61 protein-coding genes (1 of these 61 cut by a window edge) are annotated in these 55,631 nt (G+C 47.8%); 44 read left to right on the top strand and 17 right to left on the bottom strand.

Going from position 1 to position 55,631, the window contains the following annotated elements:
- Positions 1-1,332, bottom strand: partial view of a C69 family dipeptidase gene (locus AC5W2J_RS01895; RefSeq protein ID WP_496057787.1) — the 5' portion only. It extends 363 nt beyond the left edge of the window; only the first 1,332 of its 1,695 coding nucleotides appear in the window; it begins with the start codon at positions 1,330-1,332; its stop codon lies beyond the left edge, outside the window.
- 231 nt (positions 1,333-1,563) lie between these two features.
- On the opposite strand from AC5W2J_RS01895, the gene AC5W2J_RS01890 reads away from it, so the two are divergent.
- From AC5W2J_RS01890 to AC5W2J_RS01880, 3 genes are all read left to right on the top strand, one after another.
- Positions 1,564-2,946, top strand: a complete 1,383-nt coding sequence (locus tag AC5W2J_RS01890) for a cobyrinic acid a,c-diamide synthase CobB (protein ID WP_496057786.1) — start codon at positions 1,564-1,566, stop codon at positions 2,944-2,946.
- A gap of 336 nt (positions 2,947-3,282) precedes the next feature.
- A complete protein-coding gene (fmdA, locus tag AC5W2J_RS01885) occupies positions 3,283-4,464 on the top strand; it encodes a formamidase (RefSeq protein WP_496057785.1) in 1,182 nt (393 codons plus the stop codon).
- Between the two features lie 13 nt (positions 4,465-4,477).
- Positions 4,478-4,753 (top strand): FmdB family zinc ribbon protein, encoded by a 276-nt coding sequence (locus AC5W2J_RS01880; RefSeq protein WP_496057784.1) that lies wholly within the window; start codon positions 4,478-4,480, stop codon positions 4,751-4,753.
- A 340-nt stretch (positions 4,754-5,093) separates the two neighbouring features.
- On the opposite strand, the gene dinB is transcribed toward AC5W2J_RS01880, so the two are convergent.
- Complete coding sequence (gene dinB / locus AC5W2J_RS01875) at positions 5,094-6,206, bottom strand: DNA polymerase IV (RefSeq protein ID WP_496057783.1); 1,113 nt, start codon at positions 6,204-6,206, stop codon at positions 5,094-5,096.
- Positions 6,207-6,407: 201 nt separating this feature from the next.
- On the opposite strand from dinB, the gene AC5W2J_RS01870 reads away from it, so the two are divergent.
- The 3 genes from AC5W2J_RS01870 to AC5W2J_RS01860 all read left to right on the top strand — a co-directional run bounded on the left by AC5W2J_RS01870 (position 6,408) and on the right by AC5W2J_RS01860 (position 8,393).
- On the top strand, positions 6,408-7,196 hold the full coding sequence (locus AC5W2J_RS01870; protein WP_496057782.1) for an SGNH/GDSL hydrolase family protein: 789 nt from the start codon (positions 6,408-6,410) through the stop codon (positions 7,194-7,196).
- Between the two features lie 82 nt (positions 7,197-7,278).
- Complete coding sequence (locus tag AC5W2J_RS01865) at positions 7,279-7,977, top strand: CpsD/CapB family tyrosine-protein kinase (RefSeq protein WP_496057781.1); 699 nt, start codon at positions 7,279-7,281, stop codon at positions 7,975-7,977.
- Between the two features lie 173 nt (positions 7,978-8,150).
- A complete protein-coding gene (locus tag AC5W2J_RS01860) occupies positions 8,151-8,393 on the top strand; it encodes a DUF5683 domain-containing protein (RefSeq protein WP_496057780.1) in 243 nt (80 codons plus the stop codon).
- Positions 8,394-8,443: 50 nt separating this feature from the next.
- On the opposite strand, the gene AC5W2J_RS01855 is transcribed toward AC5W2J_RS01860, so the two are convergent.
- The 4 genes from AC5W2J_RS01855 to AC5W2J_RS01840 are packed head-to-tail and all read right to left on the bottom strand — an operon-like array spanning position 8,444 to position 11,684.
- Positions 8,444-9,334 carry an ABC transporter substrate-binding protein gene (locus AC5W2J_RS01855; protein ID WP_496057779.1) on the bottom strand — a complete coding sequence of 297 codons (891 nt, stop codon included), beginning with the start codon at positions 9,332-9,334 and terminating at the stop codon, positions 8,444-8,446.
- Between the two features lie 11 nt (positions 9,335-9,345).
- Positions 9,346-10,095, bottom strand: coding sequence for an ABC transporter permease (locus AC5W2J_RS01850; protein ID WP_496057778.1), 750 nt, complete (start codon positions 10,093-10,095; stop codon positions 9,346-9,348).
- Between the two features lie 2 nt (positions 10,096-10,097).
- Positions 10,098-11,072, bottom strand: coding sequence for an ABC transporter ATP-binding protein (locus AC5W2J_RS01845; RefSeq protein ID WP_496057777.1), 975 nt, complete (start codon positions 11,070-11,072; stop codon positions 10,098-10,100).
- 15 nt (positions 11,073-11,087) lie between these two features.
- Positions 11,088-11,684 carry an ABC transporter permease gene (locus AC5W2J_RS01840; RefSeq protein WP_496058214.1) on the bottom strand — a complete coding sequence of 199 codons (597 nt, stop codon included), beginning with the start codon at positions 11,682-11,684 and terminating at the stop codon, positions 11,088-11,090.
- Positions 11,685-12,065: 381 nt separating this feature from the next.
- On the opposite strand from AC5W2J_RS01840, the gene AC5W2J_RS01835 reads away from it, so the two are divergent.
- The 6 genes from AC5W2J_RS01835 to AC5W2J_RS01810 all read left to right on the top strand — a co-directional run bounded on the left by AC5W2J_RS01835 (position 12,066) and on the right by AC5W2J_RS01810 (position 19,409).
- Positions 12,066-12,842: a GTP pyrophosphokinase gene (locus AC5W2J_RS01835; protein ID WP_496057776.1), complete on the top strand. Its 777-nt coding sequence runs from the start codon at positions 12,066-12,068 to the stop codon at positions 12,840-12,842.
- Positions 12,835-13,701 (top strand): TetR/AcrR family transcriptional regulator, encoded by an 867-nt coding sequence (locus AC5W2J_RS01830; protein WP_496057775.1) that lies wholly within the window; start codon positions 12,835-12,837, stop codon positions 13,699-13,701. The genes AC5W2J_RS01835 and AC5W2J_RS01830 overlap by 8 nt, the downstream gene beginning before the upstream one ends.
- 74 nt (positions 13,702-13,775) lie before the next feature.
- Positions 13,776-15,557, top strand: a complete 1,782-nt coding sequence (locus tag AC5W2J_RS01825; RefSeq protein WP_496057774.1) for a helix-turn-helix domain-containing protein — start codon at positions 13,776-13,778, stop codon at positions 15,555-15,557.
- Positions 15,558-15,672: 115 nt separating this feature from the next.
- On the top strand, positions 15,673-16,851 hold the full coding sequence (locus tag AC5W2J_RS01820; protein ID WP_496057773.1) for a hypothetical protein: 1,179 nt from the start codon (positions 15,673-15,675) through the stop codon (positions 16,849-16,851).
- A gap of 15 nt (positions 16,852-16,866) precedes the next feature.
- Complete coding sequence (locus tag AC5W2J_RS01815; RefSeq protein ID WP_496057772.1) at positions 16,867-18,099, top strand: metal-dependent hydrolase family protein; 1,233 nt, start codon at positions 16,867-16,869, stop codon at positions 18,097-18,099.
- An 11-nt stretch (positions 18,100-18,110) separates the two neighbouring features.
- On the top strand, positions 18,111-19,409 hold the full coding sequence (locus AC5W2J_RS01810) for a M20 family metallo-hydrolase (protein ID WP_496057771.1): 1,299 nt from the start codon (positions 18,111-18,113) through the stop codon (positions 19,407-19,409).
- A gap of 35 nt (positions 19,410-19,444) precedes the next feature.
- Here AC5W2J_RS01810 and AC5W2J_RS01805 read toward each other — a convergent pair whose 3' ends face one another.
- Together AC5W2J_RS01805 and AC5W2J_RS01800 are read right to left on the bottom strand one after the other, a co-directional pair.
- Complete coding sequence (locus tag AC5W2J_RS01805) at positions 19,445-20,119, bottom strand: hypothetical protein (protein WP_496057770.1); 675 nt, start codon at positions 20,117-20,119, stop codon at positions 19,445-19,447.
- 153 nt (positions 20,120-20,272) lie between these two features.
- The gene (locus AC5W2J_RS01800) at positions 20,273-20,503 is read right to left on the bottom strand and encodes a DUF896 domain-containing protein (protein WP_120191636.1); all 231 of its coding nucleotides are present in this window, start codon (positions 20,501-20,503) and stop codon (positions 20,273-20,275) included.
- Between the two features lie 140 nt (positions 20,504-20,643).
- On the opposite strand from AC5W2J_RS01800, the gene AC5W2J_RS01795 reads away from it, so the two are divergent.
- From AC5W2J_RS01795 to AC5W2J_RS01755, 9 genes are all read left to right on the top strand, one after another.
- Positions 20,644-21,543: an acetamidase/formamidase family protein gene (locus AC5W2J_RS01795; protein WP_496057769.1), complete on the top strand. Its 900-nt coding sequence runs from the start codon at positions 20,644-20,646 to the stop codon at positions 21,541-21,543.
- A gap of 103 nt (positions 21,544-21,646) precedes the next feature.
- Entirely contained in the window at positions 21,647-21,907 is a 261-nt protein-coding gene (locus tag AC5W2J_RS01790; RefSeq protein ID WP_496057768.1) for a hypothetical protein, read from the top strand.
- Positions 21,908-21,925: 18 nt separating this feature from the next.
- Positions 21,926-22,663, top strand: a complete 738-nt coding sequence (locus tag AC5W2J_RS01785) for an SDR family oxidoreductase (protein ID WP_496058213.1) — start codon at positions 21,926-21,928, stop codon at positions 22,661-22,663.
- Between the two features lie 164 nt (positions 22,664-22,827).
- Positions 22,828-23,844 (top strand): LacI family DNA-binding transcriptional regulator, encoded by a 1,017-nt coding sequence (locus AC5W2J_RS01780; protein ID WP_496057767.1) that lies wholly within the window; start codon positions 22,828-22,830, stop codon positions 23,842-23,844.
- 74 nt (positions 23,845-23,918) lie between these two features.
- Positions 23,919-25,181, top strand: a complete 1,263-nt coding sequence (locus AC5W2J_RS01775; protein ID WP_496057766.1) for an ABC transporter substrate-binding protein — start codon at positions 23,919-23,921, stop codon at positions 25,179-25,181.
- Between the two features lie 20 nt (positions 25,182-25,201).
- Complete coding sequence (locus tag AC5W2J_RS01770) at positions 25,202-26,533, top strand: carbohydrate ABC transporter permease (RefSeq protein ID WP_496057765.1); 1,332 nt, start codon at positions 25,202-25,204, stop codon at positions 26,531-26,533.
- A gap of 42 nt (positions 26,534-26,575) precedes the next feature.
- Positions 26,576-27,397 carry a carbohydrate ABC transporter permease gene (locus AC5W2J_RS01765; RefSeq protein ID WP_496057764.1) on the top strand — a complete coding sequence of 274 codons (822 nt, stop codon included), beginning with the start codon at positions 26,576-26,578 and terminating at the stop codon, positions 27,395-27,397.
- Between the two features lie 48 nt (positions 27,398-27,445).
- Positions 27,446-28,501, top strand: coding sequence for a Gfo/Idh/MocA family protein (locus tag AC5W2J_RS01760; protein ID WP_496057763.1), 1,056 nt, complete (start codon positions 27,446-27,448; stop codon positions 28,499-28,501).
- The gene (locus AC5W2J_RS01755) at positions 28,498-29,466 is read left to right on the top strand and encodes a sugar phosphate isomerase/epimerase family protein (protein WP_496057762.1); all 969 of its coding nucleotides are present in this window, start codon (positions 28,498-28,500) and stop codon (positions 29,464-29,466) included. The genes AC5W2J_RS01760 and AC5W2J_RS01755 overlap by 4 nt, the downstream gene beginning before the upstream one ends.
- Positions 29,467-29,539: 73 nt before the next feature.
- Here the strand turns inward: AC5W2J_RS01755 and AC5W2J_RS01750 are convergent, their stop codons facing one another.
- A complete protein-coding gene (locus AC5W2J_RS01750) occupies positions 29,540-30,025 on the bottom strand; it encodes an acyl-CoA thioesterase (protein ID WP_496057761.1) in 486 nt (161 codons plus the stop codon).
- Between the two features lie 320 nt (positions 30,026-30,345).
- Here AC5W2J_RS01750 and AC5W2J_RS01745 point away from each other — a divergent pair, with 320 nt between their 5' ends.
- Positions 30,346-31,023: a hypothetical protein gene (locus AC5W2J_RS01745; protein ID WP_496057760.1), complete on the top strand. Its 678-nt coding sequence runs from the start codon at positions 30,346-30,348 to the stop codon at positions 31,021-31,023.
- Between the two features lie 154 nt (positions 31,024-31,177).
- Here the strand turns inward: AC5W2J_RS01745 and AC5W2J_RS01740 are convergent, their stop codons facing one another.
- Positions 31,178-31,933 carry a hypothetical protein gene (locus AC5W2J_RS01740; protein WP_496057759.1) on the bottom strand — a complete coding sequence of 252 codons (756 nt, stop codon included), beginning with the start codon at positions 31,931-31,933 and terminating at the stop codon, positions 31,178-31,180.
- A 348-nt stretch (positions 31,934-32,281) separates the two neighbouring features.
- Here AC5W2J_RS01740 and AC5W2J_RS01735 point away from each other — a divergent pair, with 348 nt between their 5' ends.
- The 16 genes from AC5W2J_RS01735 (at position 32,282) to AC5W2J_RS01660 (ending at position 42,070) form a co-directional block, all read left to right on the top strand.
- Positions 32,282-33,319, top strand: coding sequence for a hypothetical protein (locus tag AC5W2J_RS01735; protein ID WP_496057758.1), 1,038 nt, complete (start codon positions 32,282-32,284; stop codon positions 33,317-33,319).
- Between the two features lie 15 nt (positions 33,320-33,334).
- Positions 33,335-33,604, top strand: a complete 270-nt coding sequence (gene gvpJ / locus AC5W2J_RS01730) for a gas vesicle protein GvpJ (RefSeq protein ID WP_496057757.1) — start codon at positions 33,335-33,337, stop codon at positions 33,602-33,604.
- 102 nt (positions 33,605-33,706) lie between these two features.
- On the top strand, positions 33,707-33,973 hold the full coding sequence (gene gvpO / locus AC5W2J_RS01725; protein WP_342768742.1) for a gas vesicle protein GvpO: 267 nt from the start codon (positions 33,707-33,709) through the stop codon (positions 33,971-33,973).
- Positions 33,974-33,978: 5 nt separating this feature from the next.
- On the top strand, positions 33,979-35,133 hold the full coding sequence (gvpN, locus tag AC5W2J_RS01720) for a gas vesicle protein GvpN (RefSeq protein ID WP_496057756.1): 1,155 nt from the start codon (positions 33,979-33,981) through the stop codon (positions 35,131-35,133).
- Between the two features lie 12 nt (positions 35,134-35,145).
- Entirely contained in the window at positions 35,146-35,907 is a 762-nt protein-coding gene (locus tag AC5W2J_RS01715; RefSeq protein WP_496057755.1) for a GvpL/GvpF family gas vesicle protein, read from the top strand.
- A 1-nt stretch (position 35,908) separates the two neighbouring features.
- Positions 35,909-36,160: a gas vesicle protein GvpG gene (locus tag AC5W2J_RS01710; RefSeq protein ID WP_496057754.1), complete on the top strand. Its 252-nt coding sequence runs from the start codon at positions 35,909-35,911 to the stop codon at positions 36,158-36,160.
- A gap of 13 nt (positions 36,161-36,173) precedes the next feature.
- Positions 36,174-37,037, top strand: a complete 864-nt coding sequence (locus AC5W2J_RS01705) for a GvpL/GvpF family gas vesicle protein (RefSeq protein ID WP_496057753.1) — start codon at positions 36,174-36,176, stop codon at positions 37,035-37,037.
- Positions 37,024-37,254, top strand: a complete 231-nt coding sequence (locus AC5W2J_RS01700; RefSeq protein WP_120191656.1) for a gas vesicle protein — start codon at positions 37,024-37,026, stop codon at positions 37,252-37,254. The genes AC5W2J_RS01705 and AC5W2J_RS01700 overlap by 14 nt, the downstream gene beginning before the upstream one ends.
- 13 nt (positions 37,255-37,267) lie before the next feature.
- Positions 37,268-37,576, top strand: a complete 309-nt coding sequence (locus AC5W2J_RS01695) for a gas vesicle protein K (protein WP_496057752.1) — start codon at positions 37,268-37,270, stop codon at positions 37,574-37,576.
- A 39-nt stretch (positions 37,577-37,615) separates the two neighbouring features.
- Positions 37,616-37,978 carry a gas vesicle protein gene (locus AC5W2J_RS01690; protein WP_496057751.1) on the top strand — a complete coding sequence of 121 codons (363 nt, stop codon included), beginning with the start codon at positions 37,616-37,618 and terminating at the stop codon, positions 37,976-37,978.
- A 42-nt stretch (positions 37,979-38,020) separates the two neighbouring features.
- A complete protein-coding gene (locus AC5W2J_RS01685) occupies positions 38,021-38,278 on the top strand; it encodes a hypothetical protein (protein ID WP_496057750.1) in 258 nt (85 codons plus the stop codon).
- Positions 38,279-38,414: 136 nt separating this feature from the next.
- Positions 38,415-38,987, top strand: coding sequence for a protein-L-isoaspartate(D-aspartate) O-methyltransferase (locus tag AC5W2J_RS01680; protein ID WP_496057749.1), 573 nt, complete (start codon positions 38,415-38,417; stop codon positions 38,985-38,987).
- Between the two features lie 131 nt (positions 38,988-39,118).
- On the top strand, positions 39,119-39,496 hold the full coding sequence (locus AC5W2J_RS01675) for a GntR family transcriptional regulator (protein WP_496057748.1): 378 nt from the start codon (positions 39,119-39,121) through the stop codon (positions 39,494-39,496).
- Positions 39,497-39,498: 2 nt separating this feature from the next.
- Entirely contained in the window at positions 39,499-40,377 is an 879-nt protein-coding gene (locus tag AC5W2J_RS01670) for an ATP-binding cassette domain-containing protein (RefSeq protein ID WP_496057747.1), read from the top strand.
- Entirely contained in the window at positions 40,367-41,071 is a 705-nt protein-coding gene (locus tag AC5W2J_RS01665; protein WP_496057746.1) for a hypothetical protein, read from the top strand. Before AC5W2J_RS01670 ends, AC5W2J_RS01665 begins: the two co-directional genes overlap by 11 nt.
- Before the next feature lie 66 nt (positions 41,072-41,137).
- Positions 41,138-42,070 carry an aldo/keto reductase gene (locus tag AC5W2J_RS01660; protein ID WP_496057745.1) on the top strand — a complete coding sequence of 311 codons (933 nt, stop codon included), beginning with the start codon at positions 41,138-41,140 and terminating at the stop codon, positions 42,068-42,070.
- Between the two features lie 36 nt (positions 42,071-42,106).
- Here AC5W2J_RS01660 and AC5W2J_RS01655 read toward each other — a convergent pair whose 3' ends face one another.
- Positions 42,107-43,462, bottom strand: coding sequence for an alanine/glycine:cation symporter family protein (locus tag AC5W2J_RS01655; protein WP_496057744.1), 1,356 nt, complete (start codon positions 43,460-43,462; stop codon positions 42,107-42,109).
- 91 nt (positions 43,463-43,553) lie between these two features.
- Between AC5W2J_RS01655 and AC5W2J_RS01650 the strand changes: the two genes are divergently transcribed.
- The 4 genes from AC5W2J_RS01650 to AC5W2J_RS01635 all read left to right on the top strand — a co-directional run bounded on the left by AC5W2J_RS01650 (position 43,554) and on the right by AC5W2J_RS01635 (position 46,400).
- Complete coding sequence (locus AC5W2J_RS01650; protein ID WP_496057743.1) at positions 43,554-43,922, top strand: hypothetical protein; 369 nt, start codon at positions 43,554-43,556, stop codon at positions 43,920-43,922.
- Between the two features lie 142 nt (positions 43,923-44,064).
- Positions 44,065-44,373, top strand: a complete 309-nt coding sequence (locus AC5W2J_RS01645; RefSeq protein WP_496057742.1) for a hypothetical protein — start codon at positions 44,065-44,067, stop codon at positions 44,371-44,373.
- A 107-nt stretch (positions 44,374-44,480) separates the two neighbouring features.
- Positions 44,481-45,785 (top strand): homocysteine synthase, encoded by a 1,305-nt coding sequence (locus AC5W2J_RS01640; protein ID WP_496057741.1) that lies wholly within the window; start codon positions 44,481-44,483, stop codon positions 45,783-45,785.
- A 57-nt stretch (positions 45,786-45,842) separates the two neighbouring features.
- Positions 45,843-46,400 carry a DJ-1/PfpI family protein gene (locus AC5W2J_RS01635; protein WP_496057740.1) on the top strand — a complete coding sequence of 186 codons (558 nt, stop codon included), beginning with the start codon at positions 45,843-45,845 and terminating at the stop codon, positions 46,398-46,400.
- Between the two features lie 43 nt (positions 46,401-46,443).
- On the opposite strand, the gene AC5W2J_RS01630 is transcribed toward AC5W2J_RS01635, so the two are convergent.
- Genes AC5W2J_RS01630 through AC5W2J_RS01615 form a run of 4 tightly spaced genes read right to left on the bottom strand, consistent with a single transcriptional unit; the run spans position 46,444 to position 49,620 of the window.
- On the bottom strand, positions 46,444-47,352 hold the full coding sequence (locus tag AC5W2J_RS01630) for a F510_1955 family glycosylhydrolase (protein ID WP_496057739.1): 909 nt from the start codon (positions 47,350-47,352) through the stop codon (positions 46,444-46,446).
- Positions 47,349-47,567: a hypothetical protein gene (locus AC5W2J_RS01625; protein WP_496057738.1), complete on the bottom strand. Its 219-nt coding sequence runs from the start codon at positions 47,565-47,567 to the stop codon at positions 47,349-47,351. The genes AC5W2J_RS01630 and AC5W2J_RS01625 overlap by 4 nt, the downstream gene beginning before the upstream one ends.
- Entirely contained in the window at positions 47,564-48,925 is a 1,362-nt protein-coding gene (locus AC5W2J_RS01620; protein ID WP_496057737.1) for a HAMP domain-containing sensor histidine kinase, read from the bottom strand. Before AC5W2J_RS01620 ends, AC5W2J_RS01625 begins: the two co-directional genes overlap by 4 nt.
- A complete protein-coding gene (locus AC5W2J_RS01615; RefSeq protein ID WP_496057736.1) occupies positions 48,922-49,620 on the bottom strand; it encodes a response regulator transcription factor in 699 nt (232 codons plus the stop codon). Before AC5W2J_RS01615 ends, AC5W2J_RS01620 begins: the two co-directional genes overlap by 4 nt.
- 172 nt (positions 49,621-49,792) lie before the next feature.
- Between AC5W2J_RS01615 and AC5W2J_RS01610 the strand changes: the two genes are divergently transcribed.
- Together AC5W2J_RS01610 and AC5W2J_RS01605 are read left to right on the top strand one after the other, a co-directional pair.
- Positions 49,793-50,113: a four-helix bundle copper-binding protein gene (locus AC5W2J_RS01610; protein ID WP_496057735.1), complete on the top strand. Its 321-nt coding sequence runs from the start codon at positions 49,793-49,795 to the stop codon at positions 50,111-50,113.
- Positions 50,114-50,258: 145 nt separating this feature from the next.
- Positions 50,259-52,277, top strand: coding sequence for a copper-translocating P-type ATPase (locus AC5W2J_RS01605; RefSeq protein WP_496057734.1), 2,019 nt, complete (start codon positions 50,259-50,261; stop codon positions 52,275-52,277).
- Positions 52,278-52,345: 68 nt separating this feature from the next.
- Here the strand turns inward: AC5W2J_RS01605 and AC5W2J_RS01600 are convergent, their stop codons facing one another.
- Positions 52,346-53,461 (bottom strand): DUF418 domain-containing protein, encoded by a 1,116-nt coding sequence (locus AC5W2J_RS01600; RefSeq protein WP_496057733.1) that lies wholly within the window; start codon positions 53,459-53,461, stop codon positions 52,346-52,348.
- Between the two features lie 148 nt (positions 53,462-53,609).
- Positions 53,610-55,301, bottom strand: a complete 1,692-nt coding sequence (locus AC5W2J_RS01595) for a gamma-glutamyltransferase (protein ID WP_496057732.1) — start codon at positions 55,299-55,301, stop codon at positions 53,610-53,612.
- Between the last annotated feature and the right edge of the window lie 330 nt (positions 55,302-55,631).

Here is a 55,631-nt window from a genome sequence, read left to right as displayed (position 1 = left end):
TCCGGTGACATCATGTAGAAAGGCCTCAGGATTGTCGCATGTGTAATACATAAGCCGTTTAAATTCTCTTACAGCAGAACGGGAAGCTTCCTGGGCCGCATAGTCAGAAGAAAGAAAGTGCGAATCCCCATCTTTCGTTAAATAGCGGTGCTGCAAAAACTCCGGCGGCACTTCTTCTGTGGCAATAGGAATAGGGACATAAGGAGTAGTGACAGCTCCGGTAGTAGCAAGCCAGAGGGTCTGGAGTTGATCATCGACCTCCGGGCGGAGCTGGGCGACCTGGCCGTAACCGGAAAAGTCATTGGACCATCTTGGATCCCTTACAAGGGCGAGCATGTCTTCAAGGCTTACAGGGGCCATCTGCTCGAGCTCATCTTCCCGGTCATAAGGAAGACGGGAAGCGGTGTAATGGTCTTCAGCTTTATCGACTCCTTCCCCGGGAAACGGTTCCCCGTACACTTCCTGCAGATCCATTACAGAGCTTGTATCTTCGGGATCCCTCCAGCCTTGTTCTTCGGCAAAAGTAATGAGGTTGTCGGAAGCCATGAAATCCTCGCTTTCTTCAAAATCCACCGGGAAATCATTAATATAGCCGGGATAAGACACTCTGACTTCATCTGACCCCAGGCGTTCGGCAGCCCAAAGGCCCTGGCCGCCGGCATAATTTATAAAGACCCATCCTTCTTCTTCGTCAGCGAATAAATGCGAATTTCCACCATAAGTAGAATAGCCGTGCTCATCAATTAAGCCGCCAATGATCTCCACCGCTTCCCTGGCTGAACCTGCCCGTTCCATAGCAATTCTGGAAAGGTCACTGTAATTTGGTCCCTGCTGGGGTTCAGGAGTCATTTCCACTAATTCTTCCCGGGAAGGGGACCAGATATCTCTTGCGGCTAATCCTTTATCATTCAATCCTCCGTTTGTTAAAGGAGGAGGAAACCCTGCGAATTCCGAATAAGTAGAGCTGATGTATTTGTTCGTATGTGCGGCCTGCGGTATTTCGATAAGTTCTCCTTCAATACTCGCTTCATCGGTTATTCCTACTTCCATCATGGCGCCGTCCGGATGGCTCTGTGCCGGGACAATGTCAATCCAATGGCTGGACGGTTCATGGCCGAAGCCGCCAATTAAAGTGGAGCCATCTTCTGTAAGTTCGCTTCCTACGTAAAATCCGATGCTTTTTTCTTTCGTTGGATAGTTCTTTTTTTCTTCCGCTGGTTCATGCACTTCCTCTGCCTCTGCTTCCTTTTCGATACCGTTACTCAGTAGATATCCGGATGTTCCCGTCAGGCCCAGGACAAGCGCCAGGCTGCCGGCTAATCTTTTTTTCATCGTCGATCTCCTCCTTTTAAATGGTGGTGTGCAAGAGTATATACTTAAAAGAGTAATGGATTGTCATCGGTAAAGCAAATTAATTACAGAATATTTAGAATTTAAAGAAATTTTCCAGTATAAGCGGAAAAATGGAATTGACTTTCATAAAAAAAGACAATACCGTAAAGAATGATAGAACCTATTTCTATGTGTAAGTAGACTGCATTTACAAAAAAAGGACGTGAAGGCATGAATCCAAGAATCGTGATCGCCGGCACAGGAAGCGGAAGCGGCAAAACAACCGTTACCGTCGGCCTGCTCCAGGCTTTTCAAAATAAAGGACTGCAGGCTCAGGGGTTCAAGTGCGGGCCTGATTATATTGACCCGAGCTATCATACGGCGGTGACCGGCCGGGCTTCAAGAAACACAGACAGCTGGATGCTCGGGGAAGAAGGAATGAAGGATGTGTTCCGCCGCGGGAGCGGAGATGCGGATATTTCGGTGATTGAAGGCGTGATGGGCATGTATGACGGGAAAAGCCCAACATCTGACCACGGAAGTACAGCGGAAATCAGCCAAATGCTAGAAGCACCGGTTATTTTAGTTGTTAATATTTCAAGTATGGCAAGAAGCGCGGCCGCTGTTGTTAAAGGCTTTCAGTCGTTGTCTGATTCCAACATTGCCGGCGTGCTGCTTAATATGGCGGGAAGTGAAGGCCATGCGAAGCTCTGCCAAACAGCGATTGAGCAGGAGTGTCACGTGCCCGTCGTCGGCTTTCTGCTGAAAGGGGACTCACCGACTATTCCGGAACGGCATTTAGGACTGATCCCTGCCATTGAGCGGGGAGAACTGGACAGCTTTTTTGCTGAGCTGGGCACGGTGATGGCAGAACGGATTGACCTGGATCTGCTTTATGACATTGCCGCTTCTGCTCCTGATAGAGTGTGGCCGGTTCGGACACCTATCGAAGCGGAACATAAAGCCTTGATTGCTGTAGCGTACGATGCGGCGTTTAACTTTTATTATCCGGAAAACCTGGAGCTGCTGGAGGAAAGCGGAGCCGAGCTTGCCTATTTCAAGCCGCTTGAAAATGAACCGCTGCCTTCTCATGCAGACGGTCTTTACATTGGCGGCGGCTTTCCGGAGGAATTTGCAGAAGAACTTGCTGGAAATCAAACAACAAAAACGTCGATCCGTGAAGCGTTAAAAGAAAAGCTCCCTGTGTATGCGGAGTGCGGAGGCTATATGTATCTGGCGGACACGTTGACGACAACGGACGGCACAGCACATGAGATGCTCGGCATAATACCGGTGGATGTTACGATGCAGACGAAACTTGCTTCCCTTGGCTACAGGGAGATAACCGCTTTGGACGATTCTGTTATTATGCGCCGGGGAACGGTGGCGAAGGGCCATGAATTTCATTATTCTACCGCACAGGCAAAAATAGACTGGCCTCCTCATCACGAAGTAAAAGCGATGAGAGGCACGGAGCAGGAAGGGTATTATACGGACCATATCACAGCGAGTTACACGCATCTTCACTTTGGATCGAATCCATCCATACCGGCCCGATTTGTCCAAAAAGCCGCCGCCTGGCGGGAAAAACAAGAGACTGCCGCGCAAAACTGATTTTCATTAAAAAGGTGGAACATACGTATTTTTAGGGGGTCGCTTTCCGCAGGCCATGCCTCAGCTAAAGAGGGAAAGAACACCCTCTTTATCTTCACCTATGGCTGTTCTGCCGGAGTCTCCCCTGTTTTTTTCTGTTATTGTTGACAGACTTTCTAAAGAATTCAAGATCTTAATCAAGTGACTTCTCGATCATTTAGAAAAGAGTATTCTTTCTGCTTCTTTTAATATTTTTCATTTTGTGTACATTTTCTAACATTAAAATTCTGATTTTTCTGATATAAGATGAGTATTATAGGGAATAATATCTAAACTATGCAAAAGGAGGAATAAAATATGCCCGAAAAGTTATTCAAGGTGGATTTGTCAAAGTCAATGGATAAACAGGATGTTCCCGGTCACAACAGGTGGCACCCGGATATTCCTGCCGCTTTTTCTGTTGATCCCGGCCAGTCGTTTCGGATGGAGTGTCTGGATTGGACGGACGGCCAGATCAAAAACAATGACGACCCGTCCGACATCCGTGACGTCAACCTGAACCGCGTACACGTACTGAGCGGTCCGGTTCATGTAAATGGGGTGGAACCCGGCGATCTGCTCGTAGTAGACATTCTTAACGTAGGCGCTCTGCAGGAACAGGAATGGGGATTTAACGGCGTATTTTCGAAAGAAAACGGAGGGAGTTTCCTGGTGGAACATTTTCCGGAAGCCCAGAAATCGATTTGGGACTTTCACGGTATCTATACGACGTCCCGGCATATTCCGGGCGTGAAGTTTGCCGGCATTATCCACCCCGGGCTGATCGGAGTGGCACCGTCGCATGAGCTTCTGGCAGAATGGAACAGGCGCGAAGAAGAGCTTGTGAAAACGGATCCGGACCGGGTTCCGCCGCTTGCGAACCTGCCGGACAAAGACAGCGTCGTGTTAGGAACATTAAAAGGAGAAGCATTCGATAAAGTAGCAAAAGAAGGAGCCCGAACCGTTCCGCCCCGGGAAAACGGCGGCAACTGCGATATTAAAAACCTCTCGCTCGGTTCGAGAATATTTTTTCCGGTCTTCGTGGATGGAGCAAAGCTTTCTGTCGGCGATCTTCATTTCTCCCAGGGGGACGGGGAAATTACGTTCTGCGGCGGCATTGAAATGCCGGGCTGGATTGATCTTCATGTAGACGTCATTAAAGGCGGCATGGAGAAAAACCACATCCAGAAAAATCCGGTGTTCCAGCCTGGTCCAATGGATCCACAGTACAGCGAATACCTTGTATTTGAAGGAATATCAGTCAACGAATCCAATGGAAAGCAGAGCTACCTGGATTCCAACATCGCCTATCAGAATGCCTGCCTGAACGCGATTGAATATTTGAAAACAAAAGGATATACCGCAGAACAGGCGTATATGCTGCTGGGAACGGCACCGGTGGAAGGCCATATCGCGGGTATTGTAGATATTCCAAATGCCTGCTGCACCGTGTCCATTCCGAAAGCCATCTTTGACAAATCGATGGATCCAACAGAATAAGGAGGGAAAGCCTGTGCCTGTGTACACATTTGAATGCGGGGAAGGGGACAGATTCGACGAGTTTCATTCTTCCACAAAAGGGGATAAAAGCCGGGCAGTCTGCCCTTCCTGCGGCGGAGAGGCAAAACGTTTGTTCTTTGCTCCGTCTATTTACAAAATGAACAGCACCGTAAAGCAGAAAATCGACAGCGGGGCCGAGCCGCGCCTTCGAAAAAAAGGCGAACCGGCCGGTACACCGATTCGCAAAAAACGTCCCCCGGTTTCTCGTCCGTGGCAGATTGGCGGATAGGGACTGTCTCAAAACTTACTCTGTAGATTGGGTTCTTCGTTTTACCAATAATAAGAGAAGCCGGACGAAACCCCTCATATTCCTTTTGGAAGCAATACGAGGGGTTTTACATACAGCGATAGTCCTCTCTTTTGACACTAGGTAAAACAAAACCATAAAAAGGACCAGGCGGTGACTCAGGCAGACCAGCCATCGGTGAAGAGTAAGAGAGCGTTCTTCTCCTCTTTAGCTGAAGCATGGCCTGACGAAAGCTTCCGCCTGGATAAACCCCCTATCTATTTTTTCAGAGTCGGATGGGGATGTTTCTTTTTTCAACTGTACGTTTGGGACAGTCCCTTTATTAAAACAAACGAAGCTGTTCGTAGCGCGTCGTTTTGTATACTTTGCCTCTGCCGCCGGCCGCATCACCGGCTCCGTGGAAGTCAGAAGTGGTTACGCCGAGCAGCCGGACTTCCCGGCCGAGTGAGGCGATATGCTCAAGCTGCGCGCCTAAGGCAGCAAGCAGAATTTCCTGGTCATCGGTCGGGTCATCAAGCGTTGTCCGCCGGGTAATCTGCTTAAAATCGTAGAATTTTACTTTCAAGACGACGCATTTCACGCGGATGCGGTCTGCCTGCAGACGGCTGAGGACCTGCTGCAGAAGGTCTTTTATGATCGGAAGCATGTCCTCGTATTCGCTGATGTTATGCGGCAGCGTCGTTTCCCGTCCCATCGATTTGCGCTCCCGGTACGGATTGACTTCCCGCTCGTCGATTCCCCGGGAATTGTTGTAAAACGTATGGCCCCGCTTGTGAAAAATACGGACCAGTTCTTCTTCGCTCCATTTCAGCAGATCAGCACCTGTCTGCACTCCCATGTCGAGAAACGTTTCTTTCGTGGACTTTCCGACGCCGCGGAAGTCGCCGATAGGAAGTTCGTGAATAAAGGCCGGCGCCTTTTCGGGGGTTACGACGGTCAGCCCGTCCGGCTTTTCGTAGTCGGAGGCGATTTTTGCGAGAAATTTATTATAGGACACGCCGGCAGACGCGTTCAGGCCGGTTTTTTCCTTGATTCTCTTTTTGATTTCTCTCGCTACATACGTGGCCGAAGGGTAGCCCAGCTTGTTTTCCGTCACATCCAAATAAGCCTCATCGAGCGAAAGAGGCTCTACCAGATCGGTGATGTCATAAAATATATCCATAATTTCTTTGGAAACATCCCGGTATTTCTGCATGTTCACCCGCACAAACACTGCCTGGGGACAGCGCTTATACGCTTCGTGGGAAGCCATGGCGGAATGGATGCCAAAAGGCCTGGCTTCATAGGAGCAGGTAGCCACTACCCCTCTGGAATGGGGGCTTCCGCCTACAACAACTGGTTTTCCACGGAGCTCGGGACGGTCCCGCTGTTCGATGGACGCATAAAAGGCATCCATATCGATATGAATTATTTTTCGAATAGGGGTTTTATCCATCTGTTGTCACCCTTTTCCTCATTTCCGTTTCATTTCCTTCATTATATAGAGAGAACGTTAGAAAAACAAACGCACGTTCGTTTGGATCTTTTAAAAGGGAAATATTTCCTTTGTTCTTTATATAGTTCTTTGAATTTGCCATTTTTTTAGGTAAGATAGGGGAAGTGGCAGTTTCATTATTATGAAAATTGGGGCGTAAGTATGAAAAAAATGGGTTTTGCAGCATTGATTGTCGTATTTATAGCTGTAATGGTATATGGGAAAATTCACTACGATCAGAAAATAGCTTCGACGGTACAGCCGGACGAAGAACATACAGAAGACTCATCTGTATCCGGTGCAGAAACATCCTCTTCTAATGGAACGCCTCTGGAAGGCGCCCAGGAAGAATTTGGGCAGAGGCTGCAGGAAAGCATGGATGCAGGAGAAGAGCTTACCATCGTCTTATCCGGGTCCGGGGCTTTGGAGTCGGCAGAGGAGAATGTGCCTTTCCTGCTTCAGGAAAAACTGCGCAGCTTTTATGATACAGATGATATCACAGTGCAGGCTTCTACGTTTGGCGACAGTACATCGCTTGAAGTCATGGCAGCAGATGGAGATGTAACGGCGGCCGGACTGGAGCCGGATGTGCTCGTTTTTGAACCATTTGTTTTAAATGATAACGGACAGGTAAGTGTAGAGGATACGCTCTTTAACACGAATGCTTTTGTGAATACAGTGGAGGCCGCCAATCCGGAAACCGCTGTGTTCATACAGCCGCCGCAGCCGGTGTATGAAGCAAGGTACTATATTGAGCAGGTGGACGCCCTTCAGGCAGATGCCGGAGAGAACAACTTGAATTATATTAATCACTGGGAAGCATGGCCGGATACAGACGATGCTGCCCTGGAAGAAGAGTACTTAGAAGAAAACGGTGATCCGTCCGCCGAAGGACATGAGCTGTGGGCGCAGGCGCTTGCAGATTATTTCACGGGAGAAGAGGCTTTATAAATAAGCCGAATCTCCTAAAGGCAGTATGGTACACTAGAAGCATTGAAAATAAGATACATAATAGATAGCAGGAGTGTGTATAATGGCAAAACGCAAGAAGGATCAAACCGGGCAGAACAGCCGTAAGCTGGTTACCTGGTTCAACAGCAAGTCGCCGGTAGCCGAGCAGTACCGGACGATCCGGACTAATCTTCAGTACGCATCGGTCGATAATAATGTCCAGACAATTGCAATCACGTCAGCAGGCCCGGGTGAAGGAAAGTCTACTACTGTGGCAAACCTTGCCGTCACGATGGCCCAGCAGGGAAAGAAAACGATTCTCGTTGACGCTGACTTACGGAAACCGACGGTACACTATACGTTCCGCCGTACGAACACAAATGGACTTATTAACGTGCTCGCCAATAAAGAGCCGTTTCACACGTTTACCCAGAAAACCGAAGTGCCGGACCTGGATATTCTTCCAAGCGGCCCAATTCCACCGAACCCGGCCGAAATACTGGGAACAACGGCTATGGAAAACCTCGTAAATGACTTAAAGAAAGAATATGATATTATTTTATTTGATGCGCCGCCGGTACTTGCCGTAACGGATGTGCAGGTTATCTCTAAATACTGTGATGGCACCATTCTTGTGATTAAGAGCGGCGGCACAGAGAAAGATTCTGCCATCAAGGCGAAAGAACTGCTTGAAGTAACAGGCATCCCGGTCCTTGGCTGTATTTTGAACCAGGTTAAAGGAATGGATCAGCGCTATTATTATTATTACGGAGAATCTTAATAACAGCTGTTGACAACAAGCCTGCAGTAAGATAATATTTAACCAATCAACGCGTTTCTCTAATAGAGAAGCGCGTTTTTCTACGTCTCAGGACGTATTTATAGAAAATACGCGTGAAGGCGTGAAAAAAAGGGTAAAGACAGACAGGTACCATAAATAGAAAAGGCAGTGTGATGAAAATGATGAAAAGTCCCGGTTTAGCCGCCGTATTAAGTTTTTTAATCCCCGGCTTAGGACAGATTTATAATGGACAAATTTTTAAAGGGCTGATAATAATTGCCATCCAGGCCGTGAATATTCTACTCATGACTATTCTTATCGGTTATGTCACGTACTTTATCTTCTGGGTGTATGCCATCTATGATGCGTACCGTAAAGCGGACAGGCACAACAAAAGAGCCGGTGTCAGACGATAAGATACAAAGAAATCTCCCCTTCTGCTTTATCAGCAGAAGGGGAGATTTCTTTACTGCTCAATCAATTCATTTTCTTCCAGAAACTGTTGAACGACGAGTTCCACACTTTCTCCTTCAATATCTACCTGATAATTAAGAGCGCGCATTGTTTCACTGTCCAGAATGTCTTCGAGCGGGGCGAAGATCTCCTCGATTTCCGGATACTCTTCATAGACGTCCTCCGTCATCGAAACGGCGGCGCTGTAAGACGGGAAAAATCCCTGATCGTCTTCGAGTACGCGGAAGCCGAAATCGTCGATACGGGCGTCGGTGGAAAACCCGACAGAGGCATTTACTTCATTATTGTTCAGGGCATTGTAGTACAGGCCCGTTTCCAGCTCTGTTACGCTTCCTTCCAGGGAAAAATCATAAAATTCTTCCATACCGGGCAGTCCGTCCGCGCGATTGGCGAACTCAGCGTCCGTCGCAAAATTAATTTCCCCCGGGTTGTCATTAATGTAGGAAGCGAAATCGCTGATTGTTACGATCCCGAGCTCTTCAGCTTCCTCTTCCTGCATCATAACGGCATACGTATTATTCGCTTCCGTCAGGTTCCGCCAGACGATGTCGTTTTCGGCATCGAGGCGGTTTACTTCCGCGAACGCTTCATCGGCATCGACGATAGGCGGCTGGTCCAAATAAGTCACCAGCCCCGTGCCTACATAATCCCATGTAATATCAATCTGTTCGGTTTCCAGAGCCTGGCGCAGTGCCGTGCTTCCTAATTCCGATATTTCATCTACTTGAAAGCCGTTATCTTCCAGCAGGAAGACCGACATTTTAGCTAAAATAGCCTGCTCGGTGAAGTTTTTGGCGCCTACTTTCACGGATTTCCCGCCTGCCGAACAGGAAGAGAGCACAAGCACCAGGGCCAGCATACTAATCCCAATTAATCGTTTCATGATTCAGCCTCCTATGCTTCATTTGCTTCCCGTGCCAGAATGAGGCCTTTAGGGGTAAGAACACGCTCCAGGTAGCGGAACAGCAGGTCTACGGTAATTGCCAGCAGCGTAACCGGAACAGCACCTGAAATGAGATATGAATTATCAAACAGGCGGATGCCGGTAAAAATCCATACGCCGAGGCCGCCGGCACCGACAAGGTACGCAAGAGCTGCCGTACCGATATTAATAACAAGCGCCGTGCGGATTCCGGCAATAATGGATACAACCGCATTAGGCAGCTCCACTTTCCATAGAATCTGTGTGTTGGTCAGCCCCATCCCGCGGGCCGCATCTTTCGTATTTTCATCAACCGAGTCAAGGCCGGCAATTGTATTCTGCAGTATAGGCAGAAGCGAATAAACAAACAAAGCAAGGATTGCAGCTTCAATTCCAATACCCAGAAAACCCATGGCCAGTGCGAGCACTGCCAGACTCGGAATCGTCTGGCCGAGGTTGGCAACCGTGACGATAAACCATTCCGTACGGCGAAAGGCCGGACGGGTCACGAAAATGCCGAGCGGTACGGCAATAAGCACAGCCGCTAATCCGGAAGCGAAAATAATGAGAACATGCTGGCCGAGAAGTTCAAGAAATAGAGCGGGCTGTTCGTAAATCTGGCGGAACATGCCCTGCGAGAATCCCCAGATAAAGAAAGCCGCAATAACGGTCCAGAGAAGAATTTTTACAATCAGGGCTATGCGCTTGTTAACCGTGTCCATGTTCAGCCCTCCTGTCCCTTAATTTCTTTATGAAGAAATTGTTCCAGAAGATCCATTGTCAGGCTGCCGTGATTGTTGCCATTGTTGTCTTCAATAACAAGCTGATCGGCTTCCTGGTTTAAAATCATTGAAATGGCGACACGGAGCGAGGTGTTTTCATTAATGGTCCGGATATCCTTGGACTCGAAGTTAGGCTTTAACGTAAACGCCCGATACAGGTCTTTTACCGTATACAGGCTCATGCTTTTAAGAACGCGGTCCGAGCCGACGAACTCATTGACGAATTCGTTTTTCGGATGATTTAGAATCTCCGCCGGGGTATCGTACTGCATCACTTCGCCGTCGCGGAGAAGTACAATTTTGTCTCCCATTTTTACCGCTTCATCAATATCGTGGCTGACAAATAGAATCGTTTTCTTAACCTCACGCTGAATCTGCAGGAATTCCTCCTGAAGCCGGGCGCGGATAATCGGGTCGAGGGCACCGAACGGCTCATCCATCAGCATAACGGGCGGATCGGCTGCAAGTGCACGGGCCACGCCGATACGCTGCTGCTGCCCGCCGGACAATTCATGGGGGTAGCGTTTTCTGTACTCATCCGGGTTCAGGCCGATCAGGTCCATTAAATAGTTAAAGCGGTCCCGCTTTTTCGCGCGGTCCCAGCTAAGAAGCTGAGGAACGATCATCATATTCTGCTCGATGGTCATGTTTGGAAACAAACCATTGCTTTGAATGACATAGCCGATTTTACGGCGCATTTCAATTTTATTAAGGGTGGTTACATCTTCCCCATTTAATAGAATGGACCCGCCGGATATCGTTTCGAGCTGGTTTACCATACGAAGCAGCGTCGTTTTCCCGCAGCCGGACGGGCCGATCAGAATAACCATATCCCCGTCTTCAACGGTTAAATTGACATCGTTGATTGCTTTTACATCGCCTTCATATACCTTATTTACATGGTCGAACTGTATCATATCGTCACCCTCTAATTAGTTAGCGCCTTTAGGCGTCAGTTTCTTTTGAATCAGCTTTAAAACAAAGTCAGCCAGTATAGCAACAACAGCAACAGAAATGGCTCCGGCAAGTACCATGGTGGTGTTCGCCCGGACGATTCCCTGATAAATCACAACGCCAAGGCCGCCGGCACCAATAAATGCGGCGATGGCCCCAATACCGATGTTAAGCACGGTCGCCGTGCGTACGCCAGCCATAATGAGTGGCATGGCGTTGGGGATTTCCACTTTCCATAAGCGCTGCATCGTCGTCATGCCAAGCCCGTTCGCTGCATCACGAAGCTGGGGATTGACGTTTTGAATGCCTGTGTACGTATTGCGGATAATCGGAAGCTGGGAATAAAGCACGAGCGCAAGAAAAGCCGGCAGGAATCCAACTCCCTGATTAATAATGGATAGAACGGGAATCATGACACCAAAGAGGGCAATACTTGGAATCGTCATAAAAATGGAAGCCAATTGCAGAATAGTGCCGGCCAGGTATTTGTTAGTCGTTAAATAAATACCGATCGGCACCCCGATCAAAATAGCAGTAATCGTAGCCAGCCCGACAATTTCCAGATGATCAAGCATGTAACCCCAAAGAAATGGATAGTTTTTTACAAAATATTCGATTAATTCGTTCATCGCGGTTTCTCCTTTACTTAAAATAAAGCCTGTTTCTGCCATAGCGGCACGATACAGACTTTTGCCGTTTCTGTAGTTACGAGCTTGTTTGAATAATTTTATCATATCACTATAGTAATTTTAAGACAAACCCTGTCATAGAGGGATATAACGACTTAATAGGCGATAGCTGTGGCTCACAACAATTAAACCGCTTAGAAGAGAAATCGTTTTTTAATAAAGAGCCGGATCACTAATAGAAAATACAGTCTATTCAGTGTATAATATGACTATAAAGTCATATTTTTGACTTATTGGTCAACAACCGATAGAAACGGGGGATCATTTATGAAACAAGACCAGCCTTTATTAACAGCAAAAGAACTAAAGGCACTCAAAACGGAACTAACGCGCTTTATGATGGCCTATAAATTTGCGTTGGATGAAGTAAATACAAAAATAGATATATTAAAACAGGAATTTCATTATGTTCATGACTACAACCCGATAGAAAGCGTGAAATCCAGGCTCAAATCGCCGGAAAGCATTCTTAAAAAAATATACAAAAAAGATATTTCTCCTTCGCTGCCGGCTATTGAAAAACATATTAAGGATATTGCTGGAATCCGCATCACCTGCTCCTTTATTTCCGATATATATAAATTAAGCGATATGCTGCAGAAGCAGAAGGATGTCTGCGTGCTGGAAGTGAAGGACTACATTGAGTCACCCAAGCCCAACGGCTACCAGAGTCTGCATTTGTTGTTGGAAGTACCTGTGTTCATGTCTGACAGGGAACAGAACATGTGTGTCGAAGTACAGATCCGTACAATAGCGATGGACTTCTGGGCGAGCCTGGAACACAAAATATACTATAAATACAATAAAACAGTGCCGGAGAGGCTTAAAGCAGAATTAAAAGAAGCGGCAGACTCTGCTGCCCATTTGGACAGAAAGATGGAAGCTCTTCATCAGGAAATGAATAAACTGAAAGCAGAATCGGATGAAGAAGAAGATCTGCATGAATTAATCATTAATGACAGCCGATTTCCTATTCCCACTGATTTTCTGAAACCTTATCTGCTTAATGGAAACCACAAAACGGATCAGAATCATAATGAATAAAGAAAAGCTGATTCTGGAACAGGCGGTGCAGTTATTTTCGGAAAAAGGGTATGCGTCCGTCTCCATCCAGGAGATTGCGAACGCCTCCGGCATAGCCAAAGGATCCCTGTATTCTTATTATCCATCCAAAGATATGCTGCTTCTGGCTGCTTTAAATTATTATTTTGAGCAGGTTATGGAAGAAGTGAATGCGGAACCGCAGCAGCAAGGAAAAGAAAGAGAAATATTCATCAGGCAGCTTACGATTTTTTTTGAATCGATTCTGGCCCACAAGGAGTTTATGGATTTATCGATGTACAGCCAAAGCTCCACGCTTCACCATTCAATTCAGGAAATGGCCGCCGAAAAGCAGGAGGAGGTATATGCCTTTTACTCAAACGGCCTGGCCGCCGTTTACGGAGATAAGGCTGTGCCCTATATTTATGATCTATCTGTAATGCTGGAGGGGATTCTTCGTTCTTATATACGTGTGTCCTCCTTTTCCAACGACCCCGAGGGTCCGGCTTCCTTTATAGCGTTTCTTATGAGACGGATGGATGATATCACAGACGGGCTGGCTGCCAAAAAAGAAGTGCCGGTTGTAACAGAAATTCATGTGCAGTCCCTTCGCCGGAAACAGGAAAAAAGCAGAGCAGGCAAAAAAGAAAAGCTCGACGCAGAAATAGAGGCGATAAGAAAAGTGCTTCAGGGAACCGCCGATAAAGAATATTTTATGGTCAGTTTGAATGTGCTGGAAGAAGAACTCGCTGCCAGCCACCCCCGTCTCCCGGTAATAGATGGCATGCTGGCAAACTTTATGAGGCTTAAACAGGTAAATCGGCATGTAAAAGAAATAAAATCCCTCCTGAAAGAAAAATAAACAAGCACAGTTTCGCGGAAGCGGAGCTGTGTTTTTGCTAAACTAATAGAATAGATTCAAAAGGGGAGACGCATATGGAAACAGAAAAGCGGCTGATGAGCGTTATTAATGCAGTAAAGGTCCTGAGCTCTACCAGAGACCTGCCGGAAGTGCTGAATCAGCTGATTAAAGAAGTATTGAATGTGATCGGCGGCGCCAATGCGGCCGTTTTGTTTCTATATGACAGCCGGTCGGACACGCTCTATGCCCAAAGCGCCATGGGATTTGATATGGAGCAGCTCAAGCATGTCCGCCTCGCGCCTGGAGAGGGAATGAGCGGCAAAACGTTTGTATCCCAAAAAGGAAATATTTTCTCGTCGCCTGACCATACGACCCGGGGAATGGAAAACCTTACCGGAAATTCGGAGCATTACTACGCCCGGTCCCTTGGAGAAATGGCCTATCCGGTAAGCGCTATCTGCGTGCCGATTATGTCCGCTGAGGAAAAATGCCTCGGCGTCCTGACGGTAGATATATTTGAAAAAGACAGGCAGTTTGATGCATCAGATCTGCAGCTGTTGGAAACATTTGCCGGACAGGCGTCTATTGCTGTTGAAAATGCGCGGCTGTTTTCGCAGAATAAACGAACTAAACTGATCCACGAAGAACTCTCCAAAGTATCCCTGGCCAAAGGCGGCCTTGGTGATATTACCAAAGCGCTGTCGGGGCTGATTGAAGAGGAAGTGGTTGTATTTAATGAACGGATTGATGTGCTGGCGGTGTCGGGACCAGCGGCAGCAGAGAAAGGGGAAGCCCTCCAAACCGAGGCCGAACCGCTGTTGAAATATGCGATCAGCCGAAACAGTTCTTCCACGAGCGAAGCATTATTGGACGGGGACTCCTACCTGACATATTTTCTTCCCATTCAGGCGGACGGTATCGTACTGGGTCTGCTGGCAATTATTGTAGAAAAAAATACCGTATTTGATCCGCTTGATCAGTTTGCGATTGAGCAGGCTATTACTATTTTTGCGATGGAGATGAACCGGCGGGACCGCTTTCTGGCAGAAGACTTTCATTATTCCGGCGCCGTACTCGAGCAGCTGATCCATGAGCCGTACAATGAGTTTTCTTCCGATGCCCTGGCACGGCTGAATTTTCCGGAGCTCGCTCGTCATCATTATGCAGTAGTGCATTTATATGTAAGAGATCCGCTGCTTCCTTTTCAGGAGGTCGGGGAAAAGAAAAAGCAGCTGATGCGCGTCATCTATAGAGAAATAGAAAGCATCCCGATAAAAACGCTCGTATACGAACGAAACATGGAAGTCACATTTATGTTTACGGTAGCCGCTTCCTCCTCAGAGGAAAGCGTGTTTGATTCACTCGAACCGCTGTTTTCGTCTATTATCCACTATGCCGGTCAGGAATGTGAGCTCAAAGCCCTTGCCGGATTCGGGCAGGTTGTCGGCAAACTTCAGGATGTTCATCTGTCCTATAAAGATGCGAAGCGCTGTGTCCAGTATCTGCAGGCCGGGGAGGGGAGCCGGAACCTGATGACGTACCGGCAGCTCGGTCCGTACCGCTTGTTTTTAAAAATGGAGCGCGGAGAGCTGCAGGATTATGCAGATGAAGTGCTCGGCCGGGTGGCGGAGCATGATAGAAAGCATGAAACCGAACTGCTGAAAACGCTGAAAGTGTACGTGGAGTCCAATCAGAACATGGCGGCAAGCGCAAAGAAATTATATGTACATGTGAATACGATTAAGTACCGTCTGCAGTCCATCTATCAACTGCTGCACACCGAGAAGCTGGATGGCCGGGAGTTGTTTGAACTACAGCTCGGTCTGCATATTATGGAATATTTGAATACCCAATAATCCGTTGGGGGTAACCGACAAACAAAAGCCAGAATGTTTGTTGGTTACCTCTATTTTATATTTATTTGAATTATCTTATAGTTTTAACATTCAGACTTATGAAGGAGGAACCGACATGGAGCCCATTTTTATTGCGGTCATATTAATCGCTATTATTGCCCTTGGAGAAGTGCTTTCTTTATCTTCGCGGGCAAAAATCCCCACCCTGCTTGTGGTAGTCGCTTCTGTTTTTATACTGCTCCAGACAGGGATCCTGCCGGAATCCTATATAGAAGCCTCCAATCTGGTGGCATTTGGCGGCATGCTTGTGCCTGTCCTTATTGTTCACCTCGGAACGATGATTCCCCTGACCGTTATTATTAAACAGTACAAAGCCGTCTCCATCACGCTGATTGGACTGGTTATTTCGGTAGCGGCGATGCTTGCTATTATTACGCCGCTGTTTGGCTACGGGACGGCGGTCGCCGGTGCCGGGCCGCTGACAGGCGGTATCATTGCCTATATCGTTACATCGGAAGGACTGGCGGAAGCAGGACTTGTAACGCTTGCGGCTATTCCGGTTGTCGTGTTTACGCTTCAGAATTTAGTCGGTATGCCGCTGACGTCGGTACTGCTGAGCAAATACGCACATACAATCCGTGAGGATATTTATAACGAGGAATACTTAACGGAAGGCGACGAAGCGCTGAAGGAAAGCGCACTGTCTTCCGATCAGCCGAAGAAAATGCTGTTTCCGGAAAAGTACATGAAAAGCAATTTCTTTCTATTATTTCTACTGTTTGTCGGCGGTGCTCTTGCCGTATGGCTGGACGGACTGACCGGTATTAATAACAGTATTTGGGCGCTTGCGATAGGGATTACGGGAGCGGCGTTTCGTTTTTATCCGGAGCGTACGATGGATAAGGCAAACAGCTCTGGTATTACAATGGTCGCGCTGATTGTCGTCGTTGTTAATTCACTCGTCGGCGTCACGTGGGCTCAGGTCGTTGCTTCCCTGCTGCCCGTTCTCTGCATTATTCTCATTGGTACAACCGGCCTGATCCTGGGCGCTTTAATCGGCGGGAAATTGTTTAAATGGAAGCCGACCAAATCGATTCCTGTTGTCCTGACGGCACTTTACGGATTTCCGGGTGATTATTTAATCGTGGAGGAAGTCAGCCGCAGCGTCGGTCGCAACGAAGCAGAAGAAAAACGCATCATGAATGAACTCGTCGCACCGATGCTGATCGGTGGATTTACTTCTGTTACCGTAGGTTCAATCGTTATTGCGAGTATTCTTATTCAAACTATTTAAAGGAGCGGATTACACATGGCATATACGCTTATTAAAAACGGAACATTAATCGACGGAACGGGAGCGGAACCGGTCCGGGACGTTTCCGTATTAATCAAAGACAACCACATCGAACAAATAGGTAAAAACATTACAGCACCGGGAGACGCAGCGATTGTTGATGCCGATGGAAAATACATTCTGCCTGGTCTGATTGATACCCACGTCCATATGGCCCTGCAGATTAAAAACGTACAGGAATCCATTTTAACGCCGTTTTCCTACCGGTTTTACGAAAGCATTCATTACCTGCAGCGCACGCTCAATACAGGCATTACCTCTGTCCGCGATGCGGGTTTTGCAGATGCAGGGATGAAGAAAGCCGTTCAGGACGGGCTTGTCAAAGGACCGCGGATGCAGGTAAGCATCAACCCGCTTACTATTACCGGCGGTCACGGCGATAATTGGAACCATTCCGGCGTGGATACGACTCCGCAGACGTATCCGGGCATGCCGGGCGGCATCTGTGATGGAAAAGAAGAAGTACGTAAGGCGGTCCGGGAAATGCTCCGTGCCGGAGCGGATGTCATTAAAGTGCATGCGACCGGAGGCGTGACGAGTCCGACCGACCATCCGGAATTTACGCAGTTTTCCCAGGAAGAGCTGGAAGTGATGGTAGAGGAAGCGCACTTCCGAAAAGGGATCAAGGTGATGGCCCACGCCCAGGGTGCCGAAGGAATTAAGAATGCGATCCGGGCCGGTATTTATTCGATTGAACACGGCATTTATATTGATGACGAAGTGATAGAGCTGATGCTTGAGAACGGTACGTTCCTCGTGCCGACACTGCTGGCCCCGCTGTCCGTGCTCGAAGCCGGGGAAACGGACGATTCCATGGCCCCTTACGCGGTGGAAAAATCAAAAGAAGTATTTGAAACACATAAAGCAAGTATCGCTAAAGCGTATAAAGCAGGCGTGAAAATTGCGATGGGAACGGATGCCGGCGTTATGGCGCACGGGACCAACCTGCGTGAGCTCGGGCTGATGTGCGACATCGGCATGACGGAAATGGAAGCCATCACGGCTACGACAAAAACCGCTGCTGAATGTCTTGGCTGGGAAAAAGAATTGGGTACAATAGAAACAGGAAAGCTCGCGGATGTGATTATGAGCAGAACGAACCCGCTGGAAAATATCCGGTCGCTGGAACAGAGCGAAACGATCTGCTTTGTTATGAAAGACGGAGCCATTTACAAAAATCAAAAATAGCAGGTGAGCGCATGCATACAGACAACTGGAATTTATACGAAACGCTGCTTAAAAATTACCGTACAGATTATTCCTATGACGGTATCAGCGGAAAGCGAATCGCCTCCCGTCTGCACGCCCTCTCTGAAATTGGTCTGACGGAAAGCGGAGGCAGCTATCGGCTTGGGTTTTCCAACGAAGAACGGCAGGCGAAAGATCTGGTTATCGGCTGGATGAAGGACGCCGGGCTGTCGGTAACCGAAGATGCGGCCGGCAATGTATTCGGCCGCCTTGAGGGAAGCAATCCGGATCTTCCTGCGCTGCTAAGCGGATCCCATGTAGACAGCGTGCCGGAGGGAGGCCATTTTGACGGCCCGCTCGGGGTGCTGTCATCGCTTGAAGTGGCAGAGGCCTGGAAAGAAACCGGGTACGTGCCGAAACGAAGTTATGAAGTAGTGATTTTTACAGATGAAGAAGGCGCCCGGTTTAATAACGGCTTAACCGGCAGCCGGGCGATGACGGGTGAAATAGATCCATCCATACAAAGCGGTCTGGCCGATCAGGACGGCAGGGGATTTGCGGAAGTGCTCCCGGATGTAGGCCTGACGGAAGAAGGCTTTTATCAGTCGGAACGCAGCCTTTCCGACATCGCCGCTTTTGTAGAAGTGCATATCGAACAGGGCACCCGGCTGGAACAGGAAGATCTTCCGGTCGGCATTGTGTCCGGCATCGCCGGCCCGAGCTGGCTGGAAATTGCCTTTACAGGAAGCGCGGGGCATGCCGGGAATACCCCTATGGGGGAACGACGGGATGCACTTGTCGCGGCCGGAGAGTTTGTACGAAGTGTACCGGACATTCCCGGTACGGTGAGCGCGACAGCAGTTGCTACCGTTGGAAAGCTGAACGTATTTCCGAACGGAGCCAATGTCATCCCGGGCCGGGTCGAGCTGGTGGTGGATATTCGTGATATTGAAGAAGAAACGAGAGACGATGTCGTCCGGCTCGTTATGGAAGCCGCCGGGAAAGCAGCAGCTTCCTGCAATGTTGACTGCGAGCAGCAGCAGATACTAAAAGTAAAGCCGGTGCCGATTGCCGACACCGAAAAGCAGATGCTGGGGGATGCACTAAAAGCATGCGGCCTGCGGGCAGTGGAAATACCGAGCGGAGCCGGCCATGACGCAATGATCGTCGGCCACCATATTCCAGCGGCGATGCTGTTTGTACGGAGCAAAGATGGCATCAGCCACAACCCGGCTGAATGGACCTCGTTAAACGACGGGGTGCAGGGTGTGCATGTATTAAAAAAGTATATCGAATCGATGGATCAATAAAACAGGCTGTCCCGCTTTCCATGGGACAGCCTGTTTTATTGATATGTCTTTTTAGTCAAACTGGCTTTTTTAAATACAACAGCCAGCAGCAGACACGTAATCGGAAAAATAACGGCGTAGCCAATGATGCCGATATTTCTCAGCTGCATACTGCCCGTTACAGGTCCGGCGAGGCCGGCGAGGCTCAAAACACCGCTTAGTATGAGAAGAACTTTTACGGCATTGTTTAGTTTGCTGCCTCCGAAAACCGGGGCCGCAAACAGCACTGCCAGACTGAAAAACCAATCCCATGCGAGTATATCCAAGGTGTAAATCACAGACGGCCATTCAAACGAAAAAAATAAAGGAGTCCAGGGAGCGTCAACCACTGTTTCAATCGGCCGGCTGACGGTTAACAGGACGAAGTGGACGCTTGAAGTAATTAAAGCTGTCATGCTCATAAAAAGAAGAGAGAGCATGCTTAGTATCTTGAGAGGCGCGGGCGCATAGGCATGAACAGCGGCGATAAGCAGCACCATAAGGGGTGCCATCAGTAAAATAAGCAGTTCCAGAATAGTAAAGTACGGATCGGATATAGGATCCTGTGGGGAATCGAGTGCGGCTAATCCTGCTGATAGAACCACGGCGTAAAGACCACCGGATACAAACAATGCTGACGCTGATAACCGGCCAATCTGCCGGTCCATTTTTGTGAAGCTGTTCTGCTCCACTTTTTCCGCCTCCTTTATTCATCGGTTTCTTTATTTACTAATATTCCATTTTAAAAAAACATTCCCTCTCTAAAAAAGCAGCTTTAATAAAAACATCCCGCGGCCTATTTGGCCGCGGGATGTTTAAAGCAACTGGAAATACTATTTTAATTCTTAGTGGTATAGTTTAGTCACGCCTTGAGCTTCTCTTAGTTTATCGGGAGTAACATCATTTCCAAGCGGATCTTTCACCGTGGTTTGAAGCAGGGTCGCGTCACAGGCGCCCCGGACGGCTTGAAGGTACTCTTCACGCAACTGCCTCTGCTCGGCTTTTTCTTCCGCGCTGAGTCCCGTCCTTTTGGATTTGTTGGCTAACTCGTTGATTCTCGGTAAAACAGCAATCATGTGAATTCCCCTTCCTTTAGTGATTTATACCCTTACTGGGTATATGTTCATTATAATAGATAAACCCGCAGAATGCAATACATAGGAAGCGGCTGAGATTTTTGCTATACTATCCGTATAAAAACAAAGGAGGCAGGCATATGGAAACGCTGACAAAGAAAAACATGTTCTACAGCTTCTCAAAGGACCGGGAAGCGGCTGTAACCGTTCCTTCAGGCACAACGCTTACTCTGGAAACGTATGACTGTTTTGAAAATCAGGTAACAGAAGAAGGGGACAATTACGGAGAGATTGACTGGGACCGCATCAACCCCGCTACAGGACCAGTTTACATAGAAGAGGCGGAACCCGGTGACTGCCTTAAGGTGACAATTGATAAAATTGAGCTAGCGGATTACGGCATGATGGCGGTAGGAAAAGGACTCGGTGTGATGAAAGAGGAAATGGAAGATCTGATATTTAAAAAGATACCCCTCCGGCAGAACAAAGGCGACTTTGGCTACGGGATCTCCCTGGATTTGAACCCAATGATCGGAGTTATCGGTGTTGCACCGGAAGGAGAAGCTGTTTCGAACGGAACCCCGGGAGACCATGGCGGCAATATGGATAACAAAAAGATAGAAGAAGGGGCTGTGCTTTATTTTCCAGTTTCGGCACCGGGTGCTCTGTTCGGCCTTGGGGACATGCACGCTGCGATGGGAGATGGAGAAGTCGGCGTGACCGGAATTGAAGCCGCGGGACGCGCCACGGTGACCTTCGAAGTGATTAAAAACAAAAAGCTTTCTATGCCGCTTCTTGAAAACGAATCGGAGATTGGCGTCATTTCTTCCGCCCCCACGCTTGAGCAGGGGATTCACCGGGCGACTTCCTTTTTAGCCGGCCTGTTAGCCCGTGAAAGCGAAATGGACAAAAACAATGCCGTAATGTTTCTCAGTGCTGCCGGACAGGTTGAGGTCTGCCAGGTAGTGGATCCGCTTGTTACCGTCCGGATGATGCTGCAGAAGAAAGACCTTGAACCGCTGAATATCACGTTTCTTTAATAAATAAAGACGGCCTGCCTGTAAATGGCAGGTTTTTTTATGCTTTATTTAGGTTAATATACATATATAAAAAATAATGACAGCTTTTGAAAAGGAGAGTTCGATGCAGAAGTGGAATGTGATTTATATTATCTTTGCTTTTGTAGGAGCTGCTTTAATTTTACTGGATTTAGGAAATATCATTACATTAACAGAAAATGCTAATTTGTTTTTGGGAGGGTTTATCCTTGTCCTTGGTTCTATTCTGCATATTAAAAAGGAAAAACAAAAGGATATAGAAGAGGACGGGGTTCTTATTGACGAAAAGAAACAGGAACGGGATCGTTATTTCGAGAATAAGCAAAGTGTCCGGAACCATGAATAAAAAAGCAGGAGGGATAGTATCGACAGGAACCGTGCAGTCATTACAGGAGTGAGCCGCACTAACGGAATTGGGGCGGCGATTTGCAGGGAGCTTGCATCCAAAGGAGTAGATATCTTTTTCGTCTACTGGCAGAGCGAAGACGGATTTGCCGCCGGACTGGAACAGGAAATACTGGAGGCCGGCGTATCCTGCAGAAGCATGGAACTTGACCTGTCTCTGCCGGATGCTGCCGAAACGCTGTTGGATGCAGTGTACACTGCTTTTGGACCGCCGGACATTCTCGTCAACAATGCGGCTTATTCCACAAGGGACGGTTACGAGAATCTTACACCGGAAATTATTGACCGCCATTATGAAGTGAATATGCGGACTACCATGCTGCTTAGCACCACGTTTGCTAAACGGTTTCAAGGTTCAGAAGGACGGATCATCATTATGACGTCCGGACAAGAGCAGGGACCGATGCCGGGAGAGCTGGCTTATATTGCTACGAAAGGGGCCCTGTCTGCATTTACCCTTTCCTTTTCGGCAGAAGCGGCACCGCTTGGCATCACGGTTAATGCTGTAGATCCGGGCCCGACGGACAGCGGATGGATGGATGAACAGACGAAAGCGCTGCTGGAACCTAAATTCGGGCGTGGTCGTCTTGGCAGGCCCGGCGACGCGGCCCGTCTGGTTGCTTTTTTGGCCGGGGAGGAGGCATCCTGGATTACCGGACAGGTTATTCATTCAGAAGGAGGATTTCTTCGCAGCTGAAGGAATCCTTTTTTATTTCAAAAATTTTTTACCAGGGAAAGCGCTTTATACATTAGGCTTTTTTTGTATATACATGTTTAATGTTAAAAAAAGTAGTTGCAAAAATTGTAAGCGTTTTCTATAATGAAAATTGTACAAACCGAAACGTTTTGGAGGTTGAGGGAATGGTTACAATTAAGGATATTGCGAAAGCCGCTAATGTTTCTGTCACTACTGTTTCCAGAGCCTTGAATGGATACGATGACGTGAATGAAAAAACACGCAGGCGTATTAAAGAGGTGGCCGAGAAGATGCAGTACAGCCCGAATATAACAGCAAGAAGGCTGGTGACGAACAAATCAAGTACGATTGGGCTTCTGACGTCAAGTTCATTTCCATCCAACCCGAAAGATACGTTTACAATGGATGTTATTTCCGGCGTGAACGAGTACGCAAGCTACGCGGATTACGACATGATTTTGTTTCAATCTGAGTTTGCGAAGCGGCGGGGCAAGACATACCATCAGCTTTGCAGCGAGCGGCAGATCGAAGGCGTTATTTCGCAGGGCCTTGCCCACGATGATCCGTTTCTTCAGCAGATGGAAGAGAGCAGCGTACCGTGTGTTTTTATTGATCATCCTGTGGAAAATGAAACCACAAGCTTTGTGTCTACAGATAATGCGGTGGGCGCAAGAGAGGCGGTGCGTCATTTAATTTCGCTCGGGCACCGGCACATTGCTTTTATTAACGGGGATGATGAAGCTTACATAAGTCACGAACGACTAAAAGGCTACAAGGAAGGCCTGCAGGAAGCAGACATTGCTTTTGATGAAAAGAAAGTAAGGCTTGCCTATTTTAATGAAGAAGAAGCCTGTGCAAGATCGATTGAACTGCTTGAAGAATATCCGGAAACAACGGCTATTTTCTGTTCAAGCGATCTGATGGCGATGGGGGTTATGAAAGCGGCTCATCAACTGGGGTATGAACTGCCGGATGAATTATCGGTTGTCGGCTACGATAACCTTGTTGTATCCCAGTATACAACGCCTGCCCTGACAACCGTGCATCAGGATAAATACAAAATGGGAAACATGGCCGCCGAGCTGTTAATTAATCGGCTGCTTGGCAGGGAAACAAAGACGAAAGTGATTATACCAGGATCGCTTCTTGTCCGAAAATCCACCTGTCCTCCAAGACATTAAAAGGAGGGCAGCTTTAACCAAAATCCGAAACGTTTTGGATTTTAACGAAAAAAAGAAAACAGGGAGGGTTTGCGATGAAGATGTTACCTGCAGCAATGGCAGGAGTGCTCGTTTTTCTAGGCGGATGTGCCTCTGTCGGCGAAAACATCGGCGGCGGGGAAGAAGAAGTAACGATCACTTATGCCCGCGGTACTGATACAACTCCGGCGACCGATGCGATGCTTGCCGCGTTTGAAGAACAAAATCCCAATATCAATGTAGAAGTAAGGGAAATGCCGCCCGACAGCGGAGAGCAGCACAACCAGTACGTTACGTTAATGAGCAGCGGCAGTCCGGAGATTGATGTATTCGCCTCCGACGTTGTATGGCCGGCTGAGTTCGGGCAGGCGGGATATGTACTGCCCCTCGACCGTTTGATTGAACGAGACAACGTGGATCTGGATGCCCATTTTCCGGCAACGATTGAATCCGGATCGCTTAACGGCCGCCAGTATGCACTGCCTTCTTATACCGATGCCGGTATATTATATTACCGGACCGACATTGTAGAAGAGCCTCCGGAAACATGGGAAGAGCTTGAAACAATGGCTGCTGATCTGCAGGGGGAAGGCGGCACCAATTTCGGGTTTGCCACGCAGGCTTCCCAGTATGAAGGTCTTGTAACCACGTCGATGGAATATATCAGTGCCTACGGCGGCCAGGTTATTAATGAAAACCAGGAAGTTGTTGTTAATTCACCGGAAGCGATTGCCGGTATTGAAAAAATGGTGGAAATGATGCAAAGCGATTATGTACCTAACAATATTCTTAATTTCCAGGAGATTGAAACGGAAAACGCCTTTCTGGAAGGAAATACGGTATTTGCCAGAAACTGGCCGTACATGCTTTCCACATCAACCGACCCCGACACATCCCAGGTTCCTGATGACGTTGGTATCACTGCTCTGCCTTCAGGACCGGAAGGAAACGCATCTTCTCTTGGCGGCTGGTCGACGATGATTAACAAAAGCTCGGAAAATATTGAAGAATCCTGGGAGCTGGTTAAATTTCTAAGCAGCGAAGAAGGCCAGAAAATTGGTGCCCTGGAAGGCGCAAGAGCACCGACGGTCGAGAGTTTGTATGAAGACGAAGAAGTGACCGCCTCCAATGAGCTGTTCGCAGATCCGGCCTTTCAGGAAACGCTCGATAATGCTGTAGCGCGTCCGGTTACAGGGATTTATCCGCAGGTGTCGGATATTATGCAGATTGAGCTTTCAAGTGCGGCCGCAGGGACGATTACAGCAGAACAGGCAGCTGCAAATATGGAAAGCAAAATAGAAGCAGCATTTGCCGACTAAAAAGGAGAGGGGGAACTGCCATGGCTAAGAAAGACAAAAAGAACAAACGACCATTTCAGCTCAGTGAAAAACAGCTGGGCTACACAATGATTGCGCCTTCCATTATATTAATTCTGCTGGTCGTTATCTGGCCGATTATGCTCTCCGGCTGGAACAGCCTGTTTGATTACCGTTTAAATGACCCAACCCGCTCGGAGCGGATTATGTCGGAAAGCCTCAATATGGAAACGTATGCGGATAACCGCTACTTGATCGAACAGTCGGTTACCGAGCTGAGTGAGCTGGAGCCTGAAGCCGCCGCTGACCTCGAAGAGGCAGAAGCTGCCATGAATGAGTACCATGAAGCCTTAATGGAAGATGAATCGATGAGGGAGCAGTACAACGAAGTAAATACCCGTTTGGAAAATTTTGAACCGATTTCCAGCGGCCTGCTTATTGCACCGCTTGACGGCGACTGGGGAAGCGACTTCAACCAGGCGCTCAGTACACATATCAGCACGATCCAATCCTATCAGGAAACCCTGGGCGAAGAAGAAGCCGTGGAATTTGGATACATGGTGTCTCAGCTGGAAGGCCTGCAGGGATCAGTACTGGACTCCAATTTTGTCGGAGTCGATAATTATGCCCAATACTTAACCAATGCAAGAACGTGGACCGCTATGGGAAATACTATCGTTTTTACGGTAGCATCGGTCGGTTTTGAACTTATTCTAGGTTTGAGTGTCGCCATATTAATTAACAGAGCCTTTAAAGGAAGAGGACTCGTCCGGACGGCCGTTCTTATCCCGTGGGCGATTCCAACAGCGGTGGCTGCGATGATGTGGAGCTATTTGTATGATGGCCAGTCCGGGATTGTCGCCCACTATATGGCACAGCTGGGACTCATCTCTGATCCCGGCGTGCTGCTTACGACCGCAGGTGGTTCGATGTTTTCTATTATCCTCGCAGATGTCTGGAAAACAACGCCGTACATGGCTCTGCTGTTACTTGCCGGGCTGCAGACGATTCCGAGGTCTTTATATGAAGCAGCTGAAGTAGACGGCGCCAACAGATGGCAGCAGTTTGTAAGCGTCACGCTGCCGCTTTTGAAACCGGCCATTCTCGTTGCCCTGCTTTTCAGAACGCTGGATGCCTTCCGGGTATTCGACCTGATCTACGTTCTAACAGGCGGCGGACCGGCCAATGCCACAGAATCCATTTCTGTGTATGCCTATAAAGCGCTGTTTGAACAGCAGAACTTCGGTGCAGGCTCTGCCTTATCCGTTATTGTCTTTATCAGTGTCGCCATTATAAGCATCATTTTTGTAAAGCTGATTGGATCCGACTTGTTTGCCGAGCGGACCAAGCGATAGAACCGAAATAGAAATACCGACAGAAAGGTGTGAAAGGCAGCGATGGAAAAAAAGGCAGGCATTGGTTTTTATATTTTCCTGGTCCTCTTTATCTTTTTGGTTATGTTTCCTTTTTTATGGGTGTTTCTTACGTCTTTGAAACCGCCCAATGAAATCTTCGGGAATTTTAACTGGTTTACTCCAAATATGAACTTCGACTCCTACGTGTCCGCTGTAACGACACGGCCTTTATTTCAATATATGTTAAACAGCTTTGTCGTATCAGGGGCAACGACGATTCTTTCTCTGGCATTTGCTTCCTTTACGGCCTACGCGGTAACGAGGCTTCCTATTAAAGGAAAGGGGCTGATTCTGGGGCTGGTTCTTGCCTCCTCCATGTTCCCGCAGATTGCTATCTTGTCACCGATCTTTGATTTTGTGACAGATGCCGGCCTGCGCAACAGCTACCTTGGGTTAATTATTCCCTACATTACAATAAGCCTTCCGCTTGCGATCTGGATTCTGGCTACGTTTTTCAAGAAAATCCCGGTAGAGCTGGAAGAATCGGCGAAACTGGATGGAGCCACACCGTTCCAGACGTTCAGGAAAATCATTCTGCCGCTGGCAGCGCCCGGCGTATTTACGACAGGAATTCTTATATTTATTGCCGCATGGAACGAGTACTTATTTGCACTCGCCATCAATACAGATGACGCCTGGAGGACGATTCCCGTAGGGATTTCCTTCTACCAGAGTGAATTTACGGTACCATGGGGAGACATTACTGCCGCAACGGTTATCGTGACGATTCCCATCGTTATTCTCGTTTTAATTTTCCAGCGCCGCATTGTTGCTGGATTAACGAGCGGATCTGTGAAAGAATAACATCATAAGAGTCAAAAAATACTAACTATTTAAAAGGGGTTTTGCATGATGGGTAAATTAAAGGTTGGCATCGTTGGATGCGGAAGCATCGCCAGAGAACGTCACATTCCGGAATATCTGGCCGGAGGAGAAGTAGAAATTGTGGCGGTCTGTGATCTGGTGGAAGAGCGGGCTCAGGAAGTAGAAACGAAATTTAACATTTCCGTTCAGGTGTACACGGATTACCAGGAGATGCTGAAGCAGGAACCTTCCATTGAGGCCATCAGCGTATGCACGCCTAACTATATGCATGCCCCTGTATCGATAGCCGCACTGGAAGCAGGAAAGCATGTTCTTTGTGAAAAGCCGATGGCTACTTCCTCCCAGGAAGCACAGGATATGATAGACGCCGCAGAGAAAAACGGCACGAAGCTGATGGTGGGCCATAATCAGCGGCTCGTTCCTTCCCACGTGAAAGCAAAAGAGCTGCTGGAAGAAGGAGCGCTCGGTAAAATTTACAGTTTTCGTACAGTATTCGGCCACGGCGGCCCGGAAGGCTGGAGCATCGACGGAGCGGACAGCTGGTTTTTCCGTAAAGAGGAAGCGTTTATCGGCGCGATGGGAGATCTCGGCGTCCATAAATCTGACCTGATTCAGTTTCTGTTTGACGAGCCGGTAGCAGAAGTCGGTGCATTTGTGGAAACCGTAGCAAAAGAAAACACCACCGTTGACGACAACGCTGTCTGCGTATTGAAAATGGAAAGCGGTATTATCGGCACGCTGACAGCGAGCTGGTCCTACAAGCCGTTTGAAGACAATGCCACCGTAATCTACGGCGAAAAAGGTATGCTCCGCCTGGAGGATGACCCGCAGTATTCTCTGATTGCTGTCTACACATCAGGGGAAACGATCAGCTATGACCTGGGAGGCATTCAGACGAACGCGGCGGGCGGCCAGGAAAATTCCGGTATTGTAGACGCATTTGTCGAAACCGTCGTAAAGGGTACACCGATTCCTATTACAGGAGCGGACGGCAAACGCGCATTGGATGTTATTCTGGCAGCGCTGGAATCCAGTCAGGAAAAAACCATCACCTCAGTAAGAAAGGCAGGCGTCACTCAATGAAAATAGGAGTATTTACTGTACTATTTAATAATGATTCATTTGAAGACATGCTTGATAAAGTAAAAGCCGCCGGCCTGGATGCGGTAGAGCTTGGTACCGGTGGAAATCCCGGCAGTGCCCACGTGGATCTGGAAGGTCTTCTTCAAAACGAAGACAAAAGAAAACAGTTCAAGGAAGCGCTCGATATGCGCGGTTTGTCTGTCAGCGCCTTCAGCTGCCATTCCAATCCGATTGCGCCGGATAAGGCGTATGCACAGGAGTCAGATGACGTGTTCCGCAAAACGGTGCAGCTTGCTCAAATGCTTGATGTGTCCGTTGTTAACAACTTTTCCGGCGTAGCCGGTGCGGATGATAACGCAACGCTTCCAAACTGGCCGGTAGCCCCGTGGCCGCAGGAGTACAGCGATATTTACAATTGGCAGTGGGAGAAGAAGCTGATTCCTTATTGGAAAGAAGCAGGCGCTTATGCGAAAGATCATGGCATTAAAGTAGGCATCGAGCCGCACGGCGGCTTTCTTGTACACACCCCGTATACCGTACTTAAGCTCCGCGACGCTACATGCGATGCGGTAGGCGCCAATTTCGATCCGAGTCATATGTGGTGGCAGGGAATTGATCCAGTAGCGGCTATAAAAATCCTGGGTAAACAAAACGCGATCCATCATTTCCACGCAAAAGACACCCATATTGACTGGGAAAATGTAAACATGTACGGTTTGACGGATATGCAGCCGTATCATAACGTACAAGAGCGCGCCTGGACGTTCCGTTCAGTCGGCTGCGGCCACAGCCTGCAGGAGTGGAGCGATATGATCAGCACGCTTCGTAAGTTCGGCTATGACGATACAATCAGCATCGAGCACGAAGATCCTTTAATGAGCGTTTCGGAAGGTTTTCAACGTGCGGTCGATAATCTCCGCAGCGTAAATATTGTAGAAAAACCATCCGATATGTGGTGGGCTTAAATAACAAACTCCCTCCTGGCTTTCTGCAGGAGGGAGTTTTTGTAACGATATTAATAGGAAGAGATTGGATTCATCAGGCATGGCTGTTGTATACAGAAGCCCGTTTTTTCCGATGTTCTTTCCGGGCAGGGGCAGAATCGAAAAGCCGCTGTTCTTCCTCTGTTTCCGGGGCTGCAGCGGGAACGGGAATAGGATCACCGCTTTCATTAACGGCAACCATTGTCAGAAAGGATTCCGTCGTAAGAGCCGTAGTGCCGGTTGTCACATCAATCGACTGAACCTTCACATAGACTTCCATAGACGTTCTTCCCGTTGCCGTAACAAAAGCCTCCAGCTCAAGGATATTTCCTACCTTCGCAGCTGATACAAAATCAACAGAGTCGATGGAAGCGGTCACGACAATACTATTGGCGTGTTTCATTGCCGAAATGGCTGCAATTTCATCAATGTAGGCAAGAACCTTGCCGCCGAATATAGATTCCAGATGATTGGTATCCGGTGGAAGCACAAGGCGGGTCTGGGTGGAGCGGGAGCGGTTTACGGCACTGTAATCGGACATATATGTTCTCCTTTGGTAAAAATAGTGATAACGTAAATTTTATAAGAAAATAGAAGGGGAAGCAAATGGTGGAAAAATCAGAAATATCCTATTATTAGTCAAATAATACGTCTTACATATTAATAAAAAGAGGTAAATGCCTTTATTCTATAAATTTTATAGATTTATTATACATATTTTTAATTCCTATTATATCAATGGGTTTGGAGATTATATAACATAATATTTTTAGAAAACGCAAGAATTGAAGATTAAATGTTGGACAAAAGGGTAATGGTGCTTAATGGCATAATAAATAAGATGAAGGACGGTGCATTCAATTGGCTGAAAAAAATAACAGTAATAAAGTTACTTACGCATTAATGGCTGTAGGCAGCCTGGTAGGCGGAGCCCTGCCGATGGTAAGCAGAGAAACAACAAAAAGACTTCAACAGAAAAAAGAAGATGCGAAAGAAAACATGAAAGACAAAAAGAATCCTAAAACAAAAACAGCAACAATTAAGAAAAGCGACGACACTAAAAAGAAACCTTCCAGTAAGGCTAAAGAGAATGGAGAGAAAGACAACGTGAAAAAACCAACAGATAAAGCAAAAAAAGGTACAGAGGATACAAAGAAAGCAGTAAAGAAAAAATCATCAGGAGCAAAAGAAGGAACAAAGAGCACTGCTAAAAAAGCGAAAAACGGTGCAGGCAAAACGGCTGAAAAAGCAAAAAAAGCAGCACCTAAGCCGGTAAAGAAAGCTGCCGACAAAACGAAAAACACAGCTAAAAATGCTAAAAAAGCCAAAAAGGCCAATGATGCAGCATCAGCTGCTTCAGCTATTCCGGAAAAAGTAAAATCATCGCTCGGTACAGCGAAGAGTAAAGTCGGCGGCGGCCTTGTAGCAGCAAAAGGCAAAGTCGGCGATACAATGGTCAAAGCCGGCCAGAAAATCCAGGGTACGGAAGAAGAGGAAGAGAAAGAGAAAAAAGGCGGCTTGTTCAAAAAAAAAAATTAAAAAATAAAGACAGCAAAAAATCTAAAAAAGCCAAAGAAGCTGAAGAGCAGGAGCGCCTCGAGTCTGAATCAGAAGAGAATGAAGAGCACGAAGTTTTTGATGAAGAGACAGAATGGCTTGAGGAAGAAGAAGTAGAAGAAGAAAAGTATGACGGCTACGAAGATGAAGAAGACGAAGAAGACGAAGAAGAAGACGAAGAAGAAGACGAAGAAGCAGAAGACGAAGAAGCAGAAGACGAAGAAGCAGAAGACGAAGAAGCAGAAGACGAAGAAGCAGAAGACGAAGAAGAAGACGAAGAAGAAGATGAAGACGAAGAAGAAGAAGAAGAAGAAGACGAAGAAGACGAAGAAGAAGACGAAGAAGACGAAGAAGCAGAAGACGAAGAAGAAGATGAAGACGAAGAAGAAGACGAAGAAGCAGAAGACGAAGAAGAAGATGAAGACGAAGAAGAAGACGAAGAAGCAGAAGACGAAGAAGACGAAGAAGCAGAAGACGAAGAAGACGAAGAAGCAGAAGACGAAGAAGACGAAGAAGACGAAGAAGACGAAGAAGATGAAGATGAAGCAGAAGACAAAGAAGAAGCTGAAGACGAAGAAGTAGACGAAGCTGAAGAAGAAGAGGATAATGATAAGGAGAAGGCAGAAGAGGAGCAGCCCAAAAAGGCATCCTTTAAAAAGCCAAACCGTATTAAAAAGCCTTCAACGGGAAAAACCCAGCAGCCGCTTACCGAGCAGGAAACAGATAAAGACAACAAATCGGTAACAAAAGAAGAACCTAAGACAAAAACCCGGACGACCGCTTCTGCAGCTAAATCCGCTTCCGACAGCAAAAAGGCATCGTCAGCATCATCGAGTAAAAAACAGTCGTCTGCTAAATCCGATTCTAAAAAAAAAAGTAGCGACGACGCCATCGAAAAAGTTGAAGCCTACTTCAAAGAAGAAGTAGCAGAACCGTTTCAGACGATTTCAGCAACAGACCGCAAAAATGGTTGGAAAGTTCGTTTGGAAGTAGTGGAATCAGAAGAAAAGCAGGACAATAAGGTGATAAAAAACATTGTACTATACGATGCAAATATCAATGATAACTTGAATATCACTTCATACCGCAAGATCTCTGAGCGTTCCACACAGATTCCAGAACTTTCATAAGAAACCATTCAAATGAACTAGATTAATAAATTACTCATCGGGTATGGTAGTAGAGCGGCATGCATACTCAGCTGAGTAAGCTTTAACCACGAGAGGTGGTGGTGCATTATATGGTAAGCTGGAAGAAAAATAAGAATCTTAAGCGCTTTACGTTAATGTATTCTAATTATTTAACAGAAGGCGCCGAAAAAGAGAAGCGCAGAACCTTTGATATTGCAAACAGAGATGATTCTTCCAGTTCCTCAGATGAAGAAGGCTTTCTGGACAAAGCAAAAGACAAAGCCAAAGATCTGGTACCGGGAACATCTTCCGGCGGAGAAGAAAATCAGCCGGAAGAAGAGAACGAAGACAGCGGCGAAGAATCGCTGTTCGATAAGGCGAAAGATAAACTCTCATCCGACAAAGACGACGATAAGGATAAACAAAAAGAGGAAGAAGATCCTTCTCTTTTGGACAAAGCAAAAGACACTCTGGCATCCGACGATTTAAAAGGTGCCAAAGAGCGGGTGCAGAACGTCACAGACGGCAAACCGCTGGAAACAATAAAAGACTTAGCTTCCGGTGACGAAAGCACGATTAACGAAGTGAAACAAGAAGCAATTGGTTATGCTAAGGATGAAGCAAAAAATCATCCGAAAGCGAGGAATGCAGCTGCCGCTTCTATCATTGGAAAGAAATTCTACGATACGTTCGAAAAAATGCGTATCGCTAAAGAAGAAGCCAAGGAAAAAGTTGCCGAACTCAAGGAAGGTCTGGAAGATGCCGGTGAAGAAGTAAAAGAAAAGCTGGATGAATTTGCTGATGAATTCAAGGATAAAGCAGCGGATGCCAAAGATGAATTAAAAAACAACTCGCTTACCGGCGATAAGGACTCGAAAGGAGGGAAAAAAAAGAAGAAAGGCCCCACTATCAAGGGGGCCAGTGACATCAAAGGGATGAAAGACATCCATAAAGGCGTCAGTGACATCAAGGGATACAAAGACATCAAAGGACCTGACAAATTGAAGGGTGTCAGCGATATTAAGACATCAGCAAGCAACCTCAAGAGCAGCACGGATCTCAAGGGAGCAGACAGCATCAAGAGTGCCCATAACATCAAGAGTGCAAAAGATCTCAAAGGCATAAAAGATATTAATACTTTCACTTAAAGGAGTGACGCAACAATGGCAACATTGGAAAGAAACTCAGATTCTTCAAGCTTGGCAGAAGTTATTGACCGTATTTTAGACAAGGGTATTGTAATCGACATCTACGCTAAAATCTCGCTCGTAGGTATTGAACTTATCACAATCGAAGCTCGTATCGTAATCGCCAGTGTAGACACATGGTTGAGATATGCTGAAGCAGTCGGCCTTCTTAGAGACGATGTACAAGCTGAAATAGACGAAGACGCGGACGTAAGCGACCGTTCAAAGCAGCTTAACTTCGCATAATTCATTCTAAATAAACCCAACCTTCCCCATACGCGCATGCGTATGGGTTCTGGGTTTATCACCAATAATAGATAGAGCCGCAGGCGGAAAGCAGGGATAACCATGGAAGAATTACTACAAAAAGTAACAACGTTTTTTGAAAATTATGTACTTCCTCCTTTTAAGATCACATCCGTTATTAATCATGACGAAGGATGGGATGTAGAAGTAGAAGTAATTGAAGAAAGCGAATATATGAAAAAGTATGCTAAAGACCAGTTGTTGGGTGTATATGAAGCGAAACTCGACAAGAATAAAGAAGTTGTATCATTTCAGCGTGTGAGTCTTCGTCCAAGAAGTACGCCATTAGATAAAGCAGAAGGGAGATAACACAGATGCCTGCAAAAGCAACGGAAGAACAATCCAAGAGTAAAACAGAGGAAGAAACATCCAACCCGAAAAACAGCTCGAATGCCTCATCATCCTCGAACAAAGCCAAAGGCAGCTCGTCATCCTCATCCAGTTCAAAGAATACTTCGTCTGATTCAGCTAAATCATCGCCAGCCACCCGTTCAAAAAACACGAATACTACCAGCAGAAAAAAGAATCCTTCATCCGATCAGTCTGATAAGCAGGAAGCGGTCTATGATGAAAACGATAAAATGGTTCGAACATTCGAAAACTTTGTTCAGACGGAAGAGCTTCAAAGTCTGCTGGATCGTTCAGAACGTTATGTTCATGCTGGATTCCCGGTTCACTTCACAGGAGCTGCCGGTGTCGGTAAAACATCTCTTGCCCTGCAGTTAGCGAGCCGCCTCGGACAGCCGGTCGTACTGTTGAACGGTAACAGGGATTTATCCAACGTAGACCTTCTTGGTGGATATGTAGGCTATAAAAGCAAGCGCCTGATCGATAACTACGTTCGTACCGTGTATAAACGCGAAGACGAAGTAAAAGAGCAGTGGAGCGGTGGTCGTTTGTATGAAGCCGTAACAAAAGGCTATACCGTTATTTATGATGAATTTACACGTTCCATGCCGGAAACAAACAACCTGTTTTTATCCATTCTGCAGGAAGGTATTCTGCCGTTGTACGGAGTAAAGCAGAGAGACACGTTTGTTAACGTTCATCCAGACTTTAAGATGATCTTTACAAGTAATCCGGAAGAGTATGTCGGCGTGTATGAAACCCAGGATGCGCTTGCAGATCGCCTGATCACGATTCATATGCAGGAACAGGATATTGACAGACAGGCAGAAGTGCTTGCAGACCGGACGGAAATATCCGAAGGTGATGCAAAAACAATCGTCAAAATCGTTTCGAGGGTAAAAGAGATTTGTAAAGAAGAAGACAAGCCATCACCAAGTTTCCGTGCCTCCGTTATGATAGCTGAAATAAGCAGCAAGAGTGATATTAACGTGAATACAAAAGATGATGATTTCTTCTTTGTATGCCAGGATGTGCTGGGCGCTTATATCTACGGAGCGAAAGGCCATAAGAGCAACGAAGAAACAGAGAAATTATTGAAGCAGGAACTGAAGAAGCTGTAGGAGGTAGCCGTTGTGAGTGGGAAAAAAGGGGTATATCTATTCTGTGTTATTGAAGCGGACTCCCCGCAGGAGTTCGGCACGATAACACTGCTGAAAAAAGAGAGAGATGTATACACGGTAAACCGCGACGGATACGCTATGGTCGTTGCCGATGCGCCGGTTGATGTATACGAACCAAACCGTAAGAACCTGAAGTCGCATCAGGATGTTGTTACAAAGGTAATGGAGCGGTACGATATTATACCGATGAGCTTTGGCAACGTGCTGGAAGGCAAAAAAGATGTTCATATTCTAATGGAAAAGCTTCAGGATCAATTCGATGAAATTTTTCCGAAAATCCGCAATAAATTTGAAGTAGGTTTAAAGATTATTGGAAAAAAAGAATGGCTGTCGGAGAAAGTAAGCCAGCAGCCGGGCATGAAAGAATTAAAATCAAAGGCGCAGTCCAAGCCTGAAGACGCAGCCTACTATGAACGGATGCAGCTGGGTGAATCCGCCCACAAATTTATGATCCGGCTTCATGAAGATTTTGAAAAAGAAGTGTTTCATCCGCTTGCCGATATTGCCGATGCTGCGAAGAGTAACGAAGTAATTAACGAACGGATGCTTCTTAATGCTGCCTTTCTACTTGATAAAGACCAGGAGGAAGCATTTGAGAAAAAGCTCAATGAGATTTATAATAAATGGATGGACAGTGCTGATTTTAAATACACAGGCCCCTGGCCGGCCTATAACTTTATAGATATTAAATTAACAGCAAAGGGTGCGACGTAATATGATAACCAAAGCATTCACTTGGCCCATTGATCTGCTGATTATGATCGGCAAGGAAGTCAAAGATGAAGTGGATAAGGAATATTACGATCTAAAGACCATCCAACAGAAACTGGCGAACCTGCAGATGATGTTTGAGATGGATGAAATACCCGAAGAACTTTACCTCGAACAGGAGGAGGAACTTCTGCTCCGTTACCGCGTAGCGAAAGAAATTGAGCAGCGGGAGCTGAGAGAAAGCCTGGAGGAATAAGGAGGAAACACAGGTGGAAGATACAGCACAAGCAAGCAATCAACTAATCTACTTGTATGCCTTCGTACCATCAGGGCAGTTTACTGACAACCCGATGCCGGAGCTGGAAGGTATTGAGCCCCCGGAAATGATACAGTACGAAGTACACGGCGATATTACCGCTGTGACCTGCCGCGTGCCGGAGGACGTTTACTCTGAAGCAAGGCTGCAGCGTAAAGTGGAAGATATGCAGTGGCTGCAGGTGAAAGCCTTTCATCACCATGAATTAATGAACAAACTGCACGAAAACTATACGGTTATTCCACTGAAGTTCGGCACCATATTTGAAGCAGAAAACACGTTTCAGGCGATGATTTCCGAAAAAAAGGCAACCATCATGGAACAGTTTCAACGGCTGTCCGACAAAGAAGAATGGAACCTGAAAGTATATGCGGCAAAAGACAAGTTCATGAACAACGTTGTGGAAAACAGCGAAGAAATGGAACAGAAAAAAGCTGATATTGAAGCGATGCCGAAAGGCCGCCAATTTTTTGAGAAAAAAAAGCTCGCTAATTTTGCAGAAGAAAAAGCAATCGAAAAAATCAGGGATTACTGCCAGGAGCTCCATGATCATTTAAAGTCACTCAGTGAAGCAACCGACGTGAAGAAGAACTGGGAACGTAAAGTAACCGGACGTGACGAAGATATGAGCCTGAACAGCGTATACCTTGTAAATGCAGATGGGAAAAAGGCGCTGCTTGATTATGTGGAAGCAGAAAAACAGTACGCCGAGGATCATAACACCGGTTTTTATTTTGAAATGACCGGTCCGTGGCCGTCTTATCACTTCTCGGACTTCGCTGCGAAGGGGGAGGAAAAGGACAATGCGGGAAGATAGCCTCGATTTAAAAAATAAAGATATCACGCTTTTGGATATTCTGGACACGGTACTTGAAACAGGAGTAGTGATCCGCGGAGATTTAACCATCTCCATTGCCGATATTGAATTAGTATACCTTGATTTAAGTGTCCTTCTCGCTTCGGTTCAGAAGCTGGAGGATAACCGGAAACGCTCCCTCGTCGAAAACGAGAGAACGATCCAGGAAGTAAAATAAGGAGGACGTCCATATGGGAGATACACCAGATCTTACCGGGCTGAAGACGAGCAATCCGACCGGCCGCATTTCGCTGGATCCGGATAAAGTTGATGAAGGCCTTTCCCAAATCGTCATGACCGTTATTGAACTTCTCCGACAGCTTGTGGAGCGCCAGGCCATGCGCCGGGTAGAAGGCGGCGACTTGTCCGATGAACAGATCGAACAGCTTGGTATTGCATTAATGCAGCTTGAAGAGAAAATGGAAGAAATGAAAGTGATTTTCGGACTGACCGATGATGATTTAAATATTGATCTTGGCCCGCTCGGAAACCTCATTTAAGAACACAGCACGAAAATCAGCTTTAAAGGAGAATGTTAAATGGCTAGTAATGATCGTCACCATCCAGCTAGTAACCGTCCGGCCCAGGTAAATGCAAGTAATTCCGGGAGCAGCAGCCTTGTTGATGTGCTGGAAACCGTATTGGACAAAGGGGTCGTTATCGCTGGAGATATCAAGCTCAACATCGCGGAAGTAGAACTGCTGACTATCAAAATCCGCCTGCTTGTCGCTTCTGTTGATAAAGCTGAAGAAATGGGCATTGACTGGTGGAGACACGATCCGCATTATTCCTCCCAGGCTATGGAAGTCGTTCAGGAAAACAAGGCGCTTCATGAAAGAATCCGCCAGTTGGAAGAAGCAAACGAAACGAAGCAGGAAGAAACCGAAGAATCCAGCAAATAAAGAACGAAGACCTTAGCGACTAAAAGCAGGGAGTGAAACACAATGAGATTGAATGATCTTCTAAAAGACGTCACCCGCATCGTAAAGGATCTGGAAAACCAGAATCAATCCCAGGCACATCGCGTGGAAGAACGCACCATCGGTGGAAAAGAGGACGGAAAACCAGCCATGCGGGCAGAATATAATATTAAAGCGCATGTCGGCCTTCCATCAAAAGAAGAACTGGAAGCTTTTCAGGGAAAGCGTAAAGAAGTAAAAGATGTGAACCCTGAACAGAACCGTCTGGACACAGACAAGTAAAGCTGAACCAAATAAATAGATCTCTCTCTCCTGTTCTGCTGGAAAAAAGCCAATAGTGAGGGTTTCTTTGCATGCAGCAAACACCGGAGCGTAGAGGCTTTGGTGTTTTTTTATACTCTGGAAGGAGCAGCCGGGCATGAAATCAATGGAAGAAGCGATAACTGCTTATATGAGAGAAATGGACCGGAGCTTTTATATGGAGGAATATAAAGAGCAGGCCGCAGTGGATGCGGCCGCACCAATTGGTTACGGCCAGACGATTTCACAGCCTTCTCTTGTACGGAAGATGACGATAGAGCTGGATCCGGGCCCCGATCTGCGTGTACTGGAGATCGGTACGGGATCTGGCTTTCAAACAGCCGTGCTGGCAGCCTTCTGCAGGAAAGTCTATACGGTGGAACGGATCGAGCCCCTGTATCAAAAAGCGAGGAAGCGGCTGAAGGAAGCAGGGTTTTCCAATATTGAATACAAGCTTGGCAATGGCAGCGACGGCTGGGAGGCATATGCTCCCTTTGACCGGATTATAGTGACAGCCGCGGCCGCTTCTGTGCCTCCAGCGCTGCTCCGGCAGCTGAAGCCGACAGGGAAAATGGTTATTCCGGTTGGAAATGATTTCAGCCAGGATCTTCTGCTTCTTGAAAAAGAAGAAGACGGCGGCATCAAAGAAACCTTTTTATGTCCGGTTATGTTTGTGAAATTGCATCGATAGAACGATACCCGAAACGCTGAAAAGCGTTTCGGGTATTTTTTTATGCCAAAAGAATTGACAAAAAACAAATAAAGTTATATGGTTAATTACACAACCAACTAACCATATAACATAAAGGTGGTGTTCCCACAGTGAGGCCCACATTGGATGAAAACAAGCCGATTTTTCAGCAGATCACAAGGATGATTGAAGATGAGATTGTGAATGGAGAATTGAAAGAAGGAGAGCAGGCGCCTTCTTCCACCCAGCTCGTAGCGTATTACAAGATTAACCCTTCCACTGTCCTCAAAGGCATGAACCAGCTTGTAGACGATCAAATTTTATACAAGAAAAGGGGAGTAGGCATGTTTGTTGCAGACGGAGCAAGAGGAAAGCTGCTGGAAGCGCGCAGACAGACGTTTATGGAAGAGTATGTAAGCCGAATGCTTCAGGAAGCAGGCAGGCTGGGCATCAGTGCCGATGATATTTACAAAATGATGATAGAAATGAAAAGAAGAGAGGAGCGGTAACCATGCATATTAAGGCGGAGAATCTAAGTGTCGGCTACGGCTCGAAGAACGTACTGGAGCAGGTGTCCTTTGAACTCGAAGAAAATAAAATCTACGGACTGCTTGGGCGTAACGGCACAGGAAAAACCTCGCTCCTCTCAGTGCTGGCAGCCTTTCGGAAACCGAAAGCCGGACGGATTACGGTGAACGGGGAAGAGCCGTTTGAGAATGCATCCGTGATGGAAATGATCGCTTTTGTGTACGATTCCAACCTCGAAGATGAAACGGAAAAAGTGAAAAAGTGGCTGAAAATGAATGCAGCCTTCCGCCCGAACTATGATCACAACTATGCCGACTATTTATGCCGGCGGTTTAACATTCCGGTAAATAAACCAGTCAAAGATCTGTCCAAAGGATTGAAATCAGCGGTTCAGGTGGTGGACGGCCTGGCCTCGCGGACGCCGGTCACGATATTTGATGAAGCATACCTCGGTATGGACGCCCCGGCGCGGGAGCTGTTTTATGAAGAAGTGCTGAAGGATTATATGGAGCATCCACGGACGATTATTCTCTCCACCCACCTCATATCGGAAATGGCCGGTCTGATTGAAGAAGTACTGATTATTAACGACGGAGCGCTTCTGCTGCATCAAAATAAAGAACAGCTGCTGGAGCGGGGCACAACCGTAACCGGGCCAAAAGACAAAGTACTCGCATTTACAGACGGAAAGAAGCGTCTTAAAGAACAGCAGCTGGGCAGCACGATGTCGATCATGATTGATGCGGTACTGTCCGATCAGGAAAAGCAGCAGGCAAAAGAAGAAAATCTGGAATTAGGGCCGGTCGCCCTGCAGGAGCTGTTTATTCATTTAACGGAAGGAGCGGGGGAACATGTCAGATAAAAAGGTACTTGTCGGTAAAATCTCTTTTGACATTATAGGAAGATGGAGCCTTTGGTTTCTGGCGATTTATCTAACCATCTATATCGGGGTCAGTATCTTTATCACGTGGTCGGGAAATGGAGAAATAAACTGGGCTCTGCTGGAAAATTCAAGGGGTTCCGCCCGCATTTACTTTTTGATCATCGGTATTTTATCAATGGGTGGTTTGATCCGCTATTACGTATCCAATGGCGTCAGCCGCAGGGACTATTTCTTCGGCACAATGGGAGCAGGGGTCATTTTGCCAGCTGCAATGACGGCGGTGTTCGGCCTGGTTTACGGATTGGAAACTCTGGTGGCATCCTTTACTGCATGGACCCAGCCGGCAGCCGGCAGCACGCTGCATTTCACAGCGCAGCTGCTTACTTCCTTTTTCCAGTTTATTCTATATTATGCAATCGGCTGGTTTATCAGCGCCTCTTTCTTTCGGTTTCACTGGTTCATCGGTCTGCTGTTCACCTTTGTAGGAATCGGCTTGATAGCCGTAACCGATCTGTTCTGGCAGGTGGAAAATTCTATGTTTCAATTTATTTCTGTCCTGGCATCGGTGGAAGTGTCTCTTGTCGTATCGGTCATATTCAGTACACTGCTCTTTCTGCTCATAGCGGCGCTGATCAGAATATTAACAAAACGGGCCGACATTAAAGCGGTATAACATGTTTACAATATCCCAATTGGTGATAAATAGGAAGAGAGACATAACAATCAGGGAGATGAAAAAATGGCAGAACACGTAACACTTGGTAAATCAACGCTTGCTGTTCATCCGATCGGCCTTGGCACAAACGCTGTAGGCGGCCACAATATTTATCCGGACATGCTTGATGAAGAGCAGGGAAAAGATGTGGTGCGCGCCGCTTTAGACAACGGCATGAACTTTCTGGATACCGCCTTTATTTACGGACCGGAGCGTTCAGAAGAGCTGGTTGGAGAAGTGATGAAAGAATACAACCGGGCAGATATTATTCTGGCCACCAAAGGCTCGCATAAGATTGAAGGCGATGAAACAACGATGGATAATTCGCCCGCCTTTTTGAAGCAGTCGGTGGAAGACAGCCTGCGCCGTCTGCAGACCGACTATATTGACCTGTACTATATTCATTTTCCGGATGAAAACACGCCGAAGGATGAAGCCGTTCAGGCATTAAGAGAGCTCAAGGAAGAAGGGAAAATCCGTTCAATCGGTGTATCCAACTTCACGATCGAGCAGCTGAAAGAAGCGAATAAGCATGGAGATGTTGATGTGCTGCAGGCAGAGTACAACCTTTTAAACCGTGAAGCGGAAAAAGACCTTCTTCCGTACACGGAGCAGCAGAATATTACGTTTATTCCATATTTCCCATTGGAATCCGGCCTGCTTGCCGGCAAATACGATGAAAACACAACGTTTTCAGATATCCGTAACAGCCGTCCGAGCTTTCAAGGGGAAGCCTTTAAGGAAAACCTGAAAAAAGTGGAAAAAGTACGCGAAATTGCGGATGCCAAAGGCGAAGAAGTGGCGCATGTCGTTCTCGCCTGGTATTTAACGCGTCCTTCCGTGGATGCAATTATTCCGGGAGCCAAGCGCGGGGAACAGGTAATAAACAACAAAAGAGCAGGGGACGTGACCCTGACCGAAGAAGAAATCCGCAAAATTGACGAGATTTTTTCATAACCACGCAAAAAGCCGAAGGACTTTACGCCTTCGGCTTTATTTTTTTGATAAATAGCGGCTGACATAATCCTTTGTTGTTTCGGCGATATCTTTCCGCAGAAAAAACAGGGCGATAATGTTTGGAACAATAATCAGCGCCAGCATAAAGTCGAGAAACTGCCAGACAAACTGAAGCCCGCCGATTGCACCGAGAACGATAGCAGCCAGATACAGCATTCGTACGCCGATCGACACCGTAAAGCCGAATAAATATTCCGCCTGCTTTTCCCCGTAAAAAACGATAACAAGAATCGTGGAAAGCACGAAGCAGAACAGGGAGATAGAGACGAACGTGCCGGCAGCACCGGCGCCCATGACGCTTGCAAATGCGTCAACGACCATGGCGTTGGCATCATCTGCAGCCGCCCCCGTCCAGACCCCGGTCGTTAATATTAAGAGAGCGGTCATCGTACACACGACAATCGTATCAACAAATACTTCGGCGATCCCCCACATTCCCTGCTTGGAAGGGTGATCGGTCATCGCAGTTGAGTGGGCGATTGGAGCCGTTCCCATACCGGCTTCGTTTGAATAAACGCCGCGGGCGAGCCCGAAACGGAGAGCGGCTGCGACCCCGGCACCGGCAAAGCCGCCGGCGGCTGAAATCGGATTAAATGCGTAGTAGAAAATCATGCCGAATGCTTCCGGAATGGCAGACAGGTTGTTAAATAACACAATGCATACGCTGCCTATGTATAAAACGACCATCAGCGGAATCACCCGGCTTGTCACGCTGCCGATCCATTGAATGCCGCCGAAGCTGATAATGCCGATCAGCACGGCTACGCCGATTCCGGTATACAGAGTGTTGGCCTGAAAAGAAGCCTCGACCGTTTCGGAAAGGGAATTCGACTGTACCATAATGCTTGCGAATATTTGCAGCAGGAGAAAAAACGAGAAAAAGAAGGCGACTTTGTTCCAGCCAAGCCCCCGGCGTATGTAGTACATCGGTCCGCCGACCCAGTCTCCTTTTTCGTTTTTGATCCGGTATTTCATACCGAGCACAATCTCTGAATACTTTGTTCCCATGCTGATTAAAGCGACTACCCACATCCAGAAAATGGCGCCGGGTCCGCCCAGTGTAATAGCGACGGGAACCCCTACAATATTGGCGGCGCCGACCGAAGAAGCGAGGGCGGACGCTGCCGCCTGGAACGGGGTGACCGAGCCTTCTGCTTTTTCTTTTTTGAAAATCGAGCCGAAGGTCTGCTGGATTACATGAAAAAAATAACGGATCGGAAAAAAACGGATATATATATTTAAGATAATGCCAATTCCCAGTAACAGCACAGCCATCGGCACGCCCCAGAGCCAATCGGTTACGGCGGCGAGCCACGTTTCAAATGTTTCCATATATGCACGGCACCTCCTTTTTTCTTCTTATACCCTGTTTTTAGAAAAATAGAAGCAAAAAGAGAAAATCTGTCAAAAAGGAGAAAAAAAGATGAAGAGCTGGAAAACCAAACGTCTCGTGTTAAGGGAAGGCACGTCGAATCCGGATGGAAGCCCGGCGGCTGTCCGCCGGATATTTGACGGCAGCGGCACCCTGCCTTTAAAAGAAGGAATCGTCCGTGTGCAGCAGGAAGTCCTGCCCGGAGATCCGGTAAGCCGGGTGTCCGTTCACGGAAAGCTGAAAGTAAAGCTGTTTAAATGGACGCTTTTGGTTGTGGATATTCCGAATCTGCATATTGACCTGCACCGAAAGGAAAGCAAAGCCGGCGTCAAACAAAAAAACAGGGAACTTGAAGAACGTCTCAAGCTCCTGGAAAGCCGGAGAAGACGCAGGCTGGCACTGCCGGGCAAGAAACGGTAAAACACGGCCAGGTAAGGAAAAATAGACGTTGTGTTTTCATTAAGTCCCAAAATATAGTAAGATAGGGGTACAGACCACCATCTCACAGCCAAGGCCATCCGATTGTTATCGAAAGTTACTAATCTGGAAAGGGGGAGCTGTTATGATGAAAACAGGAGATCGCATCCAGCTTAATATCAGCCTGGACAAAGTACACGGCGAGAAGCAGGCGGGAGACTATATCTACGGATTTGCTTTCCCACGCTATCACGGCAGGACCCGCTATGGCGATCTGAACAAGCGCGCCCACATGACCTTTTATATGAAAGACTTGAACGGAGACGTTATTTATTCCTGCAACATTATGGAAATCTGGAGAAACGACCATTTTTTCATTCACCCGCGTTTTGAAAAGAAAATGCCGGCAGAAGTGAAAGAGGACGTCGAGCGTATTTCCATCAAATTCATTTAATCAAAACCGCCCCGGATGCGATCCGGAGCGGTTTTTTTGCGTACTGGCAGGAAATAAAAGTAAAACGGCGAAACAAACAAGAGACCAACCAGAGGAGGAATGAGAGAGTGACAGAAAAAAAGAAGAGGTTTCGTCCCGAAACGATGGGGGTGCATGCCGGCCAGGAAATTGATCCAACGACGATGGCGCGTGCCGTACCGATTTATCAGACGACGTCCTACGGATTTCACGATACCGACCACGCCGCTAATTTATTTGGCCTGCAGGAGTTCGGTAACATCTATTCCCGGATTATGAACCCAACGACCGATGTGCTGGAAAAGCGGCTCACTGAAATGGAAGGGGGCGCCGCCGCGGTAGGAACGGCGTCCGGACAGGCAGCGGTTACGTACTCTATTTTAAATATTGCCGGTGCCGGCGACGAAATCGTCTCGGCGGGCAGCCTGTACGGAGGCACGTATAACTTATTTTCTACGACACTTCCAAAGCTTGGCATTACGGTCCGTTTCGTGGATGCATCCGATCCGGAAAACTTTCGGGAGGCGATCAACGACAAAACGAAGCTCGTCTTTGCAGAAAGCATCGGCAATCCCCAGGGGCACGTGCTTGATATACAGGCCGTTGCAGACATTGCCCATGAAAACGGGATTCCGCTGATTATTGATAATACTGTTCCAAGTCCGTATTTATTGAGGCCGTTTGAGCACGGGGCGGATATTGTCGTTCATTCGGCCACTAAGTTTATCGGCGGCCACGGTACGACGATCGGCGGCATGCTGATTGATGGCGGCAGGTTCGACTGGGCGGCAAACGATAAATTCCCCGGCCTGACGACACCGGACCCGAGCTACAATGGAATTGTTTATACGGATGCGGTCGGACCGATTGCCTATGCTATTAAAGCACGGGTACAGCTGCTCCGGGACTTAGGATCTGCGCTCTCACCGTTTAATTCCTTCCTGCTGCTGCAGGGACTGGAGACGCTCCATCTGCGCATGGAACGCCACAGTGAAAACGCACGGCGCGTCGCTGCTTTTCTGGAAACGCACGAAGACGTGGAGTGGGTCTCCTACGCCGGGCTGCCGTCGCATCCGACATATGAACTGGCCCAGCAGCTGATGCCCAAAGGCCAGGGAGCGATTCTAACCTTTGGCATTAAAGGCGGCATGGAAGCCGGGAAAAAAGTGATTCATTCAGTGAATTTGTTTTCGCACGTTGCCAATATCGGCGACGCTAAATCGCTGATCATTCATCCGGCCAGCACGACCCACCAGCAGCTCAACGAAGAAGACCTGAAAAAAGCCGGCGTGAGTCCCGGCATGATCCGTCTGTCGATTGGGATTGAAGCGATTGAAGATATTATTGAGGACCTCGATCAGGCCATTCGTAAAGCGGTCGAAGTAGAGGTTTAAAATCAGTCAAAACGTGTAAATAAGAAGCAGAACGATAAATACAAGGAGGTTTTACAAATGGCAGCACCTAAAGTGTTGATTGTTACAGGAGACGCGGTGGAAGCGCTGGAAGTATACTATCCGTACTATCGCTGCTTGGAAGAAGGTTTTGACGTGGATATTGCCGCGGGCAGCGTCAAAAAACTGCACACGGTTATTCATGATTTTGAAGACTGGGACACCTACACGGAGAAACCGGGATATGGCATTGACGCCAACGTCGCCTTTGCCGACATTAATGCATCTGACTACGATGCGCTGATTATCCCGGGCGGCCGGGCACCGGAACATATCCGCATGAACGAGCACCTGCCGGACATTGTCGCCCATTTTTTCAAAGAAGATAAGCCGATCTGCGTGATGTGTCACGGCAGCATGGTGCTGACTACAATTGCTGACGTCGTGAAAGGACGCAAGCTTACCGCTTATCATGCCTGCAAGCCGGAAGTGCAGAGCATGGGCGCCGAGTATATGGATGAAATGGACTATGTGGACAAGAACCTCGTATCCGGCCATGCCTGGCCTGACCTTCCTGCTATGCTCCGTGAATTTGTAAAACAAGTTAAAGCGCTGTAACTAAAAAACATCACCTGCGCAGCGCAGGTGATGTTTTTTTATATTACAACTCTTCGCCGTCCTCCGCCTGCTGCTCCCAGGAATCACCCAGGTCCTCTGTATAGAAGATATCCCGTTCTATGGTGGTGACAATCAGCGTACCAGGGTGTTCAGGGTTTTGGGCAATATAGCCTGTGCTGTCTTCTTCCTGAATGTCAGGCGCAGGAATCTCTGTCTGTTCGCCGTCTGTCGTTATTTTTAGTTTCGTCTCCGGGCCGGTGCCCTCTGCATACAGCAGATCGCCGTTGGCTAAAAAGGTTAAAGCAGGAACAGGCGCTTCTGTCGAAACGGGCTCAAACGTATCGCCCTGATCCTCAGAGAGGTAGACGCCGTCTATCGTGCCGGCCGCGGTCTTATCAACGTCCGTGGGATGGGCGGAAAGCGATAGAATCTCTCCATCCAGCCCCCCCATCTGCTTCTGTTCCCAGCTGCTTTCGTCTTCCGAGCGGTACAGGCCGGTTTCCGGCATCGTGTCATGAGGTTCCGGGTTCACGGCGTAAATGATATGAGACTCGTAGCCGGCATCCATAATATGAAAGTCGACTTCTCCTTCCATGCCGAGCATCTCGATCGAGCGGCCCTCATTGGTACTTTTTACAAGGCCGAGCGGGTTTTCGTAATCGGTCTGCAGGGACGGATGGCCGCTGCTGTAGAATCCGCTGTCGGTCATCGTAAAGCCCATATAATCATGGGCATCGCCTTCCGGCACCGTCCAGGATCCGTTTTCCAGTTTCCGCAGGCCGTCATGGGCCGGGATAAGCGCATGATCGCCATCCGCAGTAAAGCCTGCGCCGTGAATGTGGGAAAAGGTTACTTTCTCTTCCGGTTCCGAAGCGGCAGGCTCCCCGTTTTCTCCGCAGGCGGCTGTAAACAATAACAAACTTCCTCCAATAGCTGTATACCACTTTCTCATAGCTGTTCTCCTTTATTGTCTTTTCTTTTTTTCCAAAACATATAGATCACTCCGGTGAGGAGGATAGGCGCGCCGATCCAAAGGCAGATATGGACGATCTGCGCTGTATAAGCATGAACATTCATGGAGCCGGTCAGGATAAAGCCGGGCATCACCAGGCAGTGAATGCCGAGTACGATAAGCAGTACAGCCAGAAACCATTCTCTTTTTCTCAATGCTCTTCCTCCTCTGCCGCAGGAAATTGAATCAAAAAGCTTGTGCCTTGATCAACCGTGCTTTTTACAGAAATCGTTCCATGCTGCAGCTCCGTTAATTCCCGCGCAATAGCAAGTCCGAGTCCACTTCCTCCATAAGCACGGGCCCTGGATTTATCCGTCCGGTAAAAGCGCTCAAAAATATAAGGAAGATGTTCAGGCTCTATGCCTTTTCCGGTATCGGACAGCTTGCATACAATCTTTTGACCCTGCCTGGTCACCTTTACATTGATGCGGCCTTCGTTTGTATAAGCCACAGCGTTCTGCAGGATATTTGAAAAGATCTGCTCCATCCGCAGCGGATCAGCCGCCGCGGCGGGCAGCTCCTGCTCACAGTCAAATATGACGTTCAATCCCTTTCGGCGGGCCTGAGACTGTATTTTCTGCACAGCGCCGGCCGCAATGTCTTCGACCTGTACGAGCTCCCAGGCAAGCGGGAACCGATCCTCTTCCATTTTGGACAGCTCAAACACATCATTGATGAGCCGGGTCATCCGGTGCGATTCCTCATGTATCAAATCTACATACTGCTGTTTTTCCGCGTCATTCTGGTACCAGCCTTCCTTCAGCGCCCGGCTGTATCCCTGCACGTAAGAAAGCGGGGTGCGCAGTTCATGCGATACATTGGAAAGAAACTCCCTCCGGTTGTTGCGGAACTTCTTTAAATCGCGTGTCAGTTCATTCATGGAACGGGCAAGGGAGCCGAGCTCATCTTTGGAAGAAGCCGGTACCTGGATATCCAGATTCCCCATCGCCATCTGGCGGGCTGCCTTTTCCATGGTGCGCAGGGGAGAGGTAAGGCGTCTGGCGGCAATAAATGTAAAGCCAAGTGCGAGCAGCACGGAGCCTGCGCCGGCCCAGAGAAGGGCCAGCAGCAGATCATTCATGGAGTCCCCAAGCAGATGCTGGGGCGAAAAGACATAAACGGACGTTACCTGAAATGGATTGGCTTCGGCTTCCGCTTCGGCGTAGTAATATTCACCGCCATCCGTTTCATCACGGTATGTGCCCGCTGTGTTCCGGTTGACCGCAGTAAATCCTTCAATGCCGGATGAGGCCTCTATCGTTCCCTCAGCTCCAGTTAGAGCGATGTCCCGTGCCGTATTTTCCGACAGGGCATCAACCAGCAGGGGAAGGCTGCGTTCATCCAGAAGAGGCAGAAGATCCGCCTGCTGCCGGGCGAGCTCAGCCGTTTCCTCCTGCAGGTGGGATTCATTGTAAGTGGAGAAAATCTGCTGAACGACAAACCCGAACGGCAGAAGCACAATCAAAAATAAGAACAGCACCGATCCGAACAGTTTGAGAAATATGGTATTCATTGGTTTTGTTCCTTTGGCTGGTGGAAAGCGTACCCGACGCCCCAGACGGTTTTAATGGGATTGTAGGACAGGCCGGCAGCCTGTAGTTTTTTTCGTACATTTTTAATATGGGTATCTACTTTTCGGTAATCATGCCACTCTTCGTATCGATCGGCCTGCTCGACGATATTTTCACGGGTATAAATTCGTTTAGGGTGTGCCGCGAGGAGCAGCAAAATCATGTATTCCGTAGGAGTCAACTCCACGGAACCGCCTTGAACGATAACCTCCCGTGTTTCATACACAATTTCCAGCTCAGGCAGAACGAGGGAAGCCGGAGCTTCCTGGGCGGTGGTGCTGCGCCGGATAATCGCCCGGACCCGGGCCGTTAATTCTTCCGGGTCAAACGGTTTGACTAAATAATCATCCGCGCCGAGGTTCAACCCTTTTACCCGGTCTTTGACTTCCGTTCTGGCACTCAGCACGAGAATGCCGGCATCATATCGTTCCTTAATCATCCGGCATAACGTCCAGCCGTCCATGCCGGGCATCATAATATCAATAATAACAACACGGAACGCGGTATGCTGTATCAGTTCAAGGGCTTCTTCTCCTGAAGCTGCCTGATGAACCTGAAAGCCTTCTTTGGATAAATAAATAGTCACAAGCTGCCGCATGTTTGCTTCATCATCTACTATTAGAATAGGAGTCTCCACTTTTTTTGGCCTCCCTTTATACAAGATACTTTCATTTTAGCAGGGGTGTATGGTTTTTGTGTGAAGTTTCGTTTCCGGCATGATCTATAAAAACATCCAGATCTTCATACTTTCTTCACACTTCCGGGGTAAAAGGGGCGTATAACCGACAAAATAAAAGGAGGAATAACACATGAATCACGAAAAACTTATCAGCGCGCTGCACGAGTGCATGGAGGCCTGCGGCTACTGCTTTGACGAATGCCTGCGGGAAGAAGACGTTACCATGATGGCCGGATGTATCCGTCTGGACAGAGAATGTGCGGACATGTGCAGCTACCTTGAACAGGCGATTGCAAGGAACAGCCCGTTCGTACAAGAACTGGCCGGTGTCTGCGCGGTGATCTGCGAAGCCTGTGGGAAAGAATGCGAAAAGCACGATCATGACCATTGCCAGGAATGTGCAAAAGCCTGCTTTACATGCGCCGATGCCTGTCGTCAGGCCGCTTCATAATTGAAAGCAAAACCTGAATGCTCGAAAAAGAGCTTTCAGGTTTTTTTTATAATAAAAAAAGGTTGTTTATATACCGTATGGGGGTATATAATAAAATAAATACATATACAGTGTAGGGGTATATTTAAACAAAGGAGGATTTATAATGGAACACGAACACGAACACGAACACGAACACGAACACGAACACGAACACGATCACCATCACGAAACAACAGATCATTCTCAGCACGGGCATGGGGAAGACTTTAAAAAAAGATTTTATGTATCTTTCCTGCTGACTATTCCTATTCTGCTGATCTCTCCGATGATTCAAACATTTATAGGAGTAAACTGGCGTTTTAATGGAGATATGTATCTTTTATTTGTGTTAGCCAGCCTGGTTTATTTTTACGGCGGATGGCCTTTTTTAAAGGGAACCAAAGAAGAACTGCAGCAGAAAAACCCCGGCATGATGACGCTGATAGCATTGGCCATTTCGGTAGCCTATTTTTACAGTACAGCCGTCGTGTTTGGGGTGTCGGGCCATAATATGTACTGGGAAGTATCAACGCTTATTGTTATCATGCTGCTCGGGCACTGGATTGAAATGCGCTCCATCATGGGCGCTTCCAATGCATTGGAGGAATTGGTGAAATTTATGCCGTCCAATGCCCACCTGCTTCAGGATAACGGGGAACTCATGGATGTATCGATTTCTGCATTGACGGCCGGTCAAATGGTTCTCGTGAAACCCGGCGAAAAAGTGCCGGTGGACGGGGTGATTCGAAAAGGGGAATCAGAGGTCGATGAATCCAGTCTGACCGGTGAATCCGTCCCTGTGAGGAAATCGGTCCGGGATATGATTATAGGCGGTTCTATTAATGGAGAGGGATCACTTACAGTTGAGGTGGAGAAAACAGGAAAAGAAAGCTATTTGTCACAAGTGATCACGATGGTACAGGAAGCACAGGAATCGAAATCCCGCACCCAGAATCTGGCTAACCGTGCGGCGAAACTGTTATTTTATATAGCGCTTGCTGCCGGTACGATTACTCTGGTACTGTGGATTGCATTTGGTTTTTCCGTTAATTTTGCGATTGAACGAATGGTGACGGTTATGGTCATTGCCTGTCCCCATGCATTAGGGCTGGCTGCACCATTGGTAACAGCCGTGTCCACAAGCCTGTCAGCGAAGAAAGGGCTGTTAATCCGCAACCGCACGAATTTCGAAGAAGGGCGTTATATCGATGCCGTCATTTTTGATAAAACGGGGACGCTGACGAAGGGAGAATTTGCGATTACTGACTTTACTGCAGTAAAAGGCGAAAAAAAGGATATATTACGTCTGGCTGCATCAATTGAAAATGAATCCGCTCATCCGATTGCACAGGGAATAGTTCGTGCAGCAGAGCAGGAACAGCTTTCTATCGTTTCTCCTTCTTCCTTTTCTTCTCTTACCGGACAGGGGCTGGAAGGAACAGTGGATGGAAAAAGCGTGAAGGTTGTCAGCCCCGGATATATGAAAAAGGAGCGGATATTAATTGACGAAGCCGCCTTCAGCCGCCTGTCAGATCAGGGGAAAACAGTCGTATTCGTGTTAGTCGATGGGGAACTTGCTGCTATGATCGCTCTTGCCGATCAGGTGCGGGAAAGTTCAAAAAAGGCGGTCGCCGAGCTGAAGAAAATGGGTGTACAATCAATCATGCTGACTGGAGACAACAAGAAAGTGGCCTCCTGGATCGGTGGACAGATCGGATTGGACCAGGTGTATGCGGAAGTGCTTCCTCACGAAAAAGCAGAAAAAATCAAAGAACTTCAAAGAGATGGCCTGAAAGTTGCCATGACAGGAGATGGAGTGAACGATGCGCCGGCCCTGGCTAACGCAGATCTGGGAATCGCGATTGGCGCCGGCACAGACGTAGCGGTTGAATCAGCGGATGTTATCTTGGTAAAAAGCGATCCGCACGATGTCGTTGCGCTGTTGAAGCTGTCACGGTCTACCTATCGAAAGATGATTCAGAATTTGTGGTGGGCGGCAGGCTACAATATTATTGCGCTGCCTTTAGCGGCCGGGGTTCTTTATACATTTGGCATCCTCTTGAGCCCGGCTGCCGGAGCTGTGCTGATGTCTTTAAGTACGGTGATCGTTGCCATTAATGCAAAATTACTCAAGGCAGAATAAAAGTGCTGTCCTGGAAATAACAAAAAACGCCTTTTCCCATTCGGAAAGGCGTTTTTCTAAGCTGTATTTTACGACCGCCGACGAAGGATAGGCACCCATTTTAAATAGGTTCCCATTCTCCATATCCACTCGAACGGGCCGTAATAGAAGATTCTCAGCCACAAAGGACTGACTATCATCTGGAGGCCGAATAAAAGCAGGCCGATAAGAAGAGCGAACACATAGCTTGGAGCGGTCCAGATACCAAGGTTTTCAAAAAAGGTCCGGCCGCTTTCCTGAAACAGGCTGACCATAATAAGCGACTGCATCAGATAATGGGTAAACGTCAATTTCCCTATAGCGGCAAAAGGAAGAAGCACCGCTTTTCTGCGGCCGGTGCCAAGCAGAAACAGGGCAACAGCAATCCCGAGGCTTACGAGAAACGAATAGAAATCATCTAAATGATGAAAAAAGACGGCATCCACGTCAAAATAGATGCCCGTTTTACCGATTAAGCCAACGAGAAGCAGCCCGGACCCAATCAGCCATTTCTGCTGCCGTCCGGCCCACTGCCTGGAAAAAATGCCGCTCCGGTAGGCGTACATGCCAAACAGGAAATAGCCGAGATGATCAATCATGGAAGAAAATTCAATCAATAAATATTCGGCTCCGGTAGGGTAGGCCTCTACGTTCACTGTATCCTTAAGCCAGCTGTCCGGCGGCATCTGAAGGGCCGTATAGTAGTTGAGAAGATCAATGCCGGTGGAATAACCGAGCCAAAAGAAGAAACCGAGGCCGAGCAGCCATTTAGCCGGCAGTCTGATACACAGCAGAAGAACAAATCCGGCGGCGGCATACAGAAGGAGAATATCGCCGGCCCACACGAAGAAGCCGTGCAGGGCTCCGATAAAAAACAGCAGCCCCAGCCGCCGTATTAACACAGGGTAAGGTTGGATGTCTTTTGTGCGTAACCGGTCGTATATAAGCACGAGGCTGATACCGAACATAAACGCAAACAACGGCCTGGCGCTGTTTTCGAGGCCAATGGCAAGTACTGCTTCAAGGAAGCTGTTTATCGTAAACGGCCCGGCATCTGCCACCGATGCGAGGCCGGGGATATTGACTAAAAAAATAGCGAATAACGCTGCGCCCCGTATTTGATCCAATATATCTATCCGTTGATCCTGGTGTGCAGGAAGTGTCACGGGAACACCTTCTTTCTTGAAAAGGAAACGTCTTGCAGGTGCTCATAAAAAAGCGGGTGAAAGAACCCTTATCAAGGATAATAGAAAGATATGAAGAAAAGATGAAGATTTTCTTTCTATTTAATTAAAAGGAGATAACAGAACAGGTTTACTCTATGTCATGGATCCGCCAGTCTGCTTCGCGCCGCTCGTCCCTGGCACCTGAAAGTTCTCCGGTTTCACGGTCCAGCGTCAACGCCTGGATCGACCCGAAGTAGAGAGGATTGGGGGGAGTGCGAACTCCCTGATACCCAATAGCGAGCAGTTCGTCGCGCTGCGCCGGCCCGGGCGTCTCTTCCATAATCAGCGTGTTATCTTCCAGGTGAAAGCGTGGGGATTCGACGGCTTCGGCCAAGGTGGTATCTTCCTCCGCCCAGTCAGCGATAACCTGAGCGAGCATAATAGGAATGCGTTCGCCTCCCGGACTGCCGATGCCAAGCACAGGTCCATTCTCATCGGCAACAATCATAGGAGAAGACCACGTGACGGACCGCCGGCCCGGCTCCGGTGCATTAAGACTTCCCTCGCCAATGCTGAACCGGTCCATCTGATTATTAAGGAAAAAGCCATCCGCATAGTCACCGGATCCCCAGAAGTTTGTCAGGGTGTTCGTCATCGACACAAACGTTCCATCCGCATCGACAACTGTTATATGAGTGGTGTTCGGATCTCCTCCCGCGTAAGATGGTCTTTCATCGGCAGCAGCAAGGCTGTCACTGGAAATGTCAGAAGCCAAAGCCGCGTTTTCGTCCGGGTCTGTTAACCGGTCCACCGGCACGTCCACAAAAGCAGGATCGCCGTAGTCTGTTTCAATAAACTGGGAGGCCAGCTTCCAGGACATGGCAGTATCGTGGATAAAATCAGTGCTTTCCCGTCCTGCAACCATGCTGTCCCGTTCTTCGAGGATCTGCAGCATCTGAATAACGCTGATGCCGGGAAGCGGCGGGGCGGCACCGATTACGTCGTATCCGGCAAAGGTGCCGATCGACGGCTCGTAGCGGCCTACTTCAAATGCTTCCAGAGAGGCAGCGTCCAGTCCTTCGATCTGCGAAGCCAATGAGTCCCCGGCTTCTCCTTCATAAAAGGTGCTGCCACCGCTGTCACGGATGTCCCGGAGCGTCTCTGCAAGCTCGGTCTGTTCCATTGTACTGCCAGCTTCCAAAGGGCTGCTATTCGGATAGAGATGACCGAGCTCTTCAAGCGGCAGACTGTCTGCGCCCGATTCCAGCTGGTCGGCCAAAAGCCCGGACACTTCAGCGCTGTCCGCCAGTGTGACAGCCGGTTCGATCAGATCTGCCCAGTCGGAGACGCCGTAGTCCGAATGAAACTCCGCCATGCCGGCTGTGAAGCCGGGTACTCCGATATCAGAGGAGGGGATGCCGGTTTCAGGCACCACTTCCCGGTAATCATAAGCCTGCGGAGCTTCGCCCTGTTCCTGAATCAGCACGGAACCACCGCCGCCGATACCGGAAGCAAATGGTTCAACTACCGATACGGCGTATGCTGCAGCGACCGCGGCATCGGCTGCGTTTCCTCCCTGGTCGAGTACTTCCATCCCGGCATCGACCGCATCAGGGTGTCCGGCGCTTACGCCATAGGAGGAGGGGGTATCAGGCGGACCATCCTCCTGCGCTGTTTCTTCCTCATTTTCATTTGCTGTGTTTTCTTCTTCAACGGGAGGGCTTTCCGTTTCGCTCTCTTCTTCAGGAGCACAACCGCTTATGAACAAAGCGGACAGCACGGCCGCAGCGGGAACGATGAAAAGTTTTCTTAGAATGGATACGTTAGGTTTAGCAGGCATCTGTCAGTCTCCTTTTTCCAGCTGGATGTATTTTTGTTTATGTGCGAATGCGCTTTCAAAAACCTATGACTATTATGATTAACAGCTCGATAGATAGACTTTATTTCACTTCGAAGATTCCCAGTACTGTAAAAGCATGAGACCTATGCATACATAACACGGAATGTTTCTTTAATCCTAACTCAGGGGCTCATACCGGATTATTCGCCGCCGCCCATCATGCCCCGGTCCCACTCTATCATAACAACTCCTCCTAATGATTTTGATACTCTTATTTTATACCCTTGTATATCCATTTGAAATAAAGTTGCCTTTTCATTTCTTCCGTGC

The sequence above is a fragment of the Sinobaca sp. SA16-1 genome, from assembly GCF_059510515.1.
Note: the sequence above shows the minus strand (reverse complement) of the source record. Positions and strands in the feature narration are given on the sequence as shown.

Bases quoted from the DNA above. Each gene is read 5' to 3' on its own strand.
- AC5W2J_RS01890 (WP_496057786.1), top strand. From the start codon at position 1,564: ATGAATCCAAGAATCGTGATCGCCGGCACAGGAAGCGGAAGCGGCAAA.
- fmdA (WP_496057785.1), top strand. From the start codon at position 3,283: ATGCCCGAAAAGTTATTCAAGGTGGATTTGTCAAAGTCAATGGATAAA.
- dinB (WP_496057783.1), bottom strand. From the start codon at position 6,206: ATGGATAAAACCCCTATTCGAAAAATAATTCATATCGATATGGATGCC.
- AC5W2J_RS01870 (WP_496057782.1), top strand. From the start codon at position 6,408: ATGAAAAAAATGGGTTTTGCAGCATTGATTGTCGTATTTATAGCTGTA.
- AC5W2J_RS01865 (WP_496057781.1), top strand. From the start codon at position 7,279: ATGGCAAAACGCAAGAAGGATCAAACCGGGCAGAACAGCCGTAAGCTG.
- AC5W2J_RS01860 (WP_496057780.1), top strand. From the start codon at position 8,151: ATGAAAATGATGAAAAGTCCCGGTTTAGCCGCCGTATTAAGTTTTTTA.
- AC5W2J_RS01855 (WP_496057779.1), bottom strand. From the start codon at position 9,334: ATGAAACGATTAATTGGGATTAGTATGCTGGCCCTGGTGCTTGTGCTC.
- AC5W2J_RS01850 (WP_496057778.1), bottom strand. From the start codon at position 10,095: ATGGACACGGTTAACAAGCGCATAGCCCTGATTGTAAAAATTCTTCTC.
- AC5W2J_RS01845 (WP_496057777.1), bottom strand. From the start codon at position 11,072: ATGATACAGTTCGACCATGTAAATAAGGTATATGAAGGCGATGTAAAA.
- AC5W2J_RS01840 (WP_496058214.1), bottom strand. From the start codon at position 11,684: ATGCTTGATCATCTGGAAATTGTCGGGCTGGCTACGATTACTGCTATT.
- AC5W2J_RS01835 (WP_496057776.1), top strand. From the start codon at position 12,066: ATGAAACAAGACCAGCCTTTATTAACAGCAAAAGAACTAAAGGCACTC.
- AC5W2J_RS01830 (WP_496057775.1), top strand. From the start codon at position 12,835: ATGAATAAAGAAAAGCTGATTCTGGAACAGGCGGTGCAGTTATTTTCG.
- AC5W2J_RS01825 (WP_496057774.1), top strand. From the start codon at position 13,776: ATGGAAACAGAAAAGCGGCTGATGAGCGTTATTAATGCAGTAAAGGTC.
- AC5W2J_RS01820 (WP_496057773.1), top strand. From the start codon at position 15,673: ATGGAGCCCATTTTTATTGCGGTCATATTAATCGCTATTATTGCCCTT.
- AC5W2J_RS01815 (WP_496057772.1), top strand. From the start codon at position 16,867: ATGGCATATACGCTTATTAAAAACGGAACATTAATCGACGGAACGGGA.
- AC5W2J_RS01810 (WP_496057771.1), top strand. From the start codon at position 18,111: ATGCATACAGACAACTGGAATTTATACGAAACGCTGCTTAAAAATTAC.
- AC5W2J_RS01800 (WP_120191636.1), bottom strand. From the start codon at position 20,503: ATGATTGCTGTTTTACCGAGAATCAACGAGTTAGCCAACAAATCCAAA.
- AC5W2J_RS01795 (WP_496057769.1), top strand. From the start codon at position 20,644: ATGGAAACGCTGACAAAGAAAAACATGTTCTACAGCTTCTCAAAGGAC.
- AC5W2J_RS01790 (WP_496057768.1), top strand. From the start codon at position 21,647: ATGCAGAAGTGGAATGTGATTTATATTATCTTTGCTTTTGTAGGAGCT.
- AC5W2J_RS01780 (WP_496057767.1), top strand. From the start codon at position 22,828: ATGGTTACAATTAAGGATATTGCGAAAGCCGCTAATGTTTCTGTCACT.
- AC5W2J_RS01775 (WP_496057766.1), top strand. From the start codon at position 23,919: ATGAAGATGTTACCTGCAGCAATGGCAGGAGTGCTCGTTTTTCTAGGC.
- AC5W2J_RS01770 (WP_496057765.1), top strand. From the start codon at position 25,202: ATGGCTAAGAAAGACAAAAAGAACAAACGACCATTTCAGCTCAGTGAA.
- AC5W2J_RS01765 (WP_496057764.1), top strand. From the start codon at position 26,576: ATGGAAAAAAAGGCAGGCATTGGTTTTTATATTTTCCTGGTCCTCTTT.
- AC5W2J_RS01760 (WP_496057763.1), top strand. From the start codon at position 27,446: ATGGGTAAATTAAAGGTTGGCATCGTTGGATGCGGAAGCATCGCCAGA.
- AC5W2J_RS01755 (WP_496057762.1), top strand. From the start codon at position 28,498: ATGAAAATAGGAGTATTTACTGTACTATTTAATAATGATTCATTTGAA.
- AC5W2J_RS01750 (WP_496057761.1), bottom strand. From the start codon at position 30,025: ATGTCCGATTACAGTGCCGTAAACCGCTCCCGCTCCACCCAGACCCGC.
- AC5W2J_RS01740 (WP_496057759.1), bottom strand. From the start codon at position 31,933: ATGGCGTCGTCGCTACTTTTTTTTTTAGAATCGGATTTAGCAGACGAC.
- AC5W2J_RS01735 (WP_496057758.1), top strand. From the start codon at position 32,282: ATGGTAAGCTGGAAGAAAAATAAGAATCTTAAGCGCTTTACGTTAATG.
- gvpJ (WP_496057757.1), top strand. From the start codon at position 33,335: ATGGCAACATTGGAAAGAAACTCAGATTCTTCAAGCTTGGCAGAAGTT.
- gvpO (WP_342768742.1), top strand. From the start codon at position 33,707: ATGGAAGAATTACTACAAAAAGTAACAACGTTTTTTGAAAATTATGTA.
- gvpN (WP_496057756.1), top strand. From the start codon at position 33,979: ATGCCTGCAAAAGCAACGGAAGAACAATCCAAGAGTAAAACAGAGGAA.
- AC5W2J_RS01710 (WP_496057754.1), top strand. From the start codon at position 35,909: ATGATAACCAAAGCATTCACTTGGCCCATTGATCTGCTGATTATGATC.
- AC5W2J_RS01700 (WP_120191656.1), top strand. From the start codon at position 37,024: ATGCGGGAAGATAGCCTCGATTTAAAAAATAAAGATATCACGCTTTTG.
- AC5W2J_RS01695 (WP_496057752.1), top strand. From the start codon at position 37,268: ATGGGAGATACACCAGATCTTACCGGGCTGAAGACGAGCAATCCGACC.
- AC5W2J_RS01690 (WP_496057751.1), top strand. From the start codon at position 37,616: ATGGCTAGTAATGATCGTCACCATCCAGCTAGTAACCGTCCGGCCCAG.
- AC5W2J_RS01685 (WP_496057750.1), top strand. From the start codon at position 38,021: ATGAGATTGAATGATCTTCTAAAAGACGTCACCCGCATCGTAAAGGAT.
- AC5W2J_RS01680 (WP_496057749.1), top strand. From the start codon at position 38,415: ATGAAATCAATGGAAGAAGCGATAACTGCTTATATGAGAGAAATGGAC.
- AC5W2J_RS01670 (WP_496057747.1), top strand. From the start codon at position 39,499: ATGCATATTAAGGCGGAGAATCTAAGTGTCGGCTACGGCTCGAAGAAC.
- AC5W2J_RS01665 (WP_496057746.1), top strand. From the start codon at position 40,367: ATGTCAGATAAAAAGGTACTTGTCGGTAAAATCTCTTTTGACATTATA.
- AC5W2J_RS01660 (WP_496057745.1), top strand. From the start codon at position 41,138: ATGGCAGAACACGTAACACTTGGTAAATCAACGCTTGCTGTTCATCCG.
- AC5W2J_RS01655 (WP_496057744.1), bottom strand. From the start codon at position 43,462: ATGGAAACATTTGAAACGTGGCTCGCCGCCGTAACCGATTGGCTCTGG.
- AC5W2J_RS01650 (WP_496057743.1), top strand. From the start codon at position 43,554: ATGAAGAGCTGGAAAACCAAACGTCTCGTGTTAAGGGAAGGCACGTCG.
- AC5W2J_RS01645 (WP_496057742.1), top strand. From the start codon at position 44,065: ATGATGAAAACAGGAGATCGCATCCAGCTTAATATCAGCCTGGACAAA.
- AC5W2J_RS01635 (WP_496057740.1), top strand. From the start codon at position 45,843: ATGGCAGCACCTAAAGTGTTGATTGTTACAGGAGACGCGGTGGAAGCG.
- AC5W2J_RS01630 (WP_496057739.1), bottom strand. From the start codon at position 47,352: ATGAGAAAGTGGTATACAGCTATTGGAGGAAGTTTGTTATTGTTTACA.
- AC5W2J_RS01620 (WP_496057737.1), bottom strand. From the start codon at position 48,925: ATGAATACCATATTTCTCAAACTGTTCGGATCGGTGCTGTTCTTATTT.
- AC5W2J_RS01610 (WP_496057735.1), top strand. From the start codon at position 49,793: ATGAATCACGAAAAACTTATCAGCGCGCTGCACGAGTGCATGGAGGCC.
- AC5W2J_RS01605 (WP_496057734.1), top strand. From the start codon at position 50,259: ATGGAACACGAACACGAACACGAACACGAACACGAACACGAACACGAA.
- AC5W2J_RS01595 (WP_496057732.1), bottom strand. From the start codon at position 55,301: ATGCCTGCTAAACCTAACGTATCCATTCTAAGAAAACTTTTCATCGTT.